Consider the following 55,554-nt stretch of genomic DNA (forward strand, 5'->3'; position numbering starts at 1 on the left):
TGTGCTGTTCATCAGAGAGTTCGGTTGGTCTGCCTTCGCGCGGATCGTCGTAGGCGACTTGCTCGACCGGCTCATCAGCGAGCCGGTCGAGCCGGCCAACCCACCGAGACAACCATGGACCGGTGTATCCGTATCGTTCAGCAACCTCCGCCATCGTTGCACCGTCTTCTTCAAGATAGTTGATCACCGCCATTAGCCGCTGTGTCGGCTTTTTATCTTCGACCTCCGCGAGAGCGTCGCGGAGGTCGTCAAGAGTGGCGGCGTCAAGCGTAGACATACTTGCTAATCACACTCTAACCTAAAGAATATTTAGCTGACAGTATTAAGAATCGCGAACTCGGGCGGCGGGTCGCGCCGGCGCTACTTCCCTCGCCGTCGTTACCCGTCTATCGCGGCCGCGACCTCGTCGGCGACCGCGTCGAGTTCGTCGTCGGAGAGGTCCGGCCGCCCGCCGGCGACCGCGTGGATCGCCGCGCCGCCGTCGCCCTCGAAGCGCGGGACGACGTGAACGTGGACGTGCGGGACCTCCTGCCCGGCCGCCTCGCCGTCGTTGACGCCGACGTTGGCCCCGTCGGCGCCGACGGCCGCTTGAATCTCCGGCGTGAGCGACGCGGCCGCGCCGAACAGGTCGCTCGCGAGGTCGGCGTCGAGGTCGCCGACGTGGTGCGCGTGCGACTTGGGGATCACGAGCGTATGTCCGCGCGCGAGCGGGTTCGCGTCGAGGAACGCCAGCACGGAATCGGTCTCGTAGACGGTGCGCGCCGGGATGTCGCCGGCGACGATCGAACAGAAGATACAGTCGTCGGACATACCCGAGCGATCGCTCGGCCGTCTCATCAAGGTTTCCCGGGGCGGCTGTCCCTCAAGATTTGCGCCGTCGCGGCGCCTGCGTCCCGCGCCGCCAACGGACCTATATCCGCCGCGCCGAAACGGCGGGTATGGACGACCGGCTCGAACGCGTGATCCGCCAGCAGCTCCGCAAGGCGGGCAAACAGTTCGAGGAGGCCAAACGCGCCTACGCCGAGGGGCGCGACGACCCCGAGGGCGACGCGGCGGCCGCGGCGCGGTTCGACCTCCCGACCGACGAGTCCGGCGCGGCGCGCATCGTCTGCCGCCGCCACGCGGAGCGACGGACCGTCCCGGTCGACGCCGAGGGCCGTCCGGCCTGCTTCGAGTCGGGTCACCCCGACTGCGAGGGGTGCGCCGAGGACGTCCGCGACGGCGTCGTCGAGACGTGGTGACGGGGGACCGGCGCTAGGCTCCCACCGATAGCGCCGCGGTCCGACACGCCCCGGTTTGTTTTCAGACGTACAGGTGCGGCGCATGAACCGGACCGCCGCCGTCGCCGGACTCCTCGCCGCAGTTGCCGGATTTGGTACCGGATTCCTCGTTGACTTCACGGCGCTCGGGTTGCGGTTCCGCCTGCCCTTATCCCCCACGCGCGGGGCTCCTCGCCGAGCTGGCGCTCCCGCTGCCGAACGCCATCTGAGGCGGCTCGCCTCGGCGCTCGGGCGGCCCGACGGCGTCGGTGCGACCGCTCTCGGCGCGACGACGGCACAGAAGAGATATACCGAGCGGCTGAAAACAGGTGGAAACGTCCGAATGACGCGATCGATCAGTCGACGAGCGGCGCTCGCAGGGCTCGGCCTCGCGGCCGCCAGCGCCGGCTGTCTCGGTCGCACGGAGAACATCGCCGGCCGCGATCCCCCCGAGCAGCTAACCCTCGAGATCAACGCCACGCCGGCGGACGCCGACCCCAACGGGATCCGCATCGCCAGACAGCTCGAAGAGCACCTGACCGCCGTCGGCATCGATGTCCGGCTCAACACCGTCGGACAGACCGACCTCTGGCGGAAGGTGCTCATCAACCAGAACTTCGACCTCTACGTCGGGCAGTTCGTGGAGACGGAGCCGTTCGACCCCGACGCGCTGTACGGGCTGACCCATTCGCGGTTCGTCGCGGAGTCGGGGTGGCAGAACCCCTTCGGCCTCACGGAGATGGCCGTCGACGACCTGCTCGAACGGCAGCGCCGGGCGGCCGGCCGCGACCGCGACGACGCCGTCGACGCCCTCCAAGAGACGGTGTGTGAGCTTCAGCCCTTCTCCGTCGTCGCGTTCCCCGACGCGCTCACCGCCGTCCAAGAGAGCCGGTTCGACGGCTGGACGGAGGACCGACAGCCGCTCTCCGTCACCGGGCTCCTCGAACTCGACGACGTCGCCGCCGACGGCTCGGGAGGCGGCGGTTCCGCGACGAACGCGTCGGCGGGCGGCGTCGAGACGACGACCGACGCGGCCGCCGCCGACGCGACGGGGGACGCCCTCCGGCTCGTGACGACCGACGACCGGATCACGGAGAACTGGAACCCGATCGCCGCCGAATACCGGAACCACGGCACGTTCACGGGTCTGTTGTACGACCCCCTCGTCCGCGCGGACGGCGACGAGTTCTTCCCGTGGCTGGCGACCGGCTGGGAACGGGTCGACGAGACCACGCTCGACGTCACGCTCCGAGAGGCCTGGTGGCACGACGGCGAGCCCGTGACGGCGAGCGACGTGGCGTTCACCTACGCGTTCCTCCGCGACACCTCCCTCGGGAACGTCGAGACCCCGGTTCCGACCCCCCGGTTCCGCGGCCGGAGTTCCGTCGTCGAGGGGGCGCGCGCCCGCGACGAGTCGACGGTCCGACTCACCGTGGCCGACGTGAACGAGACGGTCGCCGCCAGGGCGCTCCGGGTGCCGATCCTCCCGGAACACGTCTGGTCAGAGCGGACCGGCGCGGCGACGATCGCCGGCTTCGAGTTCGACTTCGAGACCACGGAGGCGATCGTCTCGAACAACCCCGACCCCGTCGGGAGCGGGCCGCTCCGGTTCGTCGAGGCGACCGCCGGGGAGTCGGTCGCCTTCGAGCGGAACCCCGACCACTTCCTCGTCCGGTCGACGCCCGAGGACGACGCGGACGCGTCCGGGGAGACCGCTGACCCGCGAGCGGGGGTCCCGTCCCGATACCACGGGAAGCCCGCCTTCGACCGGCTCCGCATCGAGGTCCTGCCGTCGGACATCTCGGCCGTGGAGTCGGTCGCCGAGGGACTCGCGGACGCCACCGTCTCGAACCTCGGGCCCGAGTCGGTCCCGCGGATCGGTCGCTCGGCCGACGCCCGGCTCGTGAGCGGGCGGTCGGCGGCGTTCTACCACGTCGGGTACAACGTGCGCCGGAGCCCGCTGTCGAACCCCCGGTTCCGGGCGGTGATCGCTCGGCTGATCGATAAGACCGCGATCGTCGACGGCGCCTTCGACGGCTACGCGCGGGCGGCGACCTCGCCGCTCGCGGCGTCCTCGGCTGATGTTCCGGAGTCGGTGGCGTGGGCCGACGGGAGCGACCCAGTCCACCCGTTCTTCGACGACGGTGGGTCGCTGGATGTCGCGGCCGCCCGCGAGGCGCTCCGGGAAATCGGGTACCGGTTCGACGGCGAGGGGCGGCTGCTCTCGCGGGGGCGATGACGCCGTTCCTCTCGGTCCTCACGTCGGTCGTGGCGTGGGTCGTGGCGATGCTGGTCGTCGCGAGCGTCGCGGTGATCGGCCCCGCCCGGCTCCGCGAGACGTGGAGCGGGCTCCGCGACCGGCTCTGGGACGCGCGTCGGGCCGTCGCTGTCGTCTGCGCGGTGCTGATCGCCAGCGCCGTCGGGCGCCCCCCGCTACTGGACGTCTCCAGGCTGTTCGGCCTTCAGGCGACGGCGTTCATTTACGGGCTGGAGGGCGGCTTCGTCGCGTGGGTTCAGGCGACGTTCGCGACCCCCGCGCTGACCGCCTACTTCTCGTGGGTGTACGTGTACGGCTACGCGTTCCTGCTCGCGTTCCCGCCGGTCGCGTACCTCGCGCTCCCCCGGACAACGACGTTCAGCCGCGTCCTCGTCGCGTACGCGCTCAACTACGGGATCGGGCTGGTGCTGTACACGGCGGTGTTCGCCCACGGCCCGCGGAACGTGATGCCCGACATGGTGACGCCGCTGCTGTTCACCACGCAGCCCGACGTGATGGCGCTGACGAGCGAGGTGAACGTGAACTCGAACGTCTTCCCGTCGCTTCACACCTCGCTGTCGGTCACCGTCGGGACGTTCGCGGTGCTGACCCACGAGGAGTACCCCCGGTGGACGCCGGTCGCGGTCCCGCTCTCGCTGTCGGTCGTGGTCGCGACGATGTACCTCGGCATCCACTGGCTCACCGACGTCGTCGCCGGGTTCGCGCTCGCGTTCGGCTCGGTGGCGCTCGCGTACCGGCTGGTCGAACCGCGGTCCGACCCCGGAGTCCCGCGCGACGGCCCGGAGGACGACCAGCCGCCGTCGGAGCCGAACGCGAGCGACTGACCCCCTCGACCGCCGCCGAACACACCGTTTTGTATCGCCGGGCGTTACGCCCGTCCATGAGCGCCGACCGACAGACCATCACGGTGTACTCGGACTACGTCTGCCCGTTCTGTTATCTGGGTCGTCAGTCCCTCTCACAGTATCAAGAGAACCGCGACGAGGAGCTCGCGATCGACTGGCGCCCGTTCGACCTGCGGAGCCAGAAGCGCCGCCCGGACGGGACGATCGACCACTCCGTCGACGACGGGAAAGACGACGAGTACTTCGAACAGGCGAAACAGAACGTCCGCCGGCTCGCCGACGACTACGGCGTGGAGATGGACCTCGACATCGCCGAGGATGTCGACTCGCTCCCCGCCCAGATCGTCTCGTACTACCTCCGTGAACACCACGACTACGAGACGTGGCTCGCCTTCGACGAGGCGGTCTTCGCCGCGCTCTGGGAGGACGGTGAGGACATCGGCGACGCCGACCTCCTAGCCGAACTCGCCGTCGACGCGGGCGCCGAGGCCGACGAGGTGCGGTCGGCCCTCGACGACGAGACGCTCCGCGAGACCGTCCGCGAGCGGTTCACCGAGGCGCAGCGGGAGGGGATTACCGGCGTGCCGACCTTCGCATACGACGGGTACGCGGCGCGCGGCGCCGTCCCGCCCGAGCAGCTCGAACGCCTCGTCGAGGGGACCTGAATCCGTTCGTCGTCGCGGTGAGGCACCGACCGTTCGCCGTCCGAGGAACCCGGTAGCTCGGCCGAGCGGGAAGAACACCACTAATTAATACCACTAGGTTGTATCACGACTATGCCCGAGTACGAGCCGGTCGAGCCGCCGGTCGCGCTGACGATCGCCGGCAGCGACAGCGGCGGCGGGGCGGGGATCCAAGCGGACCTGACCGCGATGCGCGCGCACGGCGTCCTCGGCACATCAGTCGTGACGGCGACGACCGCGCAGAACACCCGCGGCGTCGAGGACGTTCACCCCCTCCCCGCCGATCACGTCGCGAGCCAGTACGCGGCGGTCGCCGACGACTTCGCCGTCGGGGCGATCAAGACGGGAATGCTGGCGACCGCCGAGACCGTCGAGCAAGTGACTGAACTGGTCGCGGAGACGGACGCCCCGCTCGTCGTCGACCCCGTGATGGTCGCGGCGACCGGGGATCGCCTGCTCTCGCCCGCCGCGGAGGACGCCTACGAGGGGCTGATCGCGGACGCGACGCTCGTCACGCCGAACGCCGACGAGGCCGCGGTGCTGACCGACGCGCCGGTCGACACCCCCGCCGATGCCGAGCGCGCGGGCCGCGAGCTCGTCGCGCTCGGCGCCGACGCGGCGCTGGTGAAGGGCGGGCACCTCGACGGCGAATCCGCCGAGAGGGACGCTGTCGTCGACACCCTCGTCCGGGCCGACGACGCGGGTGGTAGTGCCCCGGAACGCGTCGCGCCGACCGTCGACCGCTTCGAGACGCCGCGGATCGACACCGAGGCGACGCACGGTTCCGGCTGCGCGCTGTCGAGCGCGATCGCCGCGCGACTGGCGAGAGGGGAGCCGCTCCGCGACGCGGTCGACGCCGCGGTCGCCGGGATGACCGAAGCGGTCCGACGCGGTTACGACGTGGGAGAGGGCCCGGGCGCGGTCAATCCCACGGCGTTGGGCGAGGAGTGACGGACCCCGCCGCCGGAACTCACAGGTACGCGAGCGGGATCATAAGCGCGACGCCGAGCGCGACGCCGCCGACGAGGACCGGTTTGCCGCCGCGCGGGAGGTCGGCGCCCGTTTCGAGCGCCTCGGGGACGAACTCCGACAGGACGAGGTAGATCATCGCGCCCGCCGCGAAGCCGAAGCCGTACGGGAGAAACTCGCGGGCGTACCGGACGAACGCGAACGCGATCACAGCGCCGATCGGCTGCGGGAGACTTGAGAACACCGACCACCACACCATCTTCCACTTCGAGACGCCCATCGCCCGCAGCGGGATCGAGATGGCGGTCCCCTCGGGGACGTTGTGGATCGAGATGGCGACGGTCATGAACACGGCGAGCAGCGGGACGGTGAAGCCGAACAGCGCGGTCCCGCCCTCTAGCCCGAGGTCGGCGAAGGAGACGCCGACCGCGATCCCCTCCGGAAAGCTGTGGACCGTCAGCACGCCGAGGATCAGGATCAGCTTCTTGAAGTCGGCCTCCTCGTACTCCCGCGGATCAATCTCGGTGTCCGCCAGGACCTCGTGCGCGATGACGACGAGGACGACGCCCGCGAGCATCCCGACGCCGATCTCAACCGCTGTCCCCTCCGCGAGCCCCTCTTGGATCAGCCCGAACAGCGACGCGGAGAGCATGATCCCCGACGCGAACCCCCACAGCGCCACGTTCCCGCGGTCGCTGATCGTCTCGAAGAAGAAGAACGGCAGCGCGCCGATCCCGGTCGCCAGCGCCGTGATCAACCCGGCGACGAACACGAACGCGTAGGCGTCGAGTGCGACCATTCGTACGCGACGGTACGCCGCTCCGGGTCATAACTCCGAGGGACGCCCCCACGCGCTGGGAACTACCTACCCCTCCGAGGCGAAGCCGAGTTCACCCCAGGCCGTGAGCGAGACCGGAAATAAGCACCAACAGAAACAGCGCGACGAGGAGCAGGAGTACTGCGAGCTTGGTGCCGAGCGCGCAAGACGGACCGCCGCCTCGAACTCCGCTCCGTCGCGGTCGAATCGGTACGTCCACGTTCACGATCCGCCCTGCGGTCGAATCGAAGTCACCGGTCGGTCTCCGCCGCGACGGCATCGACCGTGCTCGGCGAAGCGGCGGCGCCGGTCGCGTCCCCCGCGCTGGCCGATCCGTTCGCCGTCGGCTCGGTCGTGTTCTCCGGCGGCTCCGGCGACGGTTCGGACGGCTCCGACGCGTCGTCATCGTCCGTCTGGCTCGTCGCGTCGGTCTCCGACCTCTGCGCGTCAGACGTGCTGTCGTCGGTGTTCGACGTGTCGTCGGTGTTCGACGTGTCGTCATCGTCTGTCAGAGTCTTCGCGTTGGTCTCCGAACTCTGTGCGTCAGACGTGCTGTCGTCGGTGTTCGACGTGTCGTCGGTGCCCGAGGATGTCACGGCCGGGTCGGACTCGTTGCTGTCCGTGTCTGCGGATGTCACGGCCGGGTCAGACTCGTTGCTGTCCGTGTCTGCGGATGTCACGGCCGGGTCAGACTCGTTGCTGTCCGTGTCTGCGGATGTCACGGCCGGGCTCGACGCGCTCTCGTTCGCAGCGTCAGCCGTATCGGAATCCGTGGTGTCCGGCGTTTCAGACGGACTATCCTCGTTTTCCACGGTTGCCGTTTCGTTCCCCGACTGATCCGCTTCGGCTGTCGCCGAGTCGGTTACCGGGACCGAGGCGTTGGTGTCCGCGGTGGGTTCCGAGACGTTGCCGCCAGTGGGCGCCGAGACGTTGCCGCCAGTGGGCGCCGAGACGTTGCCGCCAGTGGGCGCCGAGACGTTGCTCCCAGCGGGCGCCGAAACGTTGCTCCCAACGGGCGCCGAGACATTCTGGTCCAGTCCGGCGCCGTCTCCGTCAGGGTCGCTCGTCCCGTTCTCGACGGCCACCGCGGTGAGATCGACATCGGCGGTCTCGTTGGTCTGGCTGCCGTTGGTCGAGGTCTCGTTGATCTGGTTCAGTTCGTCCGGGGTTTCGAACGTCGCGGTCACGTCGACGCTCGCCGAGAGGACGGCGACCGTGGCCCCTCCGGCGAACGCGACGCCCCACACGAGGACCGCCAGCGCGACGAGCGCGACGAGCCCACGGTTCGCGGCCATCAGTCGCCCTCCCCGGCGGCCTCGGGACGTGAGACCGGTGTCGACCCGGGCGTCGACGCCGGCTCGGCCCCGTCCTCGGCCGCCGTCGTCTCCGCCCCGGCGGCGACCGCCGCCGAGTCGACGGTGTCGTTCGGCTCGGACGCGCCCCCGTCGGACTCGGGGGAGTCTCCGTTACGCATCGCGTCTGTCGTCGGTCCGCTTGCGTCCGTCTCGACAGCCGGATCCGGCGTTCCACCGCTGCGGTCCAAGACACCGCTGGCGGGCACCCACGCGGCGAGCGCCCCGAGCAGCAGCGTCGACACGCCGATCGCGACCGATATCGCGACGGCGGTCCGGAGCTCGAACGCGACGTACACCGCGTACGGGGCGAACGCGGCGAGCACCGCCGCCGCGCCGCCGACGGCGTCGACCGAGACGCCCCCGGAACCGCTCGCCTCCTCCGTCGCCTGCGCCGTCACGATTTCGGCCGCGGGACCGGGTCCAGCCGCCGGGTCGGGCCCGACTACCGGATCGAGTCCGGCCGTCGCCCCGTCTCCGTCGCCGGGTTCGTCGACGGGGTCGACCGGATCGACGGTCATCGAGGGTTGCGATTCAGATCCGTCGCGGCCCCGGACGATAGACCAGATCTCCGTCGCGGCGAGCAGCCCGAACGGGAACAGGACCAGCGCGACGAACCCCACTCGCGTCCCCGCGAACTGGATCACGTACCCGACGTACGGGATCGTCAGCGTCACGGCGCCGACGAGGCTCCCGGCGGGGACGAGCCCCGGATCCGGCCCCTCGTTGGCGTCGCCCATCGTCTCGAACGCGAGCGTGCCGGCCTCGTCGACCACGTCGATCACGCGGTGCGTCACCGGCACGTCGCTCGTGCCGCGGACGAACGTGATCACGTCGCCCTCGGCGATCGCAGTCGGGTCGCGCTCGGCGACGATCACCACGTCGCCCGGCGCGATGGCGGGCGTCATGCTCGCCGTGAGCACGACGAAGCTCTCGTCCGCGCCGACGACCTCCGGCGCCGCGTACACCGCGAACGGTGCGACGAGGGCGATCAGCAGGACGATCCCGAGTACGTTCGCCGCGCGCTTCGTCCGTGGTGATGTGAGTAGTTTGGTCATCAGTTCTCCTCCGTGCCGCACAGCGGCTCACCGCCCGTGGTCGCGGCCGCGGCGATCTCGTACAGCCCGCCGTAGACGTCGCCGACCCGGAGCGGAACCGAACAGCTCGTGTGGATGTTGACGCCCGCGTGGCCGCCGCCGTTGCCGCCATTTCCGTTTCCTCTGCTGCCGCCGCCGTTTCCGCCAGTACCGTCGGCGTCGGTCTCGGGGTCGGTGCCCGTCCCGCCGTCGTCGAGGTAGATGTTGGGGCCGATCCAGCCCGGGTCGCCGTTGGTCGGCGCGGCGGTCCCGTCGACCACGAAAGTCCCGTCCGGAGTCACCTCGCCGTCGAACACGGTCGTCCCGGCGGTGCCTCGACCGCCCGCGCCGCCGCCGGTGGCGACGACGACCACGGTCGCCGGGTCGTCGCCGAGGTACCGGAGCGTGAGCGAGCCGACCGCGACGCCGTTCTCGTCCTCGCAGGGGACGCACGCGGACGCGCACTCGGTCTCTACGAAGGGGTTCGACCTCGCCGCGTCCGCCTCGGCGACGTGGCGGCACTGCTCCGCGTACACCCGGAACGTCAGGTCGGTCGCCGCGCCGCCCACGTCGGGCGAGTCCGCCGGGAGGTACGGGAACACCTCGACGGCGACCGGGTCGGCGTCGGGCCCGAGACACCGGGCGTCGATCCGCACCCCGGTCGCGAGGTCGCGCTCGACCTCGGCGAGGGGGCGGTACCCGCCGGTCACGGATTCGCCGTCGACGACGACATCGACCTCTAGGGCGTTCCCGAGGCGATCGCCGTCCGGACAGGGGGTCGCGAGCCACACCCGTACCGGGTTCGCCGACGCCCCCACGTCAAACGTCTCGGGTCCGGGACGCTCGTCGAACGTCGTCCGATCGACGGTCAGCGGGCCGAGCGAGACGGTCCCGTCGGTGGGGTCCCCATCGACCGTCAGTCCGACCTCGCCGGCGCCGAAGACATTGCCCGGGAACGTCTCCCGATCGGCGAGGTACGCGCCCGTGCCCATGCCGCTCGCCATGCCGACCGCGCCGACGCCGCCGATCCCGGCGAGCAGCCGTCGTCGGCTCAGCCCGCCCGGGCGCCGCCCGCCGTCGTCGGGGCTCATGCGTCGCCTCCGGCGCCGCCGCCCCCGGCCGCTACGTTCCCGTCGAAGGGGTTCCCCTCGGCGCCGCACTCGTCGGCGGCGAACTCCACGAGGAAGTCGACCGCGCCGCCCTGTCCGGCGTTGCCGCCCTCGCTGTCGAACTCCCACGCGAAGGTCAGGCAGCGCTGTTCGCCCGGGGCGAGGCAGCCGTCGCCGAGGAGCCCGGGGCGCAGTTCGATCCCGTCCGCGAGCGCGGAGCCGTCGATGTCCGCGAACGTCTCGTCGGCGATCAGCTCCCCGGCGCTCGCGAACTCGCCTTCGGCGCCGCCGCAGCTACCGATGCCGAATATCCCGGTGTCCTGCCGGACCGTGAGCGTGACGCGCTCCGCGAGCGCGGCGCTCGCGGCGTCGGCGCCGTCGAGGTGCGGGTCGATCCGCAGCCACACGCGGGCGGTGTCCTCCGGATCTTCGAGCCGGAGCCCGACGCTCGCGGTGCCGTAATCGTGCGGCAGCGCGTTGCCCACGTCGACGAGCCGGACGCCGACCGCTCCGACGTCGTCGACCGCGCCGACCGCGCTCGAATCAACGAGCGTCCCGTTCTCCGTGCGCCGCCACCCGACGAGCAGATTGAACGGCGTGTCCGTCTGAGCGTACGTGTAGTTCGTGTACTCGTCCCAGTTGTCCGTTCCCGTCGGTCGTCCGGAGGCGGCCCCGAGGGCCGCGAAGCCGACGGCTCCGGCGCCCGCGAGTGCCTCCCGCCGCGTGAGTCCCGATTCTTTCTGTGTCATTGTGTGTCGTCGCGGCTCCGAACGGCCGTATCGTCGATACCCTTCCTACTCTCACGACGCTCGTATGTATGCGCGCCCTACCCGCCCGGACCGGTGACCGTTCCGGGCGGTACGGACGCCGTACCCGCCCGCGGTCGGCCGATCGGCAACAGACCTTCGTTCCCGCCCGCCGACGCCGCGACGCGGTCCGAGACGCGCTCTCAGGCCGACTGAACCCCCGCGCCGTCGTTGTGGCGCGCCTGCTCGGTGTAGAAGCCGAGGTCGAAGCCGAGCGCGTCGCCCTGAACCTCGTTGCCCACGCCGATCGGCAGCTCCCATTCGAGCGCGACGCAGTGCATCACGCCGTCGCCCGCGAACGGGTCGCGGTTCTCGTCGTCGGCCGGGTCGGCCAGCTCGCCGTACGGCGTCGCGCGGTTCCCATCGAGCGGGATTCCGTCGCCGCTCTCGAGCTCGTCGAGCACGTCCGCGAGCGAGCCATCGATGATGATCTTCTCCTGTCCAGTCTGTGCCGCGAGGTTCCCGAACACCGAGGGAATGACGAGCAGGTCGTCGATGTCGTTGAAGAATGACGGATCGCCGCCCGGCCCCCCCGCGGGGCCGGCCATCGACGACAGCACCGCGTCGTTCGCGCTGCCGACGGAGATGGTGTACACGTTCGTCGCGGGGTTCGGCGACGCCGCGCGGGCGTCGTCGGCTGCGTCCACGGGGTCGGCGAACTGGGTGCTGCCGGTCCCGTTGAACGACTCCCCGTCGGAGAGGACGATGTTCCGGAACTCGACGCCGCCGCGGCCGTTCGCGTCGAGTTCGGCCTGCGCGTCGTTGACGCCCTCGCCGATGTACGTCCCCGTCGCGATGCCGCTCGCGTTCGAGAACGGGTCCGCGTCGCTGTCGTCGATGTCGGGGTCGTTGTTCGTCCCGCTGACGACGTTCGCGAGCTTCTTCCGGAGCCCGTCGAGCGCGTCGTCGACATCGTCGAGGTCGGCCGTCAGCGGCTGGAGGAGCCCGGTCCTAGGCTCGGTGTCGCCGCTCCCCTCGCCGTCGAAGTACGTGACGCCGACCTGGACGTCCGACCCCTGCGACTCGAGGTAGTCGACGAACTGGCGGGTGCCGAGCTCGACGAGGTCGATCTTCGTGGTCTCGTCGTAGGTGGTCCCGCCCACCGTGATGTTGTCCTCGCTCACCACGCCGTCGAACTGATCGTACAGCATCGACCCCGAGAAGTCCAGCGTGAGCATGATGTCGACCGGCTCCGCGCCGTCGTACACGTTGTCGCAGTCCTCGTCGTACCAGAGCTTCGCCTCAATGGCGTCGCCGAGGTCGCCGACGTTATCCGGGTCGACGGTCAGTTCCGGTTCGGTTTCGGTGCCGCCGTCGTCGTCGACGTTGGCCGCCTGCATCCAGATGTAGCCGGGGTTGTCACAGAGGTGGAGCGAGAAGGTGATCTCGCCGGAGTCGCCGGGCTTCACGTCGGTGAGCCGGACCAGCGTCTTCATCACCTCGCCCGTGACGGGGTCCGTGCCGAAGTCCGCCTCCGACAGCGGCGGGATGGTCTCGCAGTCCAGGATCGGAAGGTTCGCGCCGTTGCTGTCCTCGTCGTCCTCGTCCGGGAAGTCGCTGTACGTGAACACCTCGCCGTCGATCTCGATCGACTGCTCGCCGTCGCCGTCGTGGTCCGGGTGCGCGCTGACGAACTGGTTGCCCTCGCCGAAGTCGTAGGTCTGTTGCCAGTCGACGAGCAGGTCCAGCTGGCCCGCGGTGAGGGTGTTCCCGTCGAACGACTCGGTGTCGTTGAAGTACGCCGTGGTACCGAGACCCGCGCCAGCCGAGGCCACGCCGACCGCGCCGAGGCCGGCCAGCACGGTCCGCCGCGACAGTCCGATGGAGTCGATGTTGTCGTTGTCTGCCATGATTGTGAATCCCCGAAGGGAGTCCCACCGACGGAGTCGAACCGTCGTCCCGGCCGCCCGCGCGGGTCCGGGGTGGGAGGCGATCACGCCGCTTCGAGCGACGTCGTCAGCACGTTAGTCGCTGAACTCGATCGCGTTCGCGCTGTTGTAGAAGTCCGGGCCCAACGAGGGGTCGACGTTGACCTCCGCGATGGGTCCCTCGCCGCCGGTGCTGCCGTACCCGAGCAGCCGGAACGTCGGGTTGATGTCGCTGTTCGGGATTCCGAACACGATCGTGTTCCCGACCTTCACTGCCGAGAAGCCGGCCGGAAGCGGTTCGGCGGCGCCGTAGCTCCCGCCGTTGTTCGGCTGGTAGCCGAACGGCGCGTCCGGGAACCCGGCGTTGGGCTGCCAGATGAGCTGCCAGTCGTGGGTGCCGTCATCGTCCGCGTCGACCGCGACCGGGAGATTCGTGCTGGAGTAGTCCGCGGTGTCGAGGAAGTCGACCCCGTCGCCGTCGTCGGCGAACGCGAAGCTCAGAACGGTCTGGTTCTGGCCGAACGAGACGCTGGTGTAGACGTTGCCCTCGGTGGGGTTGCCGAGCGTCTGGCCCTTCCAGTCGTTGTCGTACGCCGTGACGACGGTCTCGTCGACGCAGGGGTTGTGCGCCCCGTCGTTGTGGCGAGCCTGAACCGCGTAGAACTCGAAGTCGAACATGACCGAGTCCGTCTGGATCTCGTTTTCGACGCTCGTCGGCACCTCCCAAGTGAAGCAGACGCACTGCTCGTCGACGTTCGGTTCGCCGTCGGTGAACGCCTCCGTGACGCCATCGAAGGTGGGACGATCCGCGAGGGGCGCGTTCGCATCGCCGTCGCTGGACAGCGGGACGCCGGCCCGGAGCGCGAGCATCACGTCCCGCAGCGAGCCGGAGACGATTTCGTCGCCGATGTCGTTGCCGCCGTCGCCGTCGTCGGTACAGTACGAGACGGTTACCTGCATCGCGTCCGCGAGTTCGCCCGTGCCGTCTCCGGGGTCGCCGCCGGTGTCGTCGTCGTCCATCTCGGGCTCGGACTGCCCGTTCTCCGCGTTCGCGGTCAGCTCGCCGCACATCCACATGTACGCGGGGTTGTCGACGATCGAGAAGCAGAACTCGCCCTCGCCGGAGTCGCCGGGTTTCAGGTCGGAGACCCGGATGCTGAGGGGGTCGCCCGTCGAGCCTTGGCCCTCGATCCCGACCACGTTCCCGTCGACGTACGTTCCCGGCTCCGTGGAGTACTGCGCGTAGCTGCCCTGGTCCTCAGAGTAGTCGACGTGGACGAACAGGTCGAGCGAACCGGCCGTCAGCTCGTTGTTCGCGAACGTCTCCGTGTCGTTGAAGTACGCCGTGGTGCCGAGGCCCGCGCCCGCGGAGGCCACGCCGACCGCACCGAGTCCGACCAGCATCTTGCGCCGCGATAGTCCGATTTTGTCGTCGTTCATGATATGTTGTCCCCAGTGGGGGACTCCCGGTGGCGGTCGCGAACCGCCGCGTCGGCCGCCCGAAGGCGCCGAGCCGGGAACCGGACGTGTCTCGTCGTCCGGGGCCGCGTTGCTCCGAGGAGCTAGTTCGGATTGCTCACATTGCCGGTGCCGTTGGGGGCGGGACCGGGGCTGGTGCTGTTCACGTCGGTCCCGTTGAACGCCACCTGCGGGTCGTCGTTGTGCCGCGACTGCTCGGCGTAGACAGCGAGATCGAAGCTCACGGAGTCGGTCTGGATCTCGTTGCCGACATCCGCCGGGAGCGTCCACTCGAAGCCGATGCACTGGGTGGTCGCGCCGGGGTACGGCTGCCGACCCTCCTCCTGCCGGTTGCCGTCGAGCGCCTCGCCGTCGGCCAGCTCCGCGAAGACCTCGCTCATCGTGCCGGAGAGGATCTTCTGTTCGCCCGCTAAGACGATCTGCGCGATCTCGGCGTAGACCGTGTCGAGGTCGGCCGGGTCGGGCGCGAGGAACGCGTCGCCGGGCGACGACGAGATGTCCTGGACGAGGCTGGCGTCGACGTTGTTGCCGAGCCCGATCCCGAAGATACGCGTGCCGGCGTTCTTGGCCGCGGTGGCGGCCGTCCGAGCGTCGCCGACGTTCTCGAAGCCGTCGGTCAAGACGATCATGACCTTCGAGGCGCCGGGCGTCGCGTTCGTGCCGCTCGTGAGCTCGGTCTGTGCGACGTTGATCCCGCCCGCGACGTTCGTGCTGCCGGACGCGGTGTAGTTGTTGATCGCGTTGATGACGTCTTGGTAGGTGGTCGTCAGCTTCTGGTCCAGCGACGCGCCGCTCGCGAACGAGATCGCGGCGGCCTCGTCCGGCGACGAGAGGTTACCGACGAAGCTCGTTGCGGCCGCCTGTAGCGCCGAAAGGTTCGCGCCGCTCATCGAGCCGGAGGTGTCGCTGACCAAGGCGACCTCAAGCTCCTGCCGCTCGCCCGTGCCCGTGGGCTCGTACACGTTGTCGCAGTCCTCGTCGTACCAGACGCAGACCTCGATGGCGTCGGCGAGGTCGCCCTGGTCGGGCGTGTCGTCCGCGTCCGCCTCGGGCTCGGACTGCCCGTTCTCCGCCTGGGTTAGCTCGCCCGCGAGGTAGACGTACGCGGGGTTGTCACAGATGTGGAGGCTGATCGTCACCTCGCCGGAGTCGCCGGGCTTCACGTCGTCGAGCGTGAACACCGGGATCCCGTCGCCGTTGACGAGGAACTCGTCCATCGCCGGTGAACAGAAGTCGATCTCGCCGGTCACGTAGTCCTCCCAACTCTGCCCCTCTCCGGGCGCGGGCGTCTGGTCGAGCAGGTAGCGCCCGTCGCCGAGGTCCTCGACGTCAGGGTACCCCATCGCCTCGATGTCGTCTAGGCGCCCGGGGCCGCCGAGGTACGTCGACTTGTAGTCCAGCTTCAGGTCCAGCTCGCCCGCGGTGAGGGTGTTCCCGTCGAACGACTCGGTGTCGTTGAAGTACGCCGTGGTACCGAGTCCCGCGCCCGCGGACGCGACGCCGACCGCGCCGAGGCCCGCGAGCACCTTGCGCCGCGAGAGTCCGATTTTGTCGTTTGTGTCTTTGCTCATGGTGTCTCCTCCGACTCGCCCCCCGTCCGCGCTGGGCTGACCGAATCGGTTACTTTCCCCTCCGAGGGACACCCACCTAGTTACGCGCCCCCACGTCACCGTCGAACGACCGATTCCAGCCGGTAGAACCCTTCACGCCACCGGTCAAATGTCGCGTTCGACGGGCGGTCCGGCGCCCCTACCGTGGCGGATCGCGACCGCATGCGATTCATACCCACACCCCAGATCGCCGCACGGACACCGTACTCGGCGGGTCGAACCCGGCAGGCGGCCCGTACCTCCCGCACCCGATCGGCGGTCCCCCCGGGTAGCCAGCCCATACATATACCCCCGTCAGACGCAGGAAGTAGCAGAACTCGGGCGCCGCCGGGCGCGGCCGCCCGGCCCCCATCTCCATGAAACTCCGAAACGACGTGCTTCCGGCCGAACAGGTGTACGCCATCCTCGCGAACGAGCGCCGACGGCGCGCGATCGAACAGCTCAGCTCCGTCGGCGGGACGGTCTCGGTCAACGAGCTGTCGACGCTCGTCGCGCGCCGCGAGACGGGGGAGACCCCGCCCCCGAAGCGCTGTCGCGAGAGCGTGTACACGTCGCTGGTCCAGACGCACCTCCCGAAGCTGGCCGAGGCGGGCGTGATAACGTACGACCGCGAGTCGCAGACGCTCGAACTCTCTCGACGCGCACGCGACGTGCGCCTGTACACGGAGATTCTCGCGCCCGGCGGCGCGACGTGGTCGGAGCTGTACCGCGCGCTGGCGGTGGGATCGCTGCTCGTCGTGCTCGCCGCGCTCCTCGACGTCCCGCTCGTGTCGGCGGTCGACCCCATGCTGTGGACCAGCCTCGCGCTCGGCGCCTTCGCCGCCGCCAGCGCCGCCCAGCTGTGGGTCAACCGCTTCTCGGTATTGCGACAGCTGCGGCTACGCTGAGGCCTCTCCGACGCGACTTCCCGGAAACCCACTCCCCGAAAACTGACCGTCCATTCCTCTCGACTCGTCCGACCTCCCTCGGCTTCCTACTCGCTCGCGGCCGCGAGCGACGCCGGCAGTCGCAGTTCGAACACCCGCGCGTCACAGCCCGCACAGCGACCGGCGACCACGTCGTAGCTGGAACAGCAGGACTCGACGACGCGCTCTTCGAGCGCCACGTCCCCGGCGCACGACGGACACTCCGCGACGAACAGCCGGAGGGCGCCGAGGACCGCGCTCCGCTCGGCGAGCGGGCGATCCGCCCAGTCGCCGTCGAGCCCCGTCAGCACGCGGTCGGCCGCGGCGTCGGCCCGGAACGCCGGCCGCGACTCCCAGTGACCGATCCGCTCCTCGCCGGCGTACGCGAACCCCGCGCCGCCCCGCCAGTCGATTGAGAGTTCGTGCCGGTCGAGTCCGGTGAGCGCCGCGAGCGCCGCGAGGTCGTCGCGGTCGGTCCGTCTCCCCTCGTCGGGCGTCGCTCCCGCCCCGTCCTCGGCCGCCGCCCGCCACGACGCGGCGAAGTCGGGGGCGAACGCGAAGTCGTCGCCTGCGGGCGTCTCGACGAGGACGCCCGCGTCGAGGAGGTACGTTTCGGGGTCTACCTCACCGACGCCCAGCCCGCGGGGCTCGGCGTTGCCGGGCGCCTTGCCGAACAGCGCGAGCGCCCGCTCCGGGAGGTAGCGCTTCGTGAGTTCCGGCGTCCCGGGAACGAGGTACCCGCGGAGCCAGATGGCTCCGAGCGCGCCGCCGAACCCGACCGCCCCGAGTAGCGGCGCGCCCACCGCGGCCACCGCTCCCGCCCCGGCCGCCGCGATGCCGACGTTGACGGCCGTACAGGGGAGACACCGGTTCGCACCGGTGTACTCCGGCTGCCGGAGGCGACCGACGACCGAGTCTCGTGACACGTTCATGCTGGTCCGAACGCGACGCACCGACCTATGTATGCGCCGCCTACCGCGTCCGACGCGGGCTCTCCGGCCCACAACATCGTTACAGCGCCCGGACAAATCCACTTGTATCGATGTGATGAACTGTGTCGGAGACGTCAAGAACGCCCGAAGTACGGCGAGTGTGTACGGTTCTGTTCGGGCGAATCTTCCGGGGACCGGCTCTAGTGGGTACAATGCGAAGTGATATATCCTCCCATGATAACCGTACTCTCATTCGGCATGTATGAGCTATGACACCACAACTCGCCAAACAAGCGGCGTCGTCGGACACCGACGGTGAGGGCCCCTCGCGCGACGAGGTGTTCACCGCGCTGAGCAATCGGCGGCGTCGCAACGTGATCAAGTACCTGAAGACCAACGGCACCGAGGCGCGCGTCAGGGATATCGCCGAGCAGCTGGCCGCGTGGGAGAACGACGTCGAGATTCCGGCGGTGACGTACAAGCAGCGCAAGCGCGTGTACACCGCGCTCCACCAGTCGCACCTGCCGAAGCTGGCGGCGAGCGGGTTCATCGACTACGAGTCGGACCGGGGGCTGGTGTCGCTCACCGAGGAGAGCCGACAGCTGGAGGTGTACCTGGAGATCGTCTCGGAGAACGAGATCCTCTGGGCCGAGTACTACGCGGGGCTCGCGGTCGTGTGCGGACTGCTGGCGACGGCGGGGTGGACCGGGACCGCCCCGTTCGGCGCGGTCTCCGGGTACGCGTACGCGGCGCTCTTCACGCTCGTGTTCGGGGCGTCCGGGATCGCTCACCGGGCGTCGACGAAGCGGAACCGGCTGGGATGACGGCGCGCCGGCGCGCGGCGGGGCTCGGGCCGACCGGACGGACACCCGCAGGGTTTTAGCCGCGCACGGCGGGAGTAGAGACATATGGCAACGGGGATCGTCGGGGAGTTCCTCGATCTCAAGGCGGAGACGGACGCGGACGTCCTCGCGATGCAGTGCGGCGACTTCTACGAGTTCTTTGCGGACGACGCGGAGTTGGTCGCCGACGAGCTCGATCTGTCGATCTCGCAGAAGTCCTCCCACGGCTCGTCGTACCCGATGGCGGGCGTGCCCCTCTCGGAGCTGACGCCGTACGTGAACGCCTTGGTCGAGCGCGGCTACCGGGTCGCGGTCGCGGACCAGTACGAGACCGAGGGCGGCGACCACGCCCGCGAGATCGTCCGCGTCGTCACGCCGGGCACGGTGTTGGAGACGAGCGACGACGACGCGCGCTACCTCGCGGCGGTCGTCCGCGAGGAGGACGGGCGCGGCGCGGCGGACGGACCCGCCGACGACGGGCCGTACGGCCTCGCGTTCGCCGACGTGACCACGGGGCGGTTCCTCGCCACGACCGTCGACGACGGGGGCGACCTGCGCGCGGAGCTGTACCGGTTCGACCCGGCCGAGGTGCTGCCCGGTCCGCAGGTCCGGAACGACGACGGCCTGCTCGGGGCGGTCCGCGAGGACCTCTCGGGACGCGTCACCGCCTTCGACGCGGAGGCGTTTGCGGCCGGGCGCGCGGAACACGCGGTGCGCGAGCAGTTCGGCCGCGAGACGACCGACAGCGTCGGGCTCGACTCGAAGCTCGCCGTCCGCGCCGCGGGCGCGGTCCTCTCGTACGTCGAGGAGACGGGGGCGGGCGTGTTGGCCTCGATGACCCGCCTGACGGCGTACGGCGCGGACGACCGCGTCGACGTGGACGCGACCACGCAGCGCAACCTCGAGATCACGGAGACGATGCGGGGCGACGCCGACGGCTCGCTGTTCGACACGGTGGACCACACACTCACGGCCGCCGGCGGGCGGCTACTCCGCGAGTGGCTCACCCGGCCGCGACGTGACCGCGAGACGCTCGACGACCGGCTCGACGCGGTCGAGGCGCTGGCGTCCGCGGCGCTCGCGCGCGACCGGCTCCGCGAGGTGCTCGGCGACGCGTACGACCTCGAACGGCTCGCGGCGCGCACGACGAGCGGGAGCGCGGGCGCGCGCGAACTGCTCTCGATCCGCGACACGCTCGCGCTGCTGCCCGCCCTCGCGGACGCGCTCGACGACACCGCCCTCGCCGACTCGCCCGCGGCCGCCGTGCTCGGTAGGGTCGACCACGACCGCGCGGCCGCGCTCCGGGAAGAGCTCGCCGACGCCCTCGCCGAGGATCCGCCCAAGGCGAAGACGAGCGGCGGACTCCTGAAGCGCGGCTACGACGACGAGCTCGACGACCTGATCGACCGCCACGAGGGCGTGAACTCGTGGCTCGACGGGCTCGCGGAGCGCGAGAAGCGAGAGCACGGGCTCAGCCACGTCACCGTCGACCGCAACAAGACGGACGGCTACTACATTCAGGTCGGCAAGTCGGTCGCCGATCAGGTGCCCGAGCACTACCGCGAGATCAAGACGCTGAAGAACTCGAAGCGGTTCGTCACCGACGAGCTCGCGGAGAAGGAGCGGGAGGTCCTCCGCCTGGAGGAGGCCCGCGGCGATCTGGAGTACGAGCTGTTCGAGGAGCTCCGCGAGCGCGTCGCCGAACGCGCCGAACTGCTTCAGGACGCCGGACGAGCGGTCGCCGAGCTCGACGCGCTCGCCTCGCTCGCGACCCACGCCGCGCGTCGCGACTGGACGCGCCCGGAGCTGACGACGGAGCGCCGGCTCGACGTGGAGGCCGGCCGCCACCCCGTCGTCGAGGGGACGACCGACTTCGCCCCGAACGACCGGCGGCTCGACGCCGACCGCGGCTTCCTCATCGTTACCGGCCCGAACAGGGGCGGCAAGTCGACGTACATGCGGCAGGCTGCGCTGATCCAGCTGCTCGCGCAGGCGGGCTCGTTCGTCCCCGCGCGAGCCGCCGAGGTGGGGCTCGTCGACGGCATCTACACGCGTGTCGGCGCGCTCGACGAGCTGGCGCAGGGTCGATCGACGTTCATGGTGGAGATGCAGGAGCTGTCGAACATCCTCCACTCGGCCACCGAGGACTCGCTGGTCATCCTCGACGAGGGCGGCCGCGGCACCGCCACCTACGACGGCATCTCCATCGCGTGGGCCGCGACCGAGTACCTCCACAACGAGGTCCGCGCGCGCACCCTTTTCGCCACCCACTACCACGAGCTGACGACGCTCGCCGACCACCTTCCGCGCGTCGAGAACGTCCACGTCGCCGTCGACGAGCGCGACGGCGAGGTGACGTTCCTCCGCACCGTCCGGGACGGCCCGACCAACCGCTCGTACGGCGTCCACGTCGCCGACCTCGCCGGCGTCCCGGACCCCGTCGTCTCCCGCGCGGACGAGGTCCTTGACCGGCTCCGCGAGGAGAAGGCGATCGAAGCCCGCGGCTCGCGGACCGGGAGAAACGGGAGCCGCAGGGGCGCCGGCGGCGACGGCGAAGGCGGCACCCAGCAGGTCGTGTTCGACCTCTCGTCCGGGTCGTTCTCGGACGCGTCCGACGCCGACGGGGAAACGGGGGCGGACGCCCAGCCCTCGAACGCGCGTCGGAACGGAGGCAATTCCGCGGACACGTCGGTCGAATCCGGCGGCTCCGGCGGCGCTGCGAAGACCGCAGCGACCGGATCCGACGCCGAGGCGGCCGAGCGGCTCGACGCCGAGACCCGCGCCGTGATCGAGGAGCTGAGCGACGTCGACGTCGCGGAGACGCCCCCGGTGGAGCTGCTCTCGCAGGTCCAAGAGTGGCAGGAGCGACTCGACTGAGGCCGCGTCCGCTCGCCGGGGGGTGCGTCTGACGTAAGAACTAATGTCCGACCTCGTCGTGTGGTGTGTATGGGCATCATGAGCAAGATCCTCGGCGGGGGTGGGAGCCGCTCCGTCGACGACTACGTCGAACTCGACGCGGACGACTTCGCCGACGCGCACGCGGAAACGGACACGCAGGTACACTTCGCGGAGATCGCCGACCAGAGCGACGTCATCCCGATCAAGGACGCGGTGTACGACGGCGACTTCGTCATCGCCGACATCACCCGCCACTCCACGTCGGACCGGACGATAGAACACGTCTACGACGAGCTCCGGCAGGTCGTCCAGGAGGTCGACGGCGACATCGTCCAGAAGGGCGACGACCAGATCATCGTCACCCCCACCGGCGTCAAGGTCTCGCGGCAGAAGCTATAGGCGCGCCCTCCCGACCGCTCGTCCCCGTTTTCCTCTCGTGACCCCGGCCTCGCGGCCGGCATTCGGGCGTACCGGTCGAACCGTGTCATATATGCCGTTCTCCCGCCCACGTAGAGTCGAATGGACGAGCCGGTACTGCTGACGGGCGCCGGCGGACGGGTGGGACAGGCCATCCTCCGCGGTATCGGCGACGACTACGACTGGCGGCTCCTCGACCGCGAGCCGCTCCCGGCGGCGAAGGTGCCCGACGGGGTCACCGACGCCGACCGGTACGTCGCCGACATCACCGACGAGCGCGCCGTCCGCGAGGCGATCGCCGACGTCGGCGCGGTGATCCACCTCGCCGGCGACCCGCGGAAGACGGCGCCGTGGGACTCCGTCCTCCGGAACAACATCGACGGGACGCAGGTCGTGATGCGCGCCGCCGCCGAGGCCGGCGTCGAGAAGTTCGCGTTCGCCTCCTCGAACCACGCCGTCGGCGGCTACGAGACCGACGAGCGGACGCCCGACCTGTACCGCCCCGAAGACGAGTACCGGCTCGACGGGAGCGAACTCCCGCGCCCCGGCAACCTCTACGGCGTCTCGAAGGCGGCCGGCGAGTCGCTCGGCCGCTTCTACCACGACGAGTTCGACATGAGCGTCGTCTGCGTCCGCATCGGGAACCTCACCAAGGACCACCCGCCCCGCGAGTACGAGCGGGGGCAGGCGATGTGGCTCTCGCACCGCGACTGCGCGCACCTGTTCGACCGCTGTCTCCGGGCGACGTACGGCTACGAGGTCGTGTACGGCATCTCGGACAACGACCGGCGCTACTACTCCATCGAGCGAGCCCGCGAGGCGCTGGGCTACGACCCCGCGGACAACTCGGGCGACTACACCTTCGAGGGCGAACCCAAGCCGGACCGCGACACCGAGACGAACGGCGGCCGCTACGCCGCCGGCGCGGACGCCGCCGACGCGCCCGCTGAGCCCAACTTCCCGGCTGCCCCGGACGCGCCGAGCGACGACGCCTGAGCGGCCGCCGCCGGCCGCCCTCGCGCCGGACCGCGCCGCTAGAACAGGTCCTCGACGTCCCGCCGCTTCCGCTCTTCTCGCTCCACGTGGTCGCCCAGTCGCGCGGCCACCTGCGGCCGCGCGTCCGGCGTCCGCAGGTACGCGAGCAGCAGTTCGGCGAACTCGGTCCGCCCGGTCCCGCGCTCCGCGGACGCGAACTCGGCCGCGGTCGCGAGCGTCGCTGCGTCGCCCGGCCCGCCCGTCGCCGCGAGCGCCGGCACCGCGAGACCCGCCGCCCCGAGCGACAGATCGCCGAACGTCGGCGTCTCGCCGTCGACGCGGATCCGCGGCGGCGTCGCCGGCCCCGTCGCCTCTGGCGCCTCGGCGAGCCGCTCAGCCCACTCCCGGACGGGGGCCATCGCGACCCCCAGCGAGTCGGAGTCCGCCGTCAGCGCCGTGACGGCGTCCGCCGCGCGCTCGGAAGCGCCCGGCTCGTCGCCGTCGGCCGCGCGGTGCGTCGCCGTCGCGGTCGCGGTCAGCCCCCGAAGCAGTCGCTCGGCGTCCTCCGGTCGCTCTGCGTCTTCCCCGCCGCCGTCATCGATCGACGCCCCCGCCGCTTCCCAGACGTGACGCGCCGCGAGGGGGTGCCCCTCGTTGAACAGCGTGGCGCCGGCGACGACGCGATCGCGATGGACGGCGTCCCCGCGGTCGCTCCGTGCCTCCGAGTCGCGGTCGCTCACGCGTCGCGGTCGGTGGCGGCGAGTGATAAATGTCGAGTTCCGCGAACGGCTCGGGGGAGGGCGGAGCGTCAGCAGGAGGCGGAGGGTTCGTGAGTCAGCGGGAGGCGGAGGGTTCGTGTGTCAGCGGGGTCGGTCAGGTCTCTCGGATGCTCGCGTCGTCGGCCGGGAGGCGGAGCGTCTGGCCGACCGCGCTCGGATACCGTCGGTGGAGCGCCGCGCCGACGACCGCGCCGGCGAGGGCCGCCAGCGCAACCGCGGCCGCGATCGGAAACGCGAGGACCCCGACCACCACGGCCGGCAGCGCCGCCAAGGCGATCGTCGCGCCGAGCGACGGGAGGGACTCGGTCGGGTGCGGGCACGCGTACAGGTCGGGGCGAACCATGCGTCTGGAGGGGGGTCGATCTGCTGTCATCGTCGGATTGGGGTGGTGGTGCGAGGCGTGCGCCTCGCGGTCGGCGTCAGTTCGGCCGCCGGAGACCGCACCGCGCGGTCGGAGGGCGACGGATCGGTGTCGAGAGCAGTCCGGTAGAAGCGGTCGCTCGCGTCGGCAGCGAGCGGGCCGCCCCCGCGTCGGGGTCACGCGGCGACGGCACCGAGGAGAGCGGCGACCGGCCCGCGGACCCGTTTCCGGACGCTCCAGCGGGGGGCGAACGTCGGAATGGGGTCGCGGACGGTCATGGATTCGACCCGGCGGTGGGGACCGACTGGGCGTACGTTCACCGTGTGACGGAACCGGATTAATAGTTTCCCGTGTGTGGAAACCAATGTCGTGGCCGGTCTCCGCCACTCCGCTCGGCGTCGGCGGATCCACCAGTACACTAACCACGTGGGGGGTCGTACTGTCGATCGACGTGTCCAGTAGTCTACTCCCAGTGATCGCGGTGATTCTCGTCTCGGGGCTCGCGGTCCAGCTGCTCGCTCACCGGCTCCGGGTGCCGAGCGTCATTTTCTACCTCGCAATCGGCGTGGTGCTCGGACCCGAGCTGCTCGGCCTCGTCACGCTGGAGACGTTCGGTGAGGGACTGGAGATCATCGTCGGACTCAGTGTCGCGATCATCGTCTTCGAGGGGGCGTTCGCGCTCCGGATCGACCGGATCCGCCGCGCGTCGACGGTGTCGCTCCGGCTGGTGACGATCAGCGCGGTCGTGATGTTCCTCGGCACCGCGGCGGCGGTCCGCGCGTTCACGGACGGCACGTGGGAGATCGCGCTGCTGATCGGCGCGCTGCTGGTGGCGACCGGCCCGACCGTCATCACGCCGATCCTCAACGTGGTCCGGGTGCGGGACCACGTCGCGACCGCGCTGGAGACGGAGGGGATCGTCAACGACGTGACGGCCGCGATCGTCGCGGTCGTCATCTTCGAGACGCTGCTGCTCGATGACCTCGGCGTCCCCGCGACGGTGCTCTCGTTCCTCCAGCGGTTCGGCGTCGGGGTCGCCGCGGGGCTGCTCGCCACGGGGATCATCTACCTGTTACTGGACAGCGACATCGTCCCCGAACGCGACGTACAGGCGTCGCAGTTCCTCGTGCTGTCGGCCGCGATCGGCTCGTTCGCGGCCGCCGAGGCCGTCGCCGCGGAGGCGGGCATCGCGGCGGCGGCGACGAGCGGGACCCTCCTCGGGAACCTCGGGATCGACAACCGCGAGGAGATAGAGACGTTCGCGGAGAACACCACCACGATCGTCTTATCCTTCGTCTTCATCTCGCTCGCAGCGCTGATCGACGTCGAGGCGATCGCCGGCCTCGGGGTCGGCGTGATCGCGATCGTCGCCGTCATCATGCTCGTCTTGCGACCCCTCGGTGCGTTCCTCGCGACGTTCAGCGTCGAGCGGTTCACCCGCCCGGAGCGCCTGTTCATCGCGACCGTCGGGCCGCGGGGGATCATCCCGGCGAGCGTGGCGACGCTGTTCGCCATCGAGTTGGAGCTCGCTGGCAGCATCGCCGCCGGCGAACTGCTCGTCGGCACGGTGTTCGCGGTCATCTTCGCGACGGTCCTCGTCGAGGCGGGGTTCGCGCGGCAGATCGGAGAGTTTCTCGGAGTGTCACCAATGCGCACGATAATCATCGGCGGGGGCCGGGTCGGTCAGGCGCTCGCCACGCGACTGGAGAACAGGGGCGAGTACGTCGTCGTCGTCGAGACGGACCCGGACGTCGCCGAACGGGCGCGCGCAGAGGGGTTCACCGTCTACGAGGGGGACGGCAGTGACACGGAGGCGCTTCGCGCCGCCGACATCGACGACGCGAAGCGGTTCATCACGACGACGGCCGACGACGACATCAATCTCCTCGCGTGCCAGCTCGCCATCACCAAGTTCGACGTTGCGTCCGTCTACTCACGGGTGAACGACCCGGACAACGTCGACGCCTTCGACAGCATCGGCGTCACCGGCATCGACGCCACGACGGCGACCGCGGCGGCCATCGACGACGAGATAGAACGCCCCGCGCTCACCCACTGGATGAACGAGCTCGGCGACAGCCACGACGTTCAGGAGGTTGAGGTGACCTCTCGCGAATTGGCGGGGAAGAGCATCCGCGACCTCAACGCGCGGATCCCGGACGACACCTTCGTCGCCGTGATCAGCCGCGACGGCGAGAACCGCGTTCCCTCGGCCGACAGCGTCCTCGAAATGGGCGACAGCGTGACGTTCATCGGCGCCACCGACGGGGTCCGCCGAGCGAGGGAGCGGTTCCACCCGCACGATTAACAGCTCGGTCAGATCGCCCGTGGAGTGAGGGTGACCGGCTCTGAGCCCCAGTCGCGGGGGCGACATACTCTCCACTGCGCCCGTCGTTTGGTGTGGCCGAAACGTCTCGACGGAGTCCGACGCGAGTGAAACAAGCGTCGGGCACGTCGGGACCGAACGCAGTCGCTGCCGAACGAAGTGAGGCAGCCGCAAAGTGAGCGTCCTGACGGAGATTTGAACTCGGAAAGCCGTTCGGCCTCGCTTCGCTCGGCCGCTGCGACTTTCCTGCTCAAATCTTCGCGGAGTTTTCGGACACACGCACGGCTCGCTACGCTCGCCGTTTGGTTTGTCCGAAAACGTCCTGACGGAGATTTGAACTCCGGTCCCTGGCTCCGCAAGCCAAGAGGATAGTCCACTACCCTACCAGGACTCATCTCTACGTATCGCGGTGGAACTTAAGACGGTTACGGTCCGGCGGCCGCGTGCCTGCGGTCCGCATACTCCCCGTGCCGGATGAACACCTTTTGTATCGACGGGACCCATGAACGCCCATGAGACGCTTTCGAGCCGCGACCGCGACCCGCTCCGGTCCCCGTGCCGACCGGGGGGTGTCCGGCGCGCCCCCCGGCCAACGGCAACGCTTATGCGCGAACCCGTCGACCACGGAGGGACGAGTATGGGCGCCATAGAGGAGGTGTACGAGGACCTCGACACCGACGTCGAGTTCGAGGAGTTCGAGGCCGCCGTCGAGGACAAGGTCGAGCAGATGGGCGGGCTCGCGGACGAGGAGACCGCCGCGATGCTCATCGCACACGAGCTGCGCGACGAGGAGGCCGACACCATCGCCGACATCGAACCGGGGATGAACGAGGTGAAGTTCCTCGGCAAGGTGACAGCCATCGGCGAGATCCGGACCTTCGAGCGCGACGACGAGGACGCGGAGGAGGGTCGCGTGTGTAACGTCGATGTCGCCGACGCCTCCGGCTCCGTCCGGGTCGCACTGTGGGACGACATGGCCGCGGCGGCCGAGGAGGAGCTCGAAGTCGGGCAGGTCCTCCGCGTCATGGGCCGTCCCAAGGAGGGGTACAGCGGCCTCGAAGTGAGCGCGGACAAGGTCGAGCCGGACGAGGACGCCGAGGTCGACGTCCAAGTGCTCGACACCTACCGCGTCGAGGACCTGACGCTCGGGGCGTCCGACGTGGACCTCGTGGGGCAGGTGTTAGACACCGACTCGATCCGGACGTTCGACCGCGACGACGGCAGCGAGGGACGCGTCGCCAACCTCACGCTCGGCGACGAGACGGGGCGCGTGCGCGTCACGCTCTGGGACGGGAAGGCCGACCTCGCCGAGGAGTTCGCGGCGGGCGAGGTCGTCGAGGTCGGCGACGGCTACGTCCGCGAGCGCGACGGCGACCTGGAGCTCCACGTCGGCGACCGCGGCACGGTCGAGCGCGTCGACGAGGACGTCGAGTACGTCCCGGAGACCACCGACATCGCCGACCTCGAGATCGGCCAGACCGTCGACATCGGGGGCGGCGTCATCGAGACCGACCCGAAGCGGACGTTCGACCGCGACGACGGCAGCGAGGGACAGGTCCGCAACGTCCGGATCAAAGACGAGACCGGCGAGATCCGCGTCGCGCTGTGGGGCGACAAGGCCGACCGCGAGATCGAACTGGCCGACCGGGTCGTCTTCACCGACGTCGAGATCCAGGACGGCTGGCAGGACGACCTCGAGGCGTCCGCGAACTGGCGCTCGACCGTCTCCGTCCTCGACGAGGGGAGCGACGCGGCGGCCGGCGTCGCGGGCGGCGCGTCCGGGGCCGGAAGCACCGGGGGCGACGGAGACGGCCGCGGGTCGAACGAAACCGGTCTCGGTGCCTTCTCCGATGACGGCAAGAAGGCGGCGGCCGAGGCCGTCGCCGGTGAGGCCGGCGACGAGGAAGGGAGCGGTGCGAGCGGCGGCGCGGCGACCGCGGCGGCGGAGCGATCGGACGGCGCCGTCGAGTTCACCGGCACGGTCGTCCAGACCGGGGACCCGGTCGTGCTCGACGACGGACAGCAGACGAAATCGGTCGACACCGACGCGAGCCTCCGGCTCGGCGAGGGGATAACCGTCCGCGGCCCGGAGCGCGACGGGACCATCGACGCCGACGACGTCTTCTGACGCGCCCGACCGCCGCGGCGGCTCGTCCGGATCCGGCGGCAAAGCGGGTAACGGAAAGCGTTATACGACACACGGACGCGACTGTGTGTATGAGTGTCGAGTTACCGTTCGCGCCGGTCGACGGGATCATCCGGCGGAACGCGGGGGAACTCCGCGTCAGCGCGGACGCCGCCGAGGAGCTCGCGCGACGGATCCAATCGCACGGCGCCGAGCTCGCCGTCGACGCGGCCGAGCAGGCGACCGCGGACGGCCGGAAGACGCTGATGGCCGCGGACTTCGGCGTCGAGCAGGTCGTCGGCCGGGAGGATCTCACGCTCCCGGTCGCGCCCATCGACCGGATCGCTCGACTCCGGATCGACGACCGCTATCGGGTCGGCGTCGACGCGCGCGTCGCGCTGGCCGACATTTTGGAAGACTACGCCGACAACGTCGCGAGCGCGGCCGCGACGCTGGCCCGGCACGCGGACCGACGGACCGTACAGGCCGAGGACATCGAGACGTACTTCGCGTTGTTCGAGTAGATGCAGTTTGGCTACAGCGAGCGGTGTCTCGACCACGACACCGGCGAGCGACACCCGGAGAACCCGGACCGACTCCGCGCGATCCGCCGCGGTCTCGCGAAGCGGCACGGCGTCGAGTACGTCGAGGCCGATCCCGCGGCGAAGGCGGCCGTCTCGGCCGTTCATGACCCCGATTACGTCGACGAACTGGAGTCGTTCGTCGCGGACGGCGGCGGCAGCTGGGACCCCGACACCGTTGCCAGCGACGGGACGTGGGACGCGGCGCTCACCTCGGCCGGGCTCGCCCAGTGGGCCGCCCGCGCGGCGCTCGACGGCTCGACCGGGCGGCAGACCCCGTTCGCGATCGGCCGCCCGCCGGGCCACCACGCCGTCACCGACGACGCGATGGGGTTCTGCTTCTTCAACAACGCCGCCGTCGCGGCCCAGACCGCCCTTGACGAGGACCTCGCTGACCGCGTCGCGATCTTCGACTGGGACGTGCACCACGGGAACGGCACGCAGGACATCTTCTACGACCGCGGCGACGTCCTCTACGCGTCGATCCACGAGGACGGCCTCTACCCGGACACGGGGGACCTCGACGAGACCGGCGAGGGAGACGGCGACGGGACGACCGTGAACCTCCCGCTGGCGGCCGGTGCCGGCGACGCCGACTACCTCTACGCCGTCGACGAGGGGATCGGGCCTGCGATCGATCGGTTCGACCCCGACCTGCTGATCGTCTCGGCGGGGTTCGACGCGCACCGCCACGACCCCATCTCGCGGATGCGCGTCTCCTCGGAGGGGTACGCGCTGTTGACCGACCGGATCCGGACGCTCGCCGATGACGCCGGCGCCGCCCACGCGTACGTGCTGGAGGGCGGATACGGCCTCGACACGCTCGCCGAGGGGGTCTCGATGGTCCACGAGACGTACGACGGGCGCCCCCCGGTCGACACCGACGAGGACCCGGACGCGAAGACCGAGTCCCTCGTCGACGACCTGCGGGCGGAACTGGACCTGTAGCCCGGAAGATGGGTCGACGCCGGACTCGCCCGTCGCTGCCGCTCCTCGCTCGTAGTCGGCGTCGACAGAAACGCCCGGAGCGGGATTTGAACCCCGGTCGTTCCGCTCGCTACGCTCGCTTCACTCCCTGATTCAAATCCCTTCGACGGTTCCTGCTGTCGCGGTACTCACTCGTCGCTACCGCTCCTCGCTCGCAATTGCGACAGCAGAAACGCCCGGAGCGGGATTTGAACCCGCGTCACGACCGTGACAGGGTCGTATGATGGGCCACTACACCATCCGGGCAACCAAGCGACAGCGCCCCGAAACCGGGGACGCCCGGAGCGGGATTTGAACCCGCGTCACGACCGTGACAGGGTCGTATGATGGGCCACTACACCATCCGGGCTTGTCGTACCAGTTCGTATCCCTGTCTGGCAAATAAGGCTTGTCATCGCCGACGAGGATGGGGTCCGGTGACAGGGGGGTTGCCTCCGATATCCTTTTGTGTCAACCTCGCGTGTGTGGGAGTGTCGAACGCCCCGCGACCCGTGAGCCGCGCGCGGCGGCGCTTGGTAAGTCTTATGACGCTGGCGCATATACCTACCTGTAGTATCTCGTGATAGCTTCTCCCCACCACCAGCACCCATGGTAGACGTAAGCCAACACGAACTCGTCCCGGACCACGTCCTCCTCGACGACCCCGAGGAGGTCGAAGAGGTCCTGGCGGAGTACGACGTGAAGAAAACGAACTTACCGAAGATCAAACGCACGGATCCCGCGCTCCCCGACGAGGCCGAGGTCGGGGACGTGGTGAAGATCGTCCGCGACTCCCGCACGACCGACGAGGCGGTCGTGTATCGACTGGTCGTCTCATGAACAGGCAAGACCGACGCGTGGTTTCACGCGAATACTTCTCCGACGAACGGCTCGCCGAACACCACTTCCGCTCGTTCAACAACTTCCTGGACCGCGGCATGCAGGAAGTCGTCGACGAGAAGGAGACGATCGAGACGGACATCGGCGACAAGGAGGGCCAGGAGCCCGTCTACGTCGAGCTCGGCGACGTGCGGATGGTCACCCCGCGCGTCCGCGAGGCCGACGGCTCCGAGGAGCTGCTCTATCCCCAGGAGGCGCGCCTCCGCAACATCACCTACTCGGCGCCCGTGTTCATGGAGATGTCCATCGTCCGCGGCGGCGAGGACGAACCGGAGCAGGTCGTCGACACGACCGAGACGAAGGTCGGTCGGATGCCGATCATGGTCGGCTCGGACAAGTGTAACATGGCGGGCTTTTCCGACGAGGAGCTCATCGACATCGGCGAGGACCCCGTCGACCCCGGCGGCTACTTCATCGTCAACGGCTCCGAGCGCGTGCTGATGACCTCGGAGGACCTGGCGCCGAACAAGATCCTCGCCGAGTACGACTCGAAGTACGGCGACGAGATCCAGGTCGCGAAGACGTTCTCCCAGCGCCGGGGCTACCGCGCCTTAGTGCTCTGTGAACGCAACCGCGAGGGGCTGCTCGAAGTGTCGTTCCCCTCCGTCTCCGGCTCCATCGACTTCGTGACGCTCGTCCGCGCGCTCGGGCTCGAATCCGACGAGGAGATCGTCCACCGCGTCTCGGACGACCCCGAGATCGTGAAGTTCATGCTGGAGAACTTAGAGGAGGCCTCGGTCCAGACGACCGAGGAGGCAATCGAGACCCTCGGCGAGCGCGTCGCGAGCGGTCAGGGGAAGAACTACCAGCTCAAGCGGGCGAACTACGTCATCGACCGCTACCTCCTCCCGCACCTCCACGAGGAGGGCGTCGACGAGGAGGACGTGCGGATCAACAAGGCGTACTACCTCTGCCGGATGGCCGAGGCGTGCTTCGAGCTCGCTCTCGACCGCCGCGAGGCCGACGACAAGGACCACTACGCGAACAAGCGCCTGAAGGTCTCCGGCGACCTGATGCGCGACCTGTTCCGGACCGCTCTCAACAAGCTGGCGCGCGACGTGAAGTACCAGCTGGAGCGCGCGAACATGCGGAACCGGCAGCTCACCGTCAACACGGTGGTCCGCTCCGACGTGCTGACCGAGCGCCTCGAACACCCGATCGCGACGGGGAACTGGGTCGGCGGCCGCTCGGGCGTCTCCCAGCTCGTCGACCGGACCGACTACATGGGCGTGCTCTCGCACCTGCGGCGCCTGCGCTCGCCGCTGTCGCGGTCGCAGCCGCACTTCGAGGCGCGGGACCTCCACGCGACCCAGTGGGGTCGCATCTGTCCCTCCGAGACGCCGGAGGGGCCGAACTGCGGGCTCGTGAAGAACTTCGCGCAGGCGATGGAGCTCTCGCAGACGGTCGAGGACGAACAGGGGCTGAAACGAGAACTGGCGTCGATGGGTGTCGAGGGGATCCCCGGCATCGAGGGCGTCGAACGACAGACGGCGGACGACTGATCATGGCACAAGCAGAACGCGAAGCGAAGGTGTACGTCAACGGGAGCCTCGTCGGCACCCACGAGAACCCGGACGAGCTCGCCGAACAGATACGCGAGGCGCGCCGCCGCGGCGACGTCTCGGAGATGGTGAACGTCTCGGTGAAAGACCGGACCCGCGAGGTCATCGTCAACGCCGACGCGGGGCGGGCGCGACGCCCGCTCATCGTCGTCGAGAACGGCGAGCCGCTCCTCGGCGACGAGGAGATCGAGGCCCTCGAACGCGGCGACGTCGAGTTCGAGGACCTCGTCGAGCGCGGCTACGTCGAGTTCATCGACGCGGAGGAGGAGGAGGACATCCTCGTCGCGGTCGACGAGGAGGACGTGACCGAGGACCACACGCACCTCGAGATCGACCCGCAGCTCGTCTTCGGCATCGGCGCGGGGATGATTCCGTACCCCGAGCACAACGCGAGCCCGCGGATCACCATGGGCGCGGGGATGATGAAGCAGTCGCTCGGGCTCCCCTCGGCCAACTACCGCATCCGGCCGGACACACGTCAGCACCTCCTGCACTACCCGCAGCTGGCGATGGTGAAGACGCAGACGTCCGACCAGATCAGCTTCGACAAGCGGCCGGCGGCGCAGAACTTCGTCGTCGCCGTGATGTCCTACGAGGGCTTCAACATCGAGGACGCGCTGGTGATGAACCAGGGCTCCGTCGACCGCGCGCTCACCCGCTCGCACTTCTTCCGGACCTACGAGGGCGAGGAGCGCCGGTACCCCGGCGGCCAGGAGGACCGCTTCGAGATTCCGGACCAGGACGTTCGCGGCGCGCGCGGCGAGGACGCGTACACCCACCTCGACGAGGACGGCCTCGTCAACCCCGAGACGAAGGTCGACGAGTCGTCCGTCCTGCTCGGGAAGACCAGCCCGCCGCGCTTCCTTGAAGAGCCGGACGACATGGGCGGGCTCTCACCGCAGAAGCGCCGCGAGACCTCCGTGACGATGCGCTCGGGCGAATCGGGCGTCGTCGACACGGTGACGCTGATGGAAGGCGAGGACGGCTCCAAGCTCTCGAAGGTGAAGGTGCGCGACCAGCGCGTCCCCGAACTGGGCGACAAGTTCGCGTCCCGACACGGACAGAAGGGCGTCGTCGGCCACCTCGCGCCCCAGGAGGACATGCCGTTCACCGAGGAGGGGGTCGTCCCGGACCTCGTGATGAATCCGCACGCGCTGCCGTCGCGGATGACGGTCGGCCACGTGCTGGAGATGCTCGGCGGGAAGGTCGGCTCGCTCCGCGGCTCGCGCGTCGACGGGACGCCGTTCCAGGGGGAAGACGAGGAGGAGCTCCGCGGTCAGCTGGAGGAGTACGGCTTCGAGTCCTCCGGCAAGGAGGTCATGTACTCCGGCGTCACCGGCGAGAAGATCGACGCCGAGATCTTCGTCGGGACGATCTTCTACCACAAGCTGTACCACATGGTGTCGAACAAGCTCCACGCCCGCTCGCGCGGGCCGGTCCAGGTGCTCACGCGCCAGCCGACCGAGGGGCGCGCCCGCGAGGGCGGGCTGCGCGTCGGGGAGATGGAGCGCGACACGATCATCGGCCACGGCGCGTCGATGGTGCTCAACGAGCGGCTGCTGGAGTCCTCTGACGCCGAGACGGTCCACGTCTCAGCGGAGACCGGGCTCGTCGCCGTCGAGGACCGCGAGCAGCGCCGCGTGTACGACCCGGTCACGGGCGACGAGGACGACATCCACGAGCTGGAGGTCAGCTACGCGTTCAAGCTGCTGCTCGACGAGATGATCGCCCTCGGCATCCGACCGAAACTCGAACTGGAGGACGCGATTTAGATGTCAATGCAAACACCGAAAGTGCTCGGCGGGATCGACTTCGGCCTCATGGACCCGGAGACGTACCGGGACATGTCCGCGACGAAGGTGATCACGGCCGACACGTACGACGACGACGGCTATCCGATCGACATGGGGCTGATGGACCCGCGACTGGGGGTCATCGACCCCGGCCTGGAGTGCCGGACCTGCGGCTCGCACTCCGGCTCCTGTAACGGCCACTTCGGCCACATCGAGCTGGCCGCGCCGGTCATCCACGTGGGCTTCACGAAGCTCATCCGGCGGCTGCTGCGCTCGACGTGCCGCGAGTGCGGTCGGCTCGCCCTGGACGACGCCCAGCGCGACGAGTTCCGCGACCGCTACGAGCGGGCGAAGGAGCTCGGCGACGACGAACACGACGTGCTGAAGGCCGCCGTCCGGCAGGCCCGCAAGGCGTCGACGTGTCCGTTCTGCGGCGAGCCGCAGGCGGACATCAAACACGAGAAGCCGACCACCTACTACGAGGTTCAGGACGTGCTCTCCGGAGACTACTCCGAGCGAATCGCGGCCGCGATGCAGCCCGATGAGGAGGAGGACGACCCGGGCACCTCGCCGCAGGAGCTCGCCGAGAAGACGGACATCGCCGTCGACCGGATCAACGAGATCATGGCCGGCGAGTTCCGCCCGCGCAAGGAGGACCGCCGCGCCATCGAGAAGGCGCTGGACGTCGACCTCACCGAGGAGGACATGAACAAGCTGATGCCCTCGGACATCCGCGACTGGTTCGAGGACATCCCGGACGAGGACCTCGAGGTCCTCGGCATCGACTCCGAGCACTCCCGCCCCGAGTGGATGATCCTGACGGTGCTCCCGGTCCCGCCGGTGACCACTCGTCCCTCGATCACGCTCGACAACGGCCAGCGCTCCGAGGACGACCTCACCCACAAGCTGGTCGACATCATCCGGATCAACCAGCGGTTCATGGAGAACCGCGAGGCCGGCGCCCCGCAGCTGATCATCGAGGACCTCTGGGAGCTGCTCCAGTACCACGTCACAACCTTCGTCGACAACGAGATCAGCGGGACACCGCCGGCGCGACACCGCTCCGGCCGTCCCCTCAAGACCCTCAGTCAGCGGCTGAAAGGGAAGGAGGGCCGCTTCCGCGGCTCGCTCTCCGGGAAGCGCGTCAACTTCTCCGCCCGGACCGTCATCTCGCCGGACCCGACCCTCTCGCTGAATGAGGTCGGCGTTCCGGACCGGGTCGCCAAGGAGATGACCCAGACGCTCAACGTCACCGAGCGCAACGTCGAGGAGGCGCGGCAGTACGTACGCAACGGGCCCGAGGCCCACCCCGGCGCGAACTACGTGCGCCGTCCCGACGGCCGCCGGCTGAAGGTGACCGAGAAGAACTGCGAGGAGCTCGCCGAGAAGGTCGAGGCCGACTGGGAGGTGAACCGCCACCTCGTGGACGGCGACATCGTGATCTTCAACCGACAGCCGTCGCTCCACCGGATGTCCATCATGGCCCACGAGGTCGTGGTGATGCCGTACAAGACGTTCCGGCTCAACACCGTCGTCTGCCCGCCGTACAACGCCGACTTCGACGGCGACGAGATGAACATGCACGCGCTCCAAAACGAGGAGGCCCGCGCCGAGGCCCGCGTCCTCATGCGCGTCCAAGAGCAGATCCTCTCGCCCCGGTTCGGCGGGAACATCATCGGCGCGATCCAGGACCACATCTCCGGCACCTACCTGCTCACCCACTCGAACCCCGAGTTCACGGAGACGCAGGCGCTGGACCTGCTCCGCGCCACGCGCGTGGACGAACTGCCCGAGGCGGACGGCGTCGACGACGACGGCCGCGAGTTCTGGACCGGCCGGACGCTGTTCTCGGAGCTGCTCCCGGACGACCTCGACCTCTCCTTTACCTCCTCGGCCGGCGACAGCGTCGTCATCGAGGACGGACAGCTGATAGAGGGGACCATCGACGAGGACGCGGTCGGCGCGTTCGGCGGCGAGGTCGTCGACACGCTCACGAAGGAGTACGGCGAGACCCGCGCCCGCGTGTTCATCAACGAGATCGCGTCGCTGGCGATGCGCGCGATCATGAACTTCGGGTTCTCGATCGGGATCGACGACGAGTCGATCCCGCCGGAGGCCGAAGAGCAGGTCGACGAAGCGATCGAGAGCGCCTACGACCGCGTTCAGGAGCTCATCGCGACGTACGAGGCCGACGAGCTGGAGTCGCTGCCGGGCCGCGGCGTCGACGAGACGCTCGAGATGAAGATCATGCAGACGCTCGGGAAGGCCCGCGACTCGGCCGGGGAGATCGCCGACCAGCACTTCGGCGACGACAACCCGGCGGTCGTGATGGCGCGCTCGGGCGCCCGCGGTTCGATGCTGAACCTGACGCAGATGGCCGGGTCGGTCGGCCAGCAGGCGGTCCGCGGCGAGCGGATCAACCGCGGCTACGAGGACCGGACGCTCTCGCACTACCGACCGAACGACCTCTCCTCTGAGGCGCACGGCTTCGTGGAAAACTCCTACCGCGGCGGGCTCACCCCGCAGGAGTTCTTCTTCCACGCGATGGGCGGCCGCGAGGGGCTCGTCGACACGGCGGTCCGGACCTCCAAGTCCGGTTACCTCCAGCGTCGGCTCATCAACGCGCTCTCCGCGCTGGAGGCGCAGTACGACGGCACGGTCCGGGACACCTCGGGCCGGATCGTCCAGTTCGAGTTCGGCGAGGACGGCACCTCGCCCGTGAAGGTCTCCTCCGGCGAGGAGGACGGCATCGACGTCGACGGGATCGTCGACCGCGTGGTCGACGCGGAGTTCGCCTCCGACGAGGAGAAGGAGCGGTTCCTCGGCGAGCGCGAGCCGCCGACGAACCTCTCGGAGCACGCCGGGCCGGGACTCAACAAGGCCGGCGGGCCGGGGGTGGAGTCCGATGACTGAGTACGACAACGTCACCGACGACATGGAGGCGGTCGTGGAGGCGACCGAGCTCCCCCGCCGACTCAGGACGAAGGTGTACGAGGCGATCGACCGGAAGGCCGAGGAGGCCGGCGAGGTCACCATCGAGCAGGCGACCGACATCGCCGAGGGCGTCGAGAACCGCTACGAGCAGACGCGGGTTGATCCCTTGGACCCTGTGGGCACTGTTTCTGCCCAATCGATTGGTGAACCCGGTACTCAGATGACAATGAATACTTTTCACTACGCTGGCGTCGCAGAAATCGACGTCACGCAGGGGCTCCCCCGACTCATCGAGCTGGTGGACGCCCGGAAGACGCCGGACACGCCGATGATGACGGTCCACCTCGACGGGGAGTACGCGACGGATCGCGAGAAGGCCCACGAGGTCGTCTGGTCGATCGAGGCGACGCGCATCCTCGCGCTCGGCGACGTATCGACCAACGTCGCGGACATGCTGGTCCGGATCGATTTAAACGACGACACCCTCTTGGAGCGGTGGCCCACCCACTCCGACCCGACGGAGATCGCGGGGATCATCGCCGAGACGATCGAGGACGCGTTAGGCGTCGACGCCCGGCAGGCCGGCACCGTGATCGAGTTCGGCCCCAACGAGCCGAGCTACCGCGAGCTGCTCCAACTCGTCGAGCGGCTCCGGGAGATCGTCTTCAAGGGGATCGAAGAGATCGAGCGCGTCGTCATCCGCAAAGAGGAGATCGACGGCGACGAGGAGTTCGTCCTCTACACCGAGGGGTCGGCGTTCGGCGACACCCTCGACATCGAGGGCGTCGACGCCTCGCGGACGACGTGTAACAACATCCACGAGATCTACCGCAACCTCGGCGTCGAGGCGGCCCGCGAGACGATCATCGACGAGACGAAGAACACGCTCGAAGAGCAGGGGCTCGACGACGTGAACGTCCGCCACCTCATGCTCGTCGCCGACATCATGACGAACAACGGCGAGATCGAGTCCATCGGCCGGCACGGCATCTCCGGCAACAAGGACTCCGTGCTGGCGCGCGCGGCGTTCGAGGTGACGGTGAACCACCTGCTCGACGCCGCGATCCACGGCGAGTACGACGACCTCGACGGGGTCATCGAGAACGTCATCGCCGGCAAGCCCATCTCGATGGGGACCGGCGACGTCGACCTCCGGATGGGGTCGCGCGTCGTGAGCGACGACTAATGCGCGTCGAGCTCTCCGACGAGGCGCGGCGCTACATCGGTCGGTTCGACGAGCTGACCGGCGTCACGCCGACCGACTGCCTCGTGGAGGGCGACCGGCTCGTGTTCGTGGTACCCGCGGGCGAGATGGCGGCCGCGATCGGGCAGGCCGGCGAGACCGTCACGGAGGCGGAGCGGCGGCTCGACAAGTCGATCGAACTAGTCGAGGACGCCGACACCGCCGAGGCGTTCGTCGCGAGCACGCTCGCGCCGGCGGCCGTCAACGCGGTCACCATCTCGGAGCAGAACGACCGCGTGGCGTACGTCGAGGTTCCGGAGGCGGACCGCGGCGTCGCCATCGGCGCGGAGGGTGCGAACATCGAGACCGCCCGCCGGCTCGCCGAGCGTCACTACGACGTCGACGACGTACAGCTGACCTGAGGGGAGCGACGCTCCGCCGGTCGTCCCGGGTCCCCCGGTTCGCGCGCCGAGGGCGCCCGAACCCGCGCACTCTTCCGCCGGCTTCGACCGGAGAACGAACGCGTCTCTCGGCGGCTTATCGCCTCAACGTTGTTTTGCGCCCGTCGTTCCGCCGCGAAACGCCCTCAGATCCGTCGAGAGGTACCGCTCGGGGAATCTGAGGGCGTTTCGCGGCGGCGAAAGACGACGCTTAAGTAGCTCCGTTCGGAAGTAGACGTACGATGGCGAACGGCAAGTACGCGGCCCGTAAGCTCAAAAAGGACCGGCAGAAGCGACGCTGGTCCGACTCCGAGTACGCTCGGCGCGAGCGCGGGCTCAAGACGAAGTCCGACCCCCTGGAGGGTGCCCCGCAGGCGCGCGGCATCGTCCTCGAAAAGGTCGGCATCGAGGCAAAGCAGCCGAACTCGGCGATCCGAAAGTGCGTCCGGGTTCAGCTCATCAAAAACGGGAAGCAGGTCACCGCGTTCTGCCCCGGTGACGGCGCGATCTCGTTCATCGACGAGCACGACGAGGTCACGATCGCCGGGATCGGCGGCGCGAAGGGTCGCGCGATGGGCGACCTCTCCGGCGTCAACTACAAAGTCGAGAAGGTCAACGGCGTGTCGATGATCGAACTGGTTCGCGGCAACGCGGAGAAGCCGGTCAGATGAGCGGCGAGGAAACCGAGGCGCCGTCCGAGGAGGACGTCGCCGCCGAGGAGCCGGACCCGGACGCGCCCGCGTCGAGCGAGGCCGCCAACGAGAACGCCAAGCTGTTCGGCGTCTGGGACGTCACCGAGATCGCCTACGAGGATCCCTCGACGAAGCGGTACATGACGGTGACGCCCATCGCGCACACGATGGGCCGCCACGCGTCGAAGCAGTTCAAGAAGTCGGAGATCTCCCTGGTCGAGCGGCTGATCAACCGCCTGATGCAGACCGAGGAGAACACCGGGAAGAAACAGCAGGCGACGCGGATCGTCCGCGACGCCTTCGACATCGTTCACGACCGGACCGAGGAGAACCCGGTCCAGATCCTCGTGAGCGCCGTCGAGAACGCCGCGCCCCGCGAGGAGACCGTCCGCCTGAAGTACGGCGGCATCTCTGTCCCGAAGGCGGTCGACGTCGCGCCCCAGCGCCGCGTCGATCAGGCGTTGCTCTTCATCTCCGACGCCGTCGCGAGCGCGACGTACAAGTCGACGACCGCCGCCGCCGAGGCGCTCGCGAACGAACTCGTCGCCGCCGCCGACTACGACGTCGAGGGCTCCTACTCCATCTCGCAGAAGGAGGAGCGCGAACGCGTCGCCGCCGCGGCCCGCTGACGCCGCCGGCGTTTTCTACATCTCTTTCCGACCGCCCACCGACGGGTCCGCCTCGATCTCGCCGCGTCGGGCGCGTCGCCGCCGCTGGTGAGGAGCGAAAAAAGAAAGTCGGGTTCGGCCGCGCGGTCGCGGCGTCAGTCGTCGGCCGGCGTTGCGCCGGAGCCGCCGTCGGCGTGCTGCTGTTTGACCCACGAGAGCTTGCCGCCGGCCGCGAGGATGTCGCGCTCGCGCTCGGAGGCGTCGAGGTCGGCGGTGAACTCCCACTCGCCGTTGACGCTCACGGTGAACTCCTCCTGCCCGGAGCGGACGCCCGCGGGCACGTCGTCGACGATTTCGAGGTCGTCGCCCTGGTCGATCTCCTCGTACGTCTCCTCGTCGATCGCCAGCGGGACGATCCCGAAGTTGAACAGGTTCGCCTTGTGGATGCGGGCGAAGCTCTGCGCGAAGACGGCCTCGATGCCGAGGTACATCGGACAGAGCGCGGCGTGTTCGCGCGAGGAGCCCTGGCCGTAGTTCTCGCCGGCCACGAGGACGCCGCCGTCGGCGTCGAGCGCGCGGTCGGCGAACGTGTCGTCGACGCGCGAGAGCGTGAACTCGGAGAGCTTCTCGATGTTCGAGCGGAACTTCAGGATGTCCGCCGTCGCCGGGATGATGTGGTCGGTGGTGATGTTGTCCTCCATCTTGAGGAGGGCCTCGCCGCCGTCCACGTCGATGTCGTCCTTCAGCGGCACGTCGCCGATGTTCGGACCCTTGACGAGCCCGTCGTCGATCGCCTCGTCGGGCGAGATGATGTCGGAGTCGTCCTCTCCCATGCCGGGGCCGTACTTCGTACCCATTTCGAGACCGGGCGCTTCGAGGTCGCCGAGCTCGTCCGCGAGGTCACGCGGGTCGACGATCTCGCCGGTGATGGCCGCCGCGGTGGCGACCTCGGGCGAGCAGAGGAAGACGGAGTCGTCCTCGATGCCCGAGCGGCCCTCGAAGTTGCGGTTGAAGGTGCGCAGCGAGACGGAGTCGGAGGCGGGCACGTGACCGATGCCGGTACACGCGCCGCAGGTCGCCTCGGAGAAGTTGACGCCGGCCGCCATCATCTCCGCGGTCCAGCCCTCGCGTGCCAGCATCTCGGAGGCCTGCTTCGAGCCGGGCGCGACGATCATCTCGGTCTGCTTGGCGACCTCGCGGTCCTCCAGCATCTTCGCGCTGGGGAGGATGTCCTCGTAGGCGCCGTTGGTACAGGAGCCGACGATGACCTGCTCGACGTCGGTGCCCTCGTACTCGCTGACGGGGGCGACGTTGTCGGGCATCGAGGGGGCGGCCACGAGCGGCTCGAGCTCGGTCAGGTCGACCTCGATCGTCTCCGCGTACTCCGCGTCCTCGTCGGGCTGGAGGTCGACGAACTCGTCCTCGCGGTCCTGGCGCGCGAGCCAGTCCTTCGTCTTCTCGTCGGTCGCGAAGATCGAGGAGGTGGCGCCGAGCTCGGTGCCGAGGTTCGTGATCGTGGTGCGCTCGGGGATCGTGAGCTTCTCGGCGCCGGGGCCGGTGTACTCGAAGATCTTGCCGACGCCGCCCTTGACGGTCAGCTCGCCGAGCAGGTGGAGCGCGATGTCCTTCGCGGTCGCCCACTCGGGGAGCTCGCCCTCGAGGTGGACGTTGACGACCTCCGGCATCTCGACGTAGTAGGGGCCGCCGCCCATCGCGACGGCGATGTCGAGCCCGCCGGCGCCGATCGCGAGCTGGCCGAGCCCGCCGGGGGTCGGCGTGTGCGAGTCGGAGCCGAGCAGCGTCTTGCCGGGCGCCGCGAAGTTCTCCTTGTGGACTTGGTGGCAGATACCGTTGCCGGGCCGCGAGAAGTACGCGCCGTACGTGCCGGCCGCGGAGCGGAGGAAGCGGTGGTCGTCGGTGTTCTTGAAGTCGAACTGGTACGTCTGGTGGTCGCAGTACTGCGCGGCCAGCTCCGTCTGGACCTCGTCCATTTCGAGGGCCTCGAACTGGAGCCACACCATCGTCCCCGTGGTGTCCTGCGTCAGCACTTGGTCTATCTCGATGCCGATCTCCTCGCCGGGCGTCAGCTCGCCCTCGACGAGATGCTCATCGAGGATCTTCTCTGTAATCGTTTGTCCCATATCATCCGCAGTTGGCTCTCCCGTGGATATAAAACCCGCGAGTTTCCCGAAGATCGACCGTGTTAGATCGTCCGATGCGGCAACGTTCGCTGTGAACTCACAGTGGTACCATACACCGTGAAATACGTAGCCGTGCCGAGTATTTTAGGTCATTAAACGCCTGAAACGGCCGAAAACCACCGTCTCAGCGCCTCCGGCGAGAGCTGCCGCTTTCCGCGCGAGCGACCCGCGGCGCGGTCGACACCGTTTAGGCTCGGCCGCGGTTCCGGACGCGCATGTTCGATTCGGGAGCCGCGGTCGCGGCGGCGCTCTCCGCGGCCGGCGCCGACCTCGACGACGCGCAGCGACAGCCGAACGGCGTCGACCTCACCGTCGACGCGCTGTTCGAACAGGCGGAACCGGGCCGGCTCGGGCGCGACGGGAAGCGCGTGGGCGAGCGCCGGGAGCTGGAGCCGCGGGGCGACTGTTACCGGCGCGAACGCGGGAGCTACGTCGTCCGGTACGGCGAGCCGGTGCGGATCCCGGACGAGCGGATCGGCTTCGTCCTCCCGCGCTCGACGCTGCTGCGGAACGCCTGTACCCTCGACACCGCGGTGTGGGACGCGGGCTACGAGGGGGTCGGCGAGGGGCGCCTCGACGTGGGACACCCGATCGAGATCGAGCCGGGCGCGCGGATCGCGCAGCTGGTGCTCGCAGAGGCCGACCACGACGGGACGTACGACGGCGCGTACCAGCAAGAGAACCTCTGAAACGATCGGTTGGCGCCCGTCGGCCACATCCACCGCCGCGCGCGAGTGCGACGCCGCTGGGCGCACCGGTCGGTGACGAGCGCTTCCACCACTACCACGCCGTCGTCGCAAACGGACGGAACACCCGTAGCTCGGGAGTCAAAGGAACGAACGGCACGCCCGTGCCGGGAAAAGGTGGCACGAGCGTGTCGTTCAGTAGGTCCCCGCTGACGCTTCGGCCCTCCAAGCGAAGCGTCACCTGAAACAAGCGGAGGTAGATACTTAAGCGTGCCGGGGGCGGCAGCGTTATCGTATTAGCTAGCGGCAAGATGTTCACAACACGTGACCAACAGGAACCGAAACAGCCCGACTGCGGTCCGGTCCCGTCGACTCGGCGGCGGACTCTCTCCCGCTACTGGCGGGCGGGGTGGTCGGCGCGGAGCCCCGTCTGTCCTTCGCCGAGGAGTCGCTCGCGGAGCGTCTCACCCGGCGGCTCGGCGTCGGCCGGGGGGACGAGCCCGCGCTCGCGGAGCTCCGGGACGACGAGGTCGACGAAGTCGACGAGCGAGTCCGGGCGGACGACCTCCTTGACGTTGAACCCGTGGACGCCGACCTCTTCGTGCCAGCGCTGGAGCTCGTCGGCGATCACCTCCGGGGTGCCGACGATCTTCGGCGAGGTGGTGCCGAGCCCGCAGAACTCCGCGACTTCGCGGACCGTCCACTCGCGGTCCGGCTGCGCCTTCGTGAACGCGTTCATCGTCCCTTGGATCGCGTCCGTCTCGATGTGTTCGACCTTCTGGTCGGGGTCGAGTTCGGATAGGTCCATGTCGAGGAAGCCGGACAGCAGCGCGAGCGTCGCCTCGACGTCGACGTGCCGCTTGTACTCCGCGTGCTTCGCCTCCGCGAGCGCCTGCGTCTCGCCGACGATCGGCACCACGCCGATGAAAAAGCGGAGGCTCTCGGGGTCGCGCCCGGCGTCGGCCGCGCGCGACTTCACGTCCGACATGTACTCGACGACGCCCTCCTCGGTCGGCTGGCTGGCGAAGACGGCCTCGGCGTTGCGCGCGGCGAACGACCGGCCGTAGTCGGAGGAGCCGGCCTGGTAGACGACGGGGGTGCGCTGAGGCGACGGCTCGCAGCCGTGCGGCCCCGGCACAGAGAAGTGATCGCCCTCGTAATCGATCGCGTGGACCTTCTCCGGGTCGCTGTACCGCCCGGCCTCGCGGTCGACCTCGACCGCGTCGTCTTCCCACGACTCCTCCCACAGCTCGTAGCAGACGTCGAGGAACTCGTCGGCGCGGTCGTAGCGCGTCTCCTTGTCCATCCGATCGTCGAGGCCGAGGTTCGCCGCGGCCGACTCCAGGTACGAGGTGACGACGTTGATCGCCACCCGGCCGTCGGTGAGGTGATCGAGCGTCGAGAACTCCCGCGCCAGCTGGTAGGGGTGGGTGTACGTCGTCGAGCGCGTCACCGCGAAGCCGAGGTCGTCCGTGACCTCCGCCATCGCGGGCACGACCAGCTGCGGGTCGTTCGCTGGCGTCTGGACCGCCCGCTCGACGGCCGTCTCGCGGTCGTCGCCGTACACGTCGTAGATTCCGCGCACGTCGGCGAAGAACACCGCGTCGAAGCCGCCGCGCTCGGCGGTGCGCGCGACCTCGGTCCAGTACTCGCGGTCGGCGTAGTCCGCCGACCGGTCGCCGGGGTACCGCCACGACCCGGGCGAGACGTGCTCCACAGAGGTCATGGTGAAGAGGTTGAGGTGTAGGTGATCGGACACGGACCACCGTACGCGTTCCGGGGTAATACGGCCACAGGAAGTGGCGTCACTTGTCGCGGTCGCGGACGCCTCGCGACGGAGACGCGCGGGGCGACCGCCGACCGGACGCCGACCCGCGGGCCCTACGCGGAGACCGACTCCGGCGAGGAGACGTACGCGGCGAAGTCGGAGGTGGTGATGATGCCGATGGGGGTCCTCCCGTCGACGACCGGGACGTGGTGGAACCCGCGTTCCAGCATCGTCGCGGCGACCGCCGACACGTCGTCTTGCGCGCCGGTGGTGATCGGGTCGCGCGTCATGTACCGCTCGACGGTCGTCTCGGCTTTCGGTTGGCTCTTGGCGACGATGTCGACGAAGTCCGTCGAGGTGAGGATCCCGACGAGGTCGCCGTCGTCGTCGACGACCAGCACGGAGCTGATGTCGTTTTCGAGCAGCACCGCGGCCGCGTCCTCGACCAACGTGTCCGGCGTCACCGTGTGGAGGTCCGTCGACATCAGTCGCGCGACGAAGACGTCTTCGATCTCGTCCATACCGGAGAGACCCGCCCTCGCCGTATAAGCGTTCTCACAGATACCGTGAGAGCCCGGACTGACGGCGCGGGCCGTCCCCCTCGGGAGCCGCGACCCACGCCGTCCGTTCGTCGCGGAGGCCGTCGCGCTCGGCCGCCGGCGGGTCGGCCGCCTCGAACGCGGGACACCCGCCTCCGCACTCGCGGCCGGGGTCGACGACGCGGTCGAAGTGCGCGCAGCGCGGTCGCCCGTCGGCGGTCGCCTCGCCGTGCGCGCACGCCGGCGGCTCGGGGCGCCACCCCTTCCCGTAGGCGCGCTCGGCGACCCGCCGCCGCTTGCGGGCCTTCGCCTCGGGGCCGACGAGCGCCACGTCCGTGCGGGAGGGCCGCTCGTCGCGGATCTCGACGCCCGGCGCCGCCGGGTCGAGCGGCGTCGGCTCGCGGACGACCTCGCGCTCGCCCGTCTCCGGGTCGAACCGCCAGACGCCGACCGCGTCCGGGATCCGATTGAGGTGCGCGCGGGTGACGTACGAGGCGGTGGCGAGGACCACCTCGTCGAAGAGTCCGAGCGCGGCGTCGTACCGGAGCTGCGCCTCCAGGTCGCCCGGCGTCCCGAGGTCGGGCTTGTTCTCGACGGCGACGAGCTCGCCCACCCAGTCGTCCGGGTAGCGCGCGGTCGCGCGGACGACCTCCCGGCCGTTCCGCCGCTCGCGTTCGAGGTAGCCGACCTCGACCGCGCGGTCGACGACGGCTGCGGCCCGGTCCGGCGGGAGGTCGAAGGCGTCGGCGACGGGGACGGCCTCGCCCGGGCCGACCGCGGCCTCGACGGCCGGACCGGGGATCCGCTCGGCGCTGATCGCGGCGCGGTCGTCGAAGCCGGGTCCCGGCGACAGCAGACAGACATCGACGATGCGCGCGCCGGGCGTCTCGACGCCCGCCCCGAGCTGGCGGGCGACGACCCGGTCAGGCGATTCGAGCGCGGCGCACAACGCCAGCTCGAACCGGTACTCCATACCGCGAACAAGGCGGCCTCGGGCTAAAACGCGTCGCCGCCCTCTCGCCGTGAGTCGCCGCCGTCGCGGTCGCGTCACCGCGAGTCGTCACCCACGCGGTCGCGTCCCGCCGACCGCGGTCCGGTCGTCCGAAACCGGTATTCCCCGCGGGACCCTACGGCGACCATGCGCCGGGTCACCCGGAACCTCCTCATCGCCATCGTTCTCGTCGTCGTTGCGCTGCTCGCGCTCGGCGCGCTCCCGAGCTACCTCGGGAGCGGCGACCCCTACTACCTCACCGTCGAACCGATCGAGACGAACGGCACCGCCGCCGACGTGAACAACGTTTCCGACCGCCGGTACCCGTACCTGATCGGTGCGATAGAGAGCCCTGACGGGCGCTCCGACGGCTACCAGGCCGGGCCGTACGGGATGAAAGAGTGGTTCACCCACACCCCGTTCGACGAGGTCGACGCGCTCACCCAACAGGTGCCGAACGCCTCGACTGAGACCGGCGTGCGGGTGCGCCGCGGCGGCGAGGTGTACCACGCCGAGGTGGTTCGCCCGTGACGGACGAAGACGGGGCGCCCGGCGCGGACGAGGGACCCGCCGGCGCCGACGCGCCGGCCGCCGACCTCCGCGAGCTCCCCGCGTTCTCCGACGGGCGCAACCACTCGCTGCCGGGCGAGCCCGAGTGGCCGGTGGAGGAGGTCGTCGTCGAGTACGACGAGGGGTGGTTCGTCGGCGGTTACGACCGCGTCGAGCAGCCCGACGGCACGGAGAAGAAGTACTACTGGGCGGAGCTGTCGCCCGCGACGGTGATCGTCGCGGTCGCCGACGACCGGGTGCTGTTCGTCGAGCAGTACCGGCCCACCGTGCGGAACACGCAACTGGAGCTCCCGGCCGGAATCGTCGAGTCCGGCGAGTCCTACACCGAGGCCGGTGCGCGCGAACTCGCCGAGGAGACCGGCTTTGCGCCGTCCTCGACGTCGCTGCTCCAGGAGGTGTGGTGTTCGACGGGCGTGTTGCGCCACACGCGCGGCTACGTGTTCGCCGAGGGGTTGGAGCCGGTCGACGTCGACCACGACAGCAACGAGTTCCTCGCGCCGCGAGCGGTCCCGGTCGACGAGGCGCTGGACATCGCCCGGGAGCCCCCGACGAACGACGCGACGCTCGAAGGGCTCCTGCTCGCCGAGCGCGAGGGGCTGTTGTAGGCGACCCCTCCGGGCGTCCGCCGGCGACCGGACAGAACCCGACACGCGTCCAGTTCACGGGGCCAACGCGGAGGTATTAATCGCTGCGGCCCCTCAATAGACGTATGAGCCACGCATCGGAGCAGTCGGTGTTGCTGTCGGACGACCCCCCGCTCGATCTCCGCCTCTCGGACGACGAACTTGCGGCGACCCGCGAGCGCATCGTCTCGTTCATCCGCGACGTCGTCGACGACGCGGGCGCCGAGGGGGCGGTCCTCGGCCTCTCGGGCGGTATCGACTCGACGCTCACCGCCCACCTCGCGGTCGAGGCGCTCGGCGAGGACGGCCTCCACGGCCTCACGATGCCCTCGGCGGTGAACGACGCGGACGTGATGAGCGACGCGGAGCGCGTCGCCCACGACCTCGGCGTCGAGTACGACGTGATCGAGATCCAGCCGATCGCGGAGGCCTTCTTCGACGCGGTCCCGGAGGCCGCGACGGACCAGATGGCGGCCGGGAACGTCTACGTCCGCACCCGCGCCGTGTTGAACTACTTCGTCGCTAACGCCGAGAACCGGGTCGTCCTCGGCACCGGGAACCGCGCCGAGGCGATGACCGGCTACTACACGAAGTACGGCGACCAGGCGGTCGACTGTAACCCCATCGGCAACCTCTACAAACAGCAGGTGCGCCAGCTGGCCGCCCACGTCGGCGTCCCCCGCGACCTCGTGATGCAGGAGCCGACCGCGGGGATGTGGGAGGGCCAGACCGACGCCGAGGAGATGGGGCTCGACTACGACACCGTCGACGCCATCCTCGCGGTCCACGTCGACGGCGGACTCTCGCGGTCGGCGACGGTCAGCGAACTCGACGTGCCCGAAGAGGCCGTCGCCCGCGTGGTCGACCTCCACGAGCGCAGCGCCCACAAGCGGGCGATGCCCCCGGCGCCCGCCCGCGAACTGTAACGCCCGCGTCGCGCCCCTTCAGAACTCCCGCATCGCTTCGAGCACGTCGTGCGCGGAGCCGTCGTCGATGGCCTCGCGGGCGGCGTCGAGACCCTCCTCGATGGAGTCGGCGTCGCCGCCGGCGTAGATCCGAAGCGCGGCGTTGACCGCGACCGCGTCCGCGAAGGCGCCGTCTCGCTCGCCCGCCAGTACCTCCTCGGTGATCGCGGCGGAGTCGGTCGCGACGTCGTCGACCGCGAGGTCGTCTTCCTCGAGGTCCATCCCGTACTCCGCGGTCTCGATCTCGAAGTCGTCGAAGGACGCGCCCTCGCTGCCCTCGCCGTCGTCGCCCGACGCGTCCCACTCGGCGACCTTGGTGTAGCCGGGGCGTACGTCGTCGTACCCCTCCATGCCCTGGAACATCAGGACGCGGTCGAGGTCGTGGAACTCGCTTTCGACGAACGTGTCGACCACCTTCTTCGCGAACGCGAGGTGGTAGAAGGAGCCGAGGTGGACGGACGCGCCGGCGGGGTTCGCCAGCGTCTCGACGGTGTTGACGAACGACCGGACGCCCATCTGGTCGCGCCGGTCGAACAGGTCGTCGATGGCGGGGTTGAACGCGGGCTGGTAGTAGAAGCCGAAGCCGGTCTCGTCGACCATGTCGGCTGAGTCGGCGGGGGTCAGCTCCGTGTGGACGCCGAGCTCGTCGAGGACGTGTTTGTACGCGTCCTGCTTCTGCGTGGGCACGCGGTCGCCCGAGTGGACGACGACGGGAGTGCCCGCGGCGGCCGCGACCGCGCCCGCCGCGACGCCGAGGATCGCCGTCCGTCCCTTCCCGTCGTAGTTCGCGCCGCAGTCGACGGGGTCGGCGTCGGGTTCGGCGTACTCGACGCGGTCGCACATCACGTCGACGTACGCGCCGAGCTCCTCGGCCGTGTTCCGCTTCCAGCGGTTTGAGAGCCAGAACGCCCCGAGCGTCGTCGGGTCGGGCTCGCCCGCGAGGATGCGCTCGAACGCCTCGGTCGCCTGCGCGCGCGTCAGGTCGTCGGCCGACTTGTGGCCGGAGCCGCAGACCTCGGTCATCAGCCGCTTGAGGGGCCAGTCGCCGAACTCCTGAGTCGCCTGAGCCATACGCTCCGTTAGGCTTCTCGCACGAAAAGTCCCCCGTTCGACTCCCGCACCGCGGGAACGAGAAGGACCGCCTCCGCCCTCCGACTCGACGCGGCAACACCGCGCGCGAGCGATGAGCCGGGACGGCGCGACCGCTCTCGCCCGATCTGTGGTACTTACTCACACAGTACAAATGAACGAATGTCTTGTTCTGTGAGAAAATATATGAATAAAAACTAATCTTGCTCTGTAAGTGTGCCGTATCGGAGTCAAAATAGCGTTAGAGTTATATGCTTGTCCAGATAGTTAGCGATCGTACCCGATGACGTCCAAATCCGTCGCCACCGCGCTCACGCTGTATCGGTCCCGCACGCTGACGCTCGAACAGGCCGCGACCGTCGGCGGCTGCTCGACGGCGCAGTTGGAGAAGAGCGCCCGGGCGTTCGCGCCGACGCCCGGCGAGGCCCCCGCCGACGACTGAATCACCGTCGCGACGCCCGGCGAGGCCCCCCGCCGACGACCGACGCTCCACCCCGACCGACGCTCCGCCCCGAACGTGGTGTCCCCCTGACGGTCGGCGCCCTCCGAAACCCGTACGTACACTCCGCCCCAAGCGTTTCCAATGAGTTTGGACGCCGACTGGCGGGCCGACCTCGACGCGGTCGACGCGGCCCTCATCGACGAGTACCAGAGCGGCTTCCCCGCCGAACGCCGTCCGTTCGAGCGGGTCGCCCGCGAGATCGCGGCCGAGACGGGCCTCGCGGTCGACGCCGACGACCTCCTCGACCGCGTCCGCGACCTCCGCGAGCGCGGCGTGTTCCGCCGGTTCGGTGCGGTGCTCAACCCGCCGGTCATCGGCTCGTCGACGCTCGCGGCGGTGCGCGCGCCGGACGACCGGTTCGACGAGGTCGCCGAGGTGATCAACGGGTACCGGCAGGTGAACCACAACTACCGCCGCGACCACGAGTGGAACCAGTGGTTCGTCGTCACCGCGGGCTCCCGCGAGAAGCGCGACGAGATCCTCGCGGAGATCGAGGAGCAAACCGGCTGCGAGGTGCTCGCGCTCCCGATGCTCACGGACTACTACATCGACCTTGAGTTCCCCGTAGTCAACGCCGACCGGTTCGCGCGGGAGTCGCTCGACCACACCGACGTCTCCGCCACCCGCATCTCCGAGGACGCGCGCGGCGACCTGAGCCCGCTCGAAGCGGACCTCCTCTTGGCGATCCAGGACGGCTTCCCGCTGTCCGCGACCCCCTACGCCGACGTGGCGAACGAGATCGACGCGCCCGTCGACGACGTGCTCGCGGCGGTCGAGCGCCTCCTCGCCGACGGCTGTATCAAGCGGATCGGTTGCGTCGTCAACCACGTCGTCACCGGCTTCACGAACAACTGTATGGTGGTTTGGGACGTGCCGGACGAGGAGCTCGACGAGCGCGGCGAGGCGGTCGGCAGCCTCCCGTACGTCACGCTCTGTTACCACCGCCCGCGTCGCCCCGACCAGGACTGGGAGTACAACCTGTTCACGATGATCCACGGTCGGGAGGCGGAGGCGGTCGACGCGAAGATCGACGAGCTGGCGACCGACCACCTCCCGTTCGACCACGAGCGACTCTACTCGACCGAGACGCTGAAACAGACCGGCGCGCGCTACGAGGACCTCGTCGCGGACGACGGGTAACGCAAAAAATCTCCGCGGCTCAGTCGTCGCCGAGGGCGGCCGTCCGCTCTTCTGCCGCCGAGTCGGCGGCGGCGAACTCACCGGCGCCGAGGCGGTCGAGCGCGTCCGCGCCCGCGACCGCGATGACGACGAAGCCGACCTTCGAGACGATGTCGAGGTAGACGAACACGAGCATCTCCGTCGCGGGCGTCAGCAGGCCGAAACCGGTGGGCGCGAGCAGCCACACGACCGGGTACAGCGTCCACAGCACCACGGTGATGTTCCGCAGCGTGCCGAAGACGGCGCGGACCCGGTCGCCCTCCGCCGATGCCGACCGCGGGAGCGCGACGAGCAGCCCGTAGACGAGCGCGAGGTACGCGGCTCCGCCGACGGCGAAGGCGGCCCACGACACCGCTCCGCCGGTGGCGGCGGCGGTGACCCCGCCGGCGATGACCACCACGTCGACGCCGATCAGCCCGGTGAGCACCCGTCGGGACGGGCGGGCGAGCAGCCCGAGGTAGAGGAGTATGAGCGGCGTGGTCACGAGCCAGTCGACGTACCGGACGACCTCCAGCTCGCCGGCCGCCGTCGACAGCGTGCCGACGCCGAGCGCCATCGCGAGGTACGCGAGCGCCGCGACGCCGGTGACGCCGGCGAGGGTCCCGTAGTAGACGCCGTGCGACTCGTCGGTCGCCGACGATCCGGAGAGCCACGCCCACAGCGGGGGAACCGTTCCGGCGCCCATCGCGAGCGCGCCGATCCACGCCCAGACGGTGGTGTCGACGAGCATCTCAGTTCACCCCCTCCCCGGCGGGCGCGTCGTCGCCCCCGCCGCGCGAGAAGTCAAACTCGCTCCCGTCGCCGTCGCCTCCCCCGTCGGGGACGGCGGTGGCGCCGTCGGCCGCCGCGCCGCGGCCCGTCCCGTCGCCCGCGGCGCCGAGACCGTCGCCGGCCGCGAACTCGAAGTCGTCGACCGCGTCGCGCAGCGCGAGCGCCCGGTCGGAGAGCGACCCGGCCGCGGTCTCGACCGCCCCGAGAGTCCGCTCCTGCTCGTCGACCGCACCGGTGACGTCGCCGGCCGCGCTGGCCGTCTGCGCGCTGATCGCGGAGACGTCCTCGACGTGGCCGACCACCGCGTCGACGGAGTCGGCCTGCGTCTCCGTCGTCCGGGTGATCTCGGTCATGCTCGCGTCGGTGCGCTCGGAGGCCTCCGCGAGGCGTTCGAGGGCGTCGATCGAGGTCTCGACCGTGTCGACGCCGGCCGAGATCCGCTGTTCCGTGCGCGCCATCGCGTCGGCGCCCGTCTCCGCGCGCTCCTGGACGGAGCGGATCCGGGCCTCGATCTCGCTCGCCGACTCCTGGGTCTCCTCGGCCAGCGCCTTCACCTCCTCGGCGACGACCGCGAAGCCGGCGCCGTCGGCCCCGGAGCGGGCCGCCTCGATGGAGGCGTTCAGCGCGAGCAGGTTCGTCTGCTCGGCGATCCCCGAGATGGTGTCGCCCACCTCGCCGATCTCCTCGACCCCCGCGGCGAGCGCCCCGACCTCCGCGGTCGTCTCCGCGGTCGTCTCCTCGACCGCGTCCATCTCCGCGAGCGCCTCCTCGGCGGCCTCGCGACCCTCGTCGCCGACCTCCGCCGCGTGTTCCGCGGTCTCCGCCACGTCGGTGACGGTGGAGGCGACCTCCTCGGCCGAGGACGCGAGGTTCTCGGCCTCGTCGGTCGCCGCCCGCAGGTCGTCGCGCTGGGTGCGCGCGCCCTCGGCGATCTCCTCGACCGCCTCGCTCACGGTCCCTGTCGTCGCCCGCAGGTCCTCCGTGCGGTCGTCGACGGTCCCGGCCACGTCGGCGGTGTCCTCGGCGACGGTCGCGACGGACGCGACCGTCCCCTCCAGCTCGTCGGCCATCTCGTTGAACGCGGCGCCCACCCGCGCCATCGCCTCGTTGTCGCTCTCGGGGTCGACCCGGCGCGTCAGGTCGCCGTCGGCGAGCGCGCGCATGGCGGACTCGTACTCGGTCGCCTTGTGTTCGACCGTCTCGGCGCGCGTGTCGGCCTCCCGTCGCGCTCGTTCCGCCTCCTCGCGGGCCGCTTCGGCGTCGGAGATCTCCGAGCGCAGCGAACCGCGCATCTCGTCGAACGCGTGGAACAGCCGCCCGATCTCGTCGGTTCGCCCGGTGTCGAGACGCACGTCGAGCTCTCCCTCGGCCATCCGCTCGGCCTTGTCAGTCAGTTGCCGCAGGGAGATGACCGTGTTCGAGCCGACGGTGACGCCGATGAGCGCGAGCCCGATCACCGTCAACAGCGTCATCCCGACCAGTCCGGAGCGCACTTCGGCGCCCGCGGCGCCGGTCCCCTCCGCGCGTAGATAGACGATGACTCCGTACGAAACTGAGACCGCCATGACCCCGATCAGCGACAGAGCGAGCTTCGCACCGTAGCTCGATCGGACGCCCGAGGCCGATCCCTCTTGCATGTATACCGAACGGCAGAGATCCTATCGTCATAATAACTCCTCCCCGAATATTACCAGTGATACTCTGCTCGCGGTCGAGTCGGGCGGTACCGGCGGCTCGGCGAGCGGAAAGCGAGCACGTGCGCGAGGCCGCCGGGCCTGACACCCCGATCCGCCGGGACCGGTACGTTGAGGGCGTCGCCGCCCGCACGGACGCGCATGGTGACCGCCTTCGACAGACTCGGATACGGGACGTACAAGCTGGCCGCCGGCGAGGAGTGCGCGGCCGGCGTCGCCCACGCGATCGAGACCGGCTACCGCCACGTCGACACCGCCCAGGGGTACGACAACGAGGCCTCGGTCGGCGACGGGATCGGCCGGAGCGACCGCGACCGCGAGGACCTGTTCGTCGCGACGAAGCTCTCGACGGACAACCTCTCGTACGACGACGCGGTCGAGACCGCCCGCGCCAGCCGCGACCGGCTCGGTGTCGACTCGATCGACCTGCTGTACGTCCACTGGCCGATCAACACCTACGAGCCCGCGGAGACGCTGCCCGCGCTCGACGACCTCGTCGACGACGGGGTGATAGATCGGATCGGGCTCTCGAACTTCGAGCCCGACGAACTCGACGAGGCGCTCGACCGCCTCGACCACGACGTGTTCGCCCACCAGGTGGAGTGTCACCCCCTGCTTCAACAGGAGCGGCTCCGCGAGTACGCCGTCGAACACGACCACTGGCTCGTCGCCTACTCGCCGATCGCGCGCAACCGCGTCGCCGAGGTCGACGCCCTCCGAGAGATAGCCGCGGCCCACAACGCGACCCCGGCCCAGGTGAGCCTCGCGTGGCTGCTCTCGAAGGAGCGCGTCGCGCCGATCCCGAAGGCGGCCGACTTCGGCCACGTCGAGGACAACTGGGCGGCCCGTGAGATCGACCTGACGGACGAGGAACTCGCCCGGATCGACGCGCTTGACCGCCGCGAGCGGATCGTCGACTTCGAGGAGGCGTCGTGGAACCGAGACCGATCTCCGTAACGCTCAATACCGGTATTGTGGCCTCATAGTCGGTTTAACGAGGATTCGGATCGAACCCCCGCCCGTGTCGGACCCGAACTCGCGGACCGACGCCGGCCCGCCCGCCGGCGGCTCCCCGAGCGGCGACTCGGACCCGGACGGCGAGTCCGGTCTCCGCGACCGTCCCGCCCTCCTCGCGGCGACGCCCGGGACGGACGCGGTGCTCGATCAGCTCCGGACGCTCGCGGTCCTCGCTGGCCTTCTCGTCCTCCTCGTGACGCTGATCGCTGTCGAGCTGCTCGTTCGCATCTGAGCCCGCCGGCCGACCGAAACTGAACGCGAGACCCGCCCGATCCGGCACTCGACCCGTCCTCTCCGTCGGTTTCACTTCCGCTTTCGGGCGCGTTTTTAAAAGGCGCGGGCGAGACAGGTCCGGTATGGGCCAGTCCACGTTCGATGACGACGACCTGTTCGGCGAGGCGGCCGCGGAGACCCGCGCGGAGGTCGAAGATCACCTCGCCGCGGCGCGCGAGGAACTCCCGGACCCGGACGCGGTGTGGGAGACGGACGCGGACAACGTCCTCGGCGCGCTCAACGGACTGAAATCCGCGCTCGACGCCGGCGACGCCGTCGACAGCGTCCGCTCGGCGAAGAAGGCGTACGTCCTCGG

At 69.6% G+C, this 55,554-nt stretch carries 51 protein-coding genes, 3 tRNA genes and 1 pseudogene (1 of these 55 only partly in view); 31 read left to right on the forward strand and 24 right to left on the reverse strand.

The window, feature by feature from the left end; all coding sequences use genetic code 11:
- Both B9H04_RS05570 and B9H04_RS05575 read right to left on the reverse strand, forming a co-directional pair.
- Positions 1-277, reverse strand: a pseudogene (locus B9H04_RS05570) (IS630 family transposase); the annotation flags it as partial.
- Between the two features lie 101 nt (positions 278-378).
- A complete protein-coding gene (locus B9H04_RS05575) occupies positions 379-810 on the reverse strand; it encodes an HIT domain-containing protein (protein ID WP_049932159.1) in 432 nt (143 codons plus the stop codon).
- Positions 811-938: 128 nt separating this feature from the next.
- Between B9H04_RS05575 and B9H04_RS05580 the strand changes: the two genes are divergently transcribed.
- From B9H04_RS05580 to thiD, 5 genes are all read left to right on the forward strand, one after another.
- Positions 939-1,241 carry a DUF7091 family protein gene (locus tag B9H04_RS05580; protein ID WP_049932161.1) on the forward strand — a complete coding sequence of 101 codons (303 nt, stop codon included), beginning with the start codon at positions 939-941 and terminating at the stop codon, positions 1,239-1,241.
- 361 nt (positions 1,242-1,602) lie between these two features.
- The gene (locus B9H04_RS05585; protein WP_049932164.1) at positions 1,603-3,498 is read left to right on the forward strand and encodes an ABC transporter substrate-binding protein; all 1,896 of its coding nucleotides are present in this window, start codon (positions 1,603-1,605) and stop codon (positions 3,496-3,498) included.
- Positions 3,495-4,361 carry a phosphatase PAP2 family protein gene (locus B9H04_RS05590; RefSeq protein WP_049932166.1) on the forward strand — a complete coding sequence of 289 codons (867 nt, stop codon included), beginning with the start codon at positions 3,495-3,497 and terminating at the stop codon, positions 4,359-4,361. The genes B9H04_RS05585 and B9H04_RS05590 overlap by 4 nt, the downstream gene beginning before the upstream one ends.
- 56 nt (positions 4,362-4,417) lie before the next feature.
- On the forward strand, positions 4,418-5,047 hold the full coding sequence (locus B9H04_RS05595; protein WP_049932168.1) for a DsbA family oxidoreductase: 630 nt from the start codon (positions 4,418-4,420) through the stop codon (positions 5,045-5,047).
- 111 nt (positions 5,048-5,158) lie between these two features.
- Positions 5,159-6,016 carry a bifunctional hydroxymethylpyrimidine kinase/phosphomethylpyrimidine kinase gene (gene thiD / locus B9H04_RS05600; protein WP_049932170.1) on the forward strand — a complete coding sequence of 286 codons (858 nt, stop codon included), beginning with the start codon at positions 5,159-5,161 and terminating at the stop codon, positions 6,014-6,016.
- Between the two features lie 19 nt (positions 6,017-6,035).
- Here thiD and B9H04_RS05605 read toward each other — a convergent pair whose 3' ends face one another.
- The 8 genes from B9H04_RS05605 to B9H04_RS05640 all read right to left on the reverse strand — a co-directional run bounded on the left by B9H04_RS05605 (position 6,036) and on the right by B9H04_RS05640 (position 16,112).
- Complete coding sequence (locus B9H04_RS05605; RefSeq protein ID WP_049932171.1) at positions 6,036-6,833, reverse strand: ZIP family metal transporter; 798 nt, start codon at positions 6,831-6,833, stop codon at positions 6,036-6,038.
- Positions 6,834-7,102: 269 nt separating this feature from the next.
- Positions 7,103-8,146: a hypothetical protein gene (locus tag B9H04_RS17905; protein WP_049932172.1), complete on the reverse strand. Its 1,044-nt coding sequence runs from the start codon at positions 8,144-8,146 to the stop codon at positions 7,103-7,105.
- Positions 8,146-9,261, reverse strand: a complete 1,116-nt coding sequence (locus B9H04_RS05615; protein ID WP_049932174.1) for a signal peptidase I — start codon at positions 9,259-9,261, stop codon at positions 8,146-8,148. Before B9H04_RS05615 ends, B9H04_RS17905 begins: the two co-directional genes overlap by 1 nt.
- A complete protein-coding gene (locus B9H04_RS05620) occupies positions 9,261-10,370 on the reverse strand; it encodes a DUF7467 domain-containing protein (RefSeq protein WP_085682519.1) in 1,110 nt (369 codons plus the stop codon). The genes B9H04_RS05615 and B9H04_RS05620 overlap by 1 nt, the downstream gene beginning before the upstream one ends.
- Positions 10,367-11,137 (reverse strand): hypothetical protein, encoded by a 771-nt coding sequence (locus B9H04_RS05625; RefSeq protein ID WP_049932177.1) that lies wholly within the window; start codon positions 11,135-11,137, stop codon positions 10,367-10,369. The genes B9H04_RS05620 and B9H04_RS05625 overlap by 4 nt, the downstream gene beginning before the upstream one ends.
- A gap of 200 nt (positions 11,138-11,337) precedes the next feature.
- Positions 11,338-13,044 (reverse strand): SipW-dependent-type signal peptide-containing protein, encoded by a 1,707-nt coding sequence (locus B9H04_RS05630; RefSeq protein ID WP_049932179.1) that lies wholly within the window; start codon positions 13,042-13,044, stop codon positions 11,338-11,340.
- Positions 13,045-13,158: 114 nt separating this feature from the next.
- The gene (locus B9H04_RS05635) at positions 13,159-14,502 is read right to left on the reverse strand and encodes a SipW-dependent-type signal peptide-containing protein (protein WP_049932180.1); all 1,344 of its coding nucleotides are present in this window, start codon (positions 14,500-14,502) and stop codon (positions 13,159-13,161) included.
- A gap of 122 nt (positions 14,503-14,624) precedes the next feature.
- A complete protein-coding gene (locus B9H04_RS05640; protein ID WP_049932182.1) occupies positions 14,625-16,112 on the reverse strand; it encodes a vWA domain-containing protein in 1,488 nt (495 codons plus the stop codon).
- A 395-nt stretch (positions 16,113-16,507) separates the two neighbouring features.
- Here B9H04_RS05640 and B9H04_RS05645 point away from each other — a divergent pair, with 395 nt between their 5' ends.
- Positions 16,508-17,038, forward strand: coding sequence for a DUF7344 domain-containing protein (locus B9H04_RS05645; protein ID WP_049932183.1), 531 nt, complete (start codon positions 16,508-16,510; stop codon positions 17,036-17,038).
- Positions 17,039-17,124: 86 nt separating this feature from the next.
- Here B9H04_RS05645 and B9H04_RS05650 read toward each other — a convergent pair whose 3' ends face one another.
- Positions 17,125-17,988, reverse strand: a complete 864-nt coding sequence (locus B9H04_RS05650) for a hypothetical protein (protein WP_049932184.1) — start codon at positions 17,986-17,988, stop codon at positions 17,125-17,127.
- Positions 17,989-18,257: 269 nt separating this feature from the next.
- On the opposite strand from B9H04_RS05650, the gene B9H04_RS05655 reads away from it, so the two are divergent.
- The 4 genes from B9H04_RS05655 (at position 18,258) to azf (ending at position 23,141) form a co-directional block, all read left to right on the forward strand.
- Positions 18,258-18,812, forward strand: coding sequence for a DUF7344 domain-containing protein (locus tag B9H04_RS05655; RefSeq protein WP_049932185.1), 555 nt, complete (start codon positions 18,258-18,260; stop codon positions 18,810-18,812).
- Positions 18,813-18,896: 84 nt separating this feature from the next.
- Positions 18,897-21,707, forward strand: coding sequence for a DNA mismatch repair protein MutS (gene mutS / locus B9H04_RS05660; protein ID WP_085682520.1), 2,811 nt, complete (start codon positions 18,897-18,899; stop codon positions 21,705-21,707).
- Positions 21,708-21,776: 69 nt separating this feature from the next.
- Positions 21,777-22,127 carry a cell division protein SepF gene (locus B9H04_RS05665; protein WP_049932189.1) on the forward strand — a complete coding sequence of 117 codons (351 nt, stop codon included), beginning with the start codon at positions 21,777-21,779 and terminating at the stop codon, positions 22,125-22,127.
- Positions 22,128-22,247: 120 nt separating this feature from the next.
- The gene (gene azf, locus B9H04_RS05670; protein WP_085682521.1) at positions 22,248-23,141 is read left to right on the forward strand and encodes an NAD-dependent glucose-6-phosphate dehydrogenase Azf; all 894 of its coding nucleotides are present in this window, start codon (positions 22,248-22,250) and stop codon (positions 23,139-23,141) included.
- A gap of 38 nt (positions 23,142-23,179) precedes the next feature.
- On the opposite strand, the gene B9H04_RS05675 is transcribed toward azf, so the two are convergent.
- The 3 genes from B9H04_RS05675 to B9H04_RS18595 form a co-directional block, all read right to left on the reverse strand.
- Positions 23,180-23,860 (reverse strand): hypothetical protein, encoded by a 681-nt coding sequence (locus tag B9H04_RS05675; protein WP_085682522.1) that lies wholly within the window; start codon positions 23,858-23,860, stop codon positions 23,180-23,182.
- Positions 23,861-23,993: 133 nt separating this feature from the next.
- Positions 23,994-24,242, reverse strand: a complete 249-nt coding sequence (locus tag B9H04_RS05680) for a hypothetical protein (RefSeq protein ID WP_248648658.1) — start codon at positions 24,240-24,242, stop codon at positions 23,994-23,996.
- A gap of 194 nt (positions 24,243-24,436) precedes the next feature.
- Positions 24,437-24,580, reverse strand: coding sequence for a hypothetical protein (locus B9H04_RS18595; protein ID WP_155120041.1), 144 nt, complete (start codon positions 24,578-24,580; stop codon positions 24,437-24,439).
- A 152-nt stretch (positions 24,581-24,732) separates the two neighbouring features.
- On the opposite strand from B9H04_RS18595, the gene B9H04_RS05685 reads away from it, so the two are divergent.
- Positions 24,733-26,568 (forward strand): cation:proton antiporter, encoded by a 1,836-nt coding sequence (locus B9H04_RS05685; RefSeq protein ID WP_085682523.1) that lies wholly within the window; start codon positions 24,733-24,735, stop codon positions 26,566-26,568.
- A gap of 336 nt (positions 26,569-26,904) precedes the next feature.
- Here B9H04_RS05685 and B9H04_RS05690 read toward each other — a convergent pair.
- Positions 26,905-26,977: transfer RNA gene (locus B9H04_RS05690), tRNA-Arg, on the reverse strand.
- Positions 26,978-27,223: 246 nt separating this feature from the next.
- Between B9H04_RS05690 and B9H04_RS05695 the strand changes: the two genes are divergently transcribed.
- From B9H04_RS05695 to B9H04_RS05705, 3 genes are all read left to right on the forward strand, one after another.
- Positions 27,224-28,714, forward strand: coding sequence for a single-stranded DNA binding protein (locus B9H04_RS05695; RefSeq protein WP_211277036.1), 1,491 nt, complete (start codon positions 27,224-27,226; stop codon positions 28,712-28,714).
- 89 nt (positions 28,715-28,803) lie between these two features.
- A complete protein-coding gene (locus tag B9H04_RS05700) occupies positions 28,804-29,235 on the forward strand; it encodes a histone family protein (protein WP_049932198.1) in 432 nt (143 codons plus the stop codon).
- Positions 29,236-30,240: a histone deacetylase family protein gene (locus tag B9H04_RS05705; RefSeq protein ID WP_049932199.1), complete on the forward strand. Its 1,005-nt coding sequence runs from the start codon at positions 29,236-29,238 to the stop codon at positions 30,238-30,240. It begins immediately after the preceding gene.
- Between the two features lie 212 nt (positions 30,241-30,452).
- Here B9H04_RS05705 and B9H04_RS05710 read toward each other — a convergent pair.
- Both B9H04_RS05710 and B9H04_RS05715 read right to left on the reverse strand, forming a co-directional pair.
- A tRNA-Asp gene (locus B9H04_RS05710) sits at positions 30,453-30,525 on the reverse strand.
- Positions 30,526-30,555: 30 nt separating this feature from the next.
- Positions 30,556-30,628: transfer RNA gene (locus tag B9H04_RS05715), tRNA-Asp, on the reverse strand.
- A gap of 239 nt (positions 30,629-30,867) precedes the next feature.
- On the opposite strand from B9H04_RS05715, the gene B9H04_RS05720 reads away from it, so the two are divergent.
- The 8 genes from B9H04_RS05720 to B9H04_RS05755 all read left to right on the forward strand — a co-directional run bounded on the left by B9H04_RS05720 (position 30,868) and on the right by B9H04_RS05755 (position 40,391).
- On the forward strand, positions 30,868-31,098 hold the full coding sequence (locus B9H04_RS05720) for a DNA-directed RNA polymerase subunit H (RefSeq protein WP_004599097.1): 231 nt from the start codon (positions 30,868-30,870) through the stop codon (positions 31,096-31,098).
- Positions 31,095-32,660: a DNA-directed RNA polymerase subunit B'' gene (locus tag B9H04_RS05725; RefSeq protein WP_006111499.1), complete on the forward strand. Its 1,566-nt coding sequence runs from the start codon at positions 31,095-31,097 to the stop codon at positions 32,658-32,660. The genes B9H04_RS05720 and B9H04_RS05725 overlap by 4 nt, the downstream gene beginning before the upstream one ends.
- Before the next feature lie 2 nt (positions 32,661-32,662).
- Complete coding sequence (rpoB, locus tag B9H04_RS05730) at positions 32,663-34,492, forward strand: DNA-directed RNA polymerase subunit B (protein WP_004599095.1); 1,830 nt, start codon at positions 32,663-32,665, stop codon at positions 34,490-34,492.
- A gap of 6 nt (positions 34,493-34,498) precedes the next feature.
- Positions 34,499-37,426: a DNA-directed RNA polymerase subunit A' gene (locus B9H04_RS05735; protein ID WP_085682525.1), complete on the forward strand. Its 2,928-nt coding sequence runs from the start codon at positions 34,499-34,501 to the stop codon at positions 37,424-37,426.
- A complete protein-coding gene (gene rpoA2, locus B9H04_RS05740; protein ID WP_049932202.1) occupies positions 37,419-38,633 on the forward strand; it encodes a DNA-directed RNA polymerase subunit A'' in 1,215 nt (404 codons plus the stop codon). The genes B9H04_RS05735 and rpoA2 overlap by 8 nt, the downstream gene beginning before the upstream one ends.
- Complete coding sequence (locus tag B9H04_RS05745; RefSeq protein ID WP_049932204.1) at positions 38,633-39,052, forward strand: NusA-like transcription termination signal-binding factor; 420 nt, start codon at positions 38,633-38,635, stop codon at positions 39,050-39,052. Before rpoA2 ends, B9H04_RS05745 begins: the two co-directional genes overlap by 1 nt.
- Before the next feature lie 260 nt (positions 39,053-39,312).
- Complete coding sequence (locus tag B9H04_RS05750) at positions 39,313-39,741, forward strand: 30S ribosomal protein S12 (protein ID WP_006111505.1); 429 nt, start codon at positions 39,313-39,315, stop codon at positions 39,739-39,741.
- Positions 39,738-40,391 carry a 30S ribosomal protein S7 gene (locus B9H04_RS05755; RefSeq protein ID WP_049932207.1) on the forward strand — a complete coding sequence of 218 codons (654 nt, stop codon included), beginning with the start codon at positions 39,738-39,740 and terminating at the stop codon, positions 40,389-40,391. Before B9H04_RS05750 ends, B9H04_RS05755 begins: the two co-directional genes overlap by 4 nt.
- A gap of 134 nt (positions 40,392-40,525) precedes the next feature.
- On the opposite strand, the gene B9H04_RS05760 is transcribed toward B9H04_RS05755, so the two are convergent.
- The gene (locus B9H04_RS05760) at positions 40,526-42,511 is read right to left on the reverse strand and encodes an aconitate hydratase (protein WP_085682526.1); all 1,986 of its coding nucleotides are present in this window, start codon (positions 42,509-42,511) and stop codon (positions 40,526-40,528) included.
- Positions 42,512-42,786: 275 nt separating this feature from the next.
- Here B9H04_RS05760 and B9H04_RS05765 point away from each other — a divergent pair, with 275 nt between their 5' ends.
- Positions 42,787-43,260 (forward strand): deoxyuridine 5'-triphosphate nucleotidohydrolase, encoded by a 474-nt coding sequence (locus B9H04_RS05765; RefSeq protein WP_085682527.1) that lies wholly within the window; start codon positions 42,787-42,789, stop codon positions 43,258-43,260.
- 391 nt (positions 43,261-43,651) lie between these two features.
- Here the strand turns inward: B9H04_RS05765 and B9H04_RS05770 are convergent, their stop codons facing one another.
- The 3 genes from B9H04_RS05770 to B9H04_RS05780 form a co-directional block, all read right to left on the reverse strand.
- Complete coding sequence (locus B9H04_RS05770) at positions 43,652-45,016, reverse strand: LLM class flavin-dependent oxidoreductase (RefSeq protein WP_049932214.1); 1,365 nt, start codon at positions 45,014-45,016, stop codon at positions 43,652-43,654.
- 122 nt (positions 45,017-45,138) lie between these two features.
- Positions 45,139-45,546 carry a CBS domain-containing protein gene (locus tag B9H04_RS05775; RefSeq protein ID WP_049932217.1) on the reverse strand — a complete coding sequence of 136 codons (408 nt, stop codon included), beginning with the start codon at positions 45,544-45,546 and terminating at the stop codon, positions 45,139-45,141.
- A gap of 34 nt (positions 45,547-45,580) precedes the next feature.
- On the reverse strand, positions 45,581-46,537 hold the full coding sequence (locus tag B9H04_RS05780) for a DUF5787 family protein (protein ID WP_049932219.1): 957 nt from the start codon (positions 46,535-46,537) through the stop codon (positions 45,581-45,583).
- A 165-nt stretch (positions 46,538-46,702) separates the two neighbouring features.
- Between B9H04_RS05780 and B9H04_RS05785 the strand changes: the two genes are divergently transcribed.
- The 3 genes from B9H04_RS05785 (at position 46,703) to B9H04_RS05795 (ending at position 48,674) form a co-directional block, all read left to right on the forward strand.
- On the forward strand, positions 46,703-47,086 hold the full coding sequence (locus B9H04_RS05785; protein ID WP_049932220.1) for a hypothetical protein: 384 nt from the start codon (positions 46,703-46,705) through the stop codon (positions 47,084-47,086).
- Positions 47,083-47,730 carry an NUDIX hydrolase gene (locus tag B9H04_RS05790; RefSeq protein ID WP_049932223.1) on the forward strand — a complete coding sequence of 216 codons (648 nt, stop codon included), beginning with the start codon at positions 47,083-47,085 and terminating at the stop codon, positions 47,728-47,730. The genes B9H04_RS05785 and B9H04_RS05790 overlap by 4 nt, the downstream gene beginning before the upstream one ends.
- 104 nt (positions 47,731-47,834) lie before the next feature.
- Positions 47,835-48,674, forward strand: coding sequence for an NAD+ synthase (locus tag B9H04_RS05795; RefSeq protein WP_085682528.1), 840 nt, complete (start codon positions 47,835-47,837; stop codon positions 48,672-48,674).
- A gap of 18 nt (positions 48,675-48,692) precedes the next feature.
- On the opposite strand, the gene B9H04_RS05800 is transcribed toward B9H04_RS05795, so the two are convergent.
- Positions 48,693-49,784 (reverse strand): anthranilate phosphoribosyltransferase, encoded by a 1,092-nt coding sequence (locus B9H04_RS05800; RefSeq protein WP_049932227.1) that lies wholly within the window; start codon positions 49,782-49,784, stop codon positions 48,693-48,695.
- A gap of 301 nt (positions 49,785-50,085) precedes the next feature.
- Here B9H04_RS05800 and B9H04_RS18600 point away from each other — a divergent pair, with 301 nt between their 5' ends.
- Together B9H04_RS18600 and ahbB are read left to right on the forward strand one after the other, a co-directional pair.
- Positions 50,086-50,244, forward strand: a complete 159-nt coding sequence (locus tag B9H04_RS18600) for a DUF7317 family protein (protein WP_167373093.1) — start codon at positions 50,086-50,088, stop codon at positions 50,242-50,244.
- A gap of 141 nt (positions 50,245-50,385) precedes the next feature.
- The gene (gene ahbB / locus B9H04_RS05805) at positions 50,386-51,444 is read left to right on the forward strand and encodes a siroheme decarboxylase subunit beta (RefSeq protein WP_049932229.1); all 1,059 of its coding nucleotides are present in this window, start codon (positions 50,386-50,388) and stop codon (positions 51,442-51,444) included.
- 19 nt (positions 51,445-51,463) lie between these two features.
- Here the strand turns inward: ahbB and B9H04_RS05810 are convergent, their stop codons facing one another.
- Positions 51,464-52,213: a bacteriorhodopsin gene (locus tag B9H04_RS05810; RefSeq protein ID WP_049932230.1), complete on the reverse strand. Its 750-nt coding sequence runs from the start codon at positions 52,211-52,213 to the stop codon at positions 51,464-51,466.
- A gap of 1 nt (position 52,214) precedes the next feature.
- Positions 52,215-53,891 (reverse strand): methyl-accepting chemotaxis protein, encoded by a 1,677-nt coding sequence (locus B9H04_RS05815; protein ID WP_085682529.1) that lies wholly within the window; start codon positions 53,889-53,891, stop codon positions 52,215-52,217.
- A 198-nt stretch (positions 53,892-54,089) separates the two neighbouring features.
- Between B9H04_RS05815 and B9H04_RS05820 the strand changes: the two genes are divergently transcribed.
- The 3 genes from B9H04_RS05820 to B9H04_RS05830 all read left to right on the forward strand — a co-directional run.
- Positions 54,090-54,905 carry an aldo/keto reductase gene (locus B9H04_RS05820; RefSeq protein WP_049932233.1) on the forward strand — a complete coding sequence of 272 codons (816 nt, stop codon included), beginning with the start codon at positions 54,090-54,092 and terminating at the stop codon, positions 54,903-54,905.
- 64 nt (positions 54,906-54,969) lie between these two features.
- On the forward strand, positions 54,970-55,197 hold the full coding sequence (locus tag B9H04_RS05825; RefSeq protein WP_049932234.1) for a hypothetical protein: 228 nt from the start codon (positions 54,970-54,972) through the stop codon (positions 55,195-55,197).
- 124 nt (positions 55,198-55,321) lie between these two features.
- On the forward strand, positions 55,322-55,554 hold the 5' portion of the coding sequence (locus tag B9H04_RS05830) for a DUF5790 family protein (protein ID WP_049932236.1). 166 nt of this gene lie beyond the right edge of the window; 233 of the gene's 399 nt are visible here — the first part of the coding sequence; its start codon is at positions 55,322-55,324; its stop codon lies off the right edge, out of view.

Source organism: Halorubrum ezzemoulense DSM 17463, from assembly GCF_002114285.1.
Lineage (GTDB): Archaea > Halobacteriota > Halobacteria > Halobacteriales > Haloferacaceae > Halorubrum > Halorubrum ezzemoulense.

What these genes read in the sequence shown, in the direction of transcription:
- B9H04_RS05575 (WP_049932159.1), bottom strand. Translation starts at nt 810, where the DNA reads ATGTCCGACGACTGTATCTTCTGTTCGATCGTCGCCGGCGACATCCCG.
- B9H04_RS05580 (WP_049932161.1), top strand. Translation starts at nt 939, where the DNA reads ATGGACGACCGGCTCGAACGCGTGATCCGCCAGCAGCTCCGCAAGGCG.
- B9H04_RS05585 (WP_049932164.1), top strand. Translation starts at nt 1,603, where the DNA reads ATGACGCGATCGATCAGTCGACGAGCGGCGCTCGCAGGGCTCGGCCTC.
- B9H04_RS05590 (WP_049932166.1), top strand. Translation starts at nt 3,495, where the DNA reads ATGACGCCGTTCCTCTCGGTCCTCACGTCGGTCGTGGCGTGGGTCGTG.
- B9H04_RS05595 (WP_049932168.1), top strand. Translation starts at nt 4,418, where the DNA reads ATGAGCGCCGACCGACAGACCATCACGGTGTACTCGGACTACGTCTGC.
- thiD (WP_049932170.1), top strand. Translation starts at nt 5,159, where the DNA reads ATGCCCGAGTACGAGCCGGTCGAGCCGCCGGTCGCGCTGACGATCGCC.
- B9H04_RS05605 (WP_049932171.1), bottom strand. Translation starts at nt 6,833, where the DNA reads ATGGTCGCACTCGACGCCTACGCGTTCGTGTTCGTCGCCGGGTTGATC.
- B9H04_RS17905 (WP_049932172.1), bottom strand. Translation starts at nt 8,146, where the DNA reads ATGGCCGCGAACCGTGGGCTCGTCGCGCTCGTCGCGCTGGCGGTCCTC.
- B9H04_RS05615 (WP_049932174.1), bottom strand. Translation starts at nt 9,261, where the DNA reads ATGACCAAACTACTCACATCACCACGGACGAAGCGCGCGGCGAACGTA.
- B9H04_RS05620 (WP_085682519.1), bottom strand. Translation starts at nt 10,370, where the DNA reads ATGAGCCCCGACGACGGCGGGCGGCGCCCGGGCGGGCTGAGCCGACGA.
- B9H04_RS05625 (WP_049932177.1), bottom strand. Translation starts at nt 11,137, where the DNA reads ATGACACAGAAAGAATCGGGACTCACGCGGCGGGAGGCACTCGCGGGC.
- B9H04_RS05630 (WP_049932179.1), bottom strand. Translation starts at nt 13,044, where the DNA reads ATGGCAGACAACGACAACATCGACTCCATCGGACTGTCGCGGCGGACC.
- B9H04_RS05635 (WP_049932180.1), bottom strand. Translation starts at nt 14,502, where the DNA reads ATGAACGACGACAAAATCGGACTATCGCGGCGCAAGATGCTGGTCGGA.
- B9H04_RS05640 (WP_049932182.1), bottom strand. Translation starts at nt 16,112, where the DNA reads ATGAGCAAAGACACAAACGACAAAATCGGACTCTCGCGGCGCAAGGTG.
- B9H04_RS05645 (WP_049932183.1), top strand. Translation starts at nt 16,508, where the DNA reads ATGAAACTCCGAAACGACGTGCTTCCGGCCGAACAGGTGTACGCCATC.
- B9H04_RS05650 (WP_049932184.1), bottom strand. Translation starts at nt 17,988, where the DNA reads ATGAACGTGTCACGAGACTCGGTCGTCGGTCGCCTCCGGCAGCCGGAG.
- B9H04_RS05655 (WP_049932185.1), top strand. Translation starts at nt 18,258, where the DNA reads ATGACACCACAACTCGCCAAACAAGCGGCGTCGTCGGACACCGACGGT.
- mutS (WP_085682520.1), top strand. Translation starts at nt 18,897, where the DNA reads ATGGCAACGGGGATCGTCGGGGAGTTCCTCGATCTCAAGGCGGAGACG.
- B9H04_RS05665 (WP_049932189.1), top strand. Translation starts at nt 21,777, where the DNA reads ATGGGCATCATGAGCAAGATCCTCGGCGGGGGTGGGAGCCGCTCCGTC.
- azf (WP_085682521.1), top strand. Translation starts at nt 22,248, where the DNA reads ATGGACGAGCCGGTACTGCTGACGGGCGCCGGCGGACGGGTGGGACAG.
- B9H04_RS05680 (WP_248648658.1), bottom strand. Translation starts at nt 24,242, where the DNA reads ATGGTTCGCCCCGACCTGTACGCGTGCCCGCACCCGACCGAGTCCCTC.
- B9H04_RS05695 (WP_211277036.1), top strand. Translation starts at nt 27,224, where the DNA reads ATGGGCGCCATAGAGGAGGTGTACGAGGACCTCGACACCGACGTCGAG.
- B9H04_RS05700 (WP_049932198.1), top strand. Translation starts at nt 28,804, where the DNA reads ATGAGTGTCGAGTTACCGTTCGCGCCGGTCGACGGGATCATCCGGCGG.
- B9H04_RS05705 (WP_049932199.1), top strand. Translation starts at nt 29,236, where the DNA reads ATGCAGTTTGGCTACAGCGAGCGGTGTCTCGACCACGACACCGGCGAG.
- B9H04_RS05720 (WP_004599097.1), top strand. Translation starts at nt 30,868, where the DNA reads ATGGTAGACGTAAGCCAACACGAACTCGTCCCGGACCACGTCCTCCTC.
- B9H04_RS05725 (WP_006111499.1), top strand. Translation starts at nt 31,095, where the DNA reads ATGAACAGGCAAGACCGACGCGTGGTTTCACGCGAATACTTCTCCGAC.
- rpoB (WP_004599095.1), top strand. Translation starts at nt 32,663, where the DNA reads ATGGCACAAGCAGAACGCGAAGCGAAGGTGTACGTCAACGGGAGCCTC.
- B9H04_RS05735 (WP_085682525.1), top strand. Translation starts at nt 34,499, where the DNA reads ATGCAAACACCGAAAGTGCTCGGCGGGATCGACTTCGGCCTCATGGAC.
- rpoA2 (WP_049932202.1), top strand. Translation starts at nt 37,419, where the DNA reads ATGACTGAGTACGACAACGTCACCGACGACATGGAGGCGGTCGTGGAG.
- B9H04_RS05745 (WP_049932204.1), top strand. Translation starts at nt 38,633, where the DNA reads ATGCGCGTCGAGCTCTCCGACGAGGCGCGGCGCTACATCGGTCGGTTC.
- B9H04_RS05750 (WP_006111505.1), top strand. Translation starts at nt 39,313, where the DNA reads ATGGCGAACGGCAAGTACGCGGCCCGTAAGCTCAAAAAGGACCGGCAG.
- B9H04_RS05755 (WP_049932207.1), top strand. Translation starts at nt 39,738, where the DNA reads ATGAGCGGCGAGGAAACCGAGGCGCCGTCCGAGGAGGACGTCGCCGCC.
- B9H04_RS05760 (WP_085682526.1), bottom strand. Translation starts at nt 42,511, where the DNA reads ATGGGACAAACGATTACAGAGAAGATCCTCGATGAGCATCTCGTCGAG.
- B9H04_RS05765 (WP_085682527.1), top strand. Translation starts at nt 42,787, where the DNA reads ATGTTCGATTCGGGAGCCGCGGTCGCGGCGGCGCTCTCCGCGGCCGGC.
- B9H04_RS05775 (WP_049932217.1), bottom strand. Translation starts at nt 45,546, where the DNA reads ATGGACGAGATCGAAGACGTCTTCGTCGCGCGACTGATGTCGACGGAC.
- B9H04_RS05780 (WP_049932219.1), bottom strand. Translation starts at nt 46,537, where the DNA reads ATGGAGTACCGGTTCGAGCTGGCGTTGTGCGCCGCGCTCGAATCGCCT.
- B9H04_RS05785 (WP_049932220.1), top strand. Translation starts at nt 46,703, where the DNA reads ATGCGCCGGGTCACCCGGAACCTCCTCATCGCCATCGTTCTCGTCGTC.
- B9H04_RS05795 (WP_085682528.1), top strand. Translation starts at nt 47,835, where the DNA reads ATGAGCCACGCATCGGAGCAGTCGGTGTTGCTGTCGGACGACCCCCCG.
- B9H04_RS05800 (WP_049932227.1), bottom strand. Translation starts at nt 49,784, where the DNA reads ATGGCTCAGGCGACTCAGGAGTTCGGCGACTGGCCCCTCAAGCGGCTG.
- B9H04_RS18600 (WP_167373093.1), top strand. Translation starts at nt 50,086, where the DNA reads ATGACGTCCAAATCCGTCGCCACCGCGCTCACGCTGTATCGGTCCCGC.
- ahbB (WP_049932229.1), top strand. Translation starts at nt 50,386, where the DNA reads ATGAGTTTGGACGCCGACTGGCGGGCCGACCTCGACGCGGTCGACGCG.
- B9H04_RS05810 (WP_049932230.1), bottom strand. Translation starts at nt 52,213, where the DNA reads ATGCTCGTCGACACCACCGTCTGGGCGTGGATCGGCGCGCTCGCGATG.
- B9H04_RS05815 (WP_085682529.1), bottom strand. Translation starts at nt 53,891, where the DNA reads ATGCAAGAGGGATCGGCCTCGGGCGTCCGATCGAGCTACGGTGCGAAG.
- B9H04_RS05820 (WP_049932233.1), top strand. Translation starts at nt 54,090, where the DNA reads ATGGTGACCGCCTTCGACAGACTCGGATACGGGACGTACAAGCTGGCC.